The following is a 56,761-nucleotide window of genomic DNA, read 5'->3' as shown; positions in this document are numbered from 1 at the left end:
GGCAGCGAGGCGGAGTTGCGCAGCGCGTTTTCCAACCTGGTGTTCAACGCGGTGAAATACACCCCGGCCGAAGGCAACATCCGCATTCGCTGGTGGGGCGATGACCAGGGGGCGCACCTGAGCGTGCAGGATTCCGGGATCGGCATCGATGCCAAACACCTGCCGCGCCTGACCGAACGCTTCTATCGCGTCGACTCCAGCCGCAACTCCAATACCGGTGGCACCGGCCTGGGGCTGGCGATCGTCAAACACGTTTTGTTACGTCATCGGGCACGGATGGAAATCAGCAGCGTACCGGGCCACGGCAGTACCTTTACCTGCCACTTTGCGCCGGCGCAGGTCACCAAATCACGGGTTATCAGCACCGCCGACTGATACCGGCCAGCACGCGCCACTAGGCAACCGCCCAGTCAGCCGCTACATTGGCTGACTTGCGTCTGCCTTTCAGGCGCGATTCTTACTTCCCTTTCGAATACACGGAACCCGCAAAACTCCATCATGGACCCTTCCCCTGGCTTGACCCTCGCTACAATTTTCGCCGACTTCGGCATGATTCTTTTTGCTCTGATCCTGGTTTTGCTCAACGGCTTTTTCGTTGCGGCGGAATTTGCCATGGTCAAGCTGCGCTCGACCCGGGTCGAGGCCATCGCTGATAAAAACGGCTGGCGCGGGCACATCCTGCGCACCGTGCACAGTCAGCTCGATGCGTACCTGTCGGCCTGCCAATTGGGTATCACCCTGGCCTCCCTGGGCCTGGGTTGGGTCGGTGAGCCCGCGTTTGCCCACATTCTTGAGCCGGTATTGAGCGCGGTCGGCGTTCAATCAGCCGAAGTGGTCAAAGGCATCTCGTTCTTCACCGCGTTCTTCATCATTTCGTACCTGCACATCGTGGTCGGTGAGCTCGCCCCGAAATCCTGGGCGATCCGCAAACCCGAATTGCTGTCGCTGTGGACCGCCGTGCCGCTGTACCTGTTCTATTGGGCCATGTACCCGGCCATCTACCTGCTCAACGCCAGCGCCAACACCATCCTGCGTATTGCAGGGCAAGGTGAACCCGGCCCGCATCACGAGCATCACTACAGCCGTGAAGAGCTGAAGCTGATCCTGCACTCCAGCCGTGGCCAGGACCCGAGCGACCAAGGCATGCGCGTGCTGGCCTCGGCGGTGGAAATGGGCGAACTGGAAGTGGTCGACTGGGCCAACTCCCGCGAAGACCTGGTGACCCTGGAGTTCAACGCACCGCTCAAGCAGATCCTGGCGATGTTCCGTCGCCACAAGTTCAGCCGCTATCCGGTGTACGACAGCGAACGCCAGGAGTTCGTCGGCCTGCTGCACATCAAGGATCTGCTGTTGGAACTGGCGGCGCTGGACCACATTCCCGAATCGTTCAACCTCGCCGAGCTGACCCGCCCGCTGGAGCGCGTGTCGCGGCACATGCCGCTGTCACAGTTGCTGGAGCAGTTCCGCAAGGGCGGTTCGCACTTCGCCGTGGTCGAAGAGGCCGACGGCAACATCATCGGCTACCTGACCATGGAAGACGTGCTGGAAGTGCTGGTGGGCGACATCCAGGACGAACACCGCAAGGCCGAGCGCGGGATCCTCGCGTACCAGCCGGGCAAGTTGCTGGTACGGGGCGATACGCCGCTGTTCAAGGTTGAACGGCTGCTGGGCATCGACCTCGACCACGTCGAAGCCGAAACCCTTGCCGGGCTGGTCTATGAGAGTCTCAAGCGCGTTCCCGAAGAGGAAGAAGTGCTGGAAGTCGAAGGTCTGCGGATCATCATCAAGAAGATGAAGGGGCCGAAGATTGTCCTGGCCAAGGTGTTGATGCTCGATTAAACGTATTGACCTGAAAGATCGCAGCCTTCGGCAGCTCCTACAGGGCTATGTGAACACCGCGATCTTTTATTGCTTGCCCAACGCAAAGTTGGGCAAAGCACCCACCGGCTGGTTGAACTGATACGGAATCGACACCAGCCCAAGCCCGGTATTGCGCTGCACCACGAAGTGCAAATGCGGCCCGGTGCTGTTGCCGGTGTTGCCGGACAACGCCAAAGCACTCCCTACCGTTACCCGCTGACCTTCCCGAACGCGGACCGAGCCCTTCTTCAGGTGCAGGTAAACACCCATGGTCCCGTCATCATGCAGTACCCGCACGAAATTGCCGGAAGCGTCGGTGCCGCGCCCACTCTGTCTGTTCTCGGTCTTCACCACCACCCCGCCTCGCGCGGCAATGATCGGCGTGCCCTCGGGCATCGCAATATCCATGGCGTAACGGTTCTTGGGACCAAAGTGGCTATAGGGCCCGTTGGCACCCTGACTGATCTGGAACGGGCCGCCACGCCAGGGCAACGGGTACCGATAGCCCACCGTGGGTCCTGAGGGGTCGCCCAGGGAATACTTGAACTTCGGGACGTACGCCAGCGGCCTTCCACCTTTGGCCGCCGTGAGCTGCGCCAGGCGAACGCTGCTGCGCAGCGGTATCACGCGCCGAATCGTCCTGCCCGGCACACCGCTGGCGTTCTTCACCCCGGCAAAACTCAATTCGACTTCTACCGGCGCATACAGGTCATTGCGTACATACACGCTGTGCACGCCGTTCTTCTTCGTGATGATGAGGCGCACCTGACGCTCAAGGTGCTCGACCATGCCATCGCGGAAAACGAGCACATGGGCGCCTTTGCTCGGGCGGTCGCTGTAGGAAACCACGCCATTGGCGTCTTTGGACTTGTAGATGGTCATGGCCACGGCTGAGGTGGCGACCATGAACAGGCCACAGAAAAACAGCAGGCGCATGAGCATGGGGAAGGATTCTGTCGAGTGGGAACTGAGATGGAGCCTAGCAGCTGCTATGGACCCGGGTAGTCGGCAGATGTTTCAGAAAAGGTGTTCAGCAGATTTGCGGTTACAGTGTCGGCCCCTTCGCGAGCAGGCTCGCTCCCACATGAGAACGCATTACAAATGTGGGAGCGAGCCTGCTCGCGAAAGCGGACTGTCAGGCGACCCTATATCAAGCGCCAGGAATGAAGTGCTTCTGCGCCGTCCCCCGCGCAATCAGGCGCGAGATGTAATCGAGCTTCTGCGCATCCTGATCGACAAAGCGGAAGGTCAATTGCAGCCAGTCGCTGTCGGGCTTCGGTTCGTGGGCCACGACGGCATGCAGATAGCCGTTGAGGCGGGCGATTTCGGCATTGTCGCCCTGCTCCAGGTCCAGCACGGCGCTGTCGAGGATCTGCGGCAGGGTCTCGGTGCGCTTGACCACCAACAGGGCCTCCTTGAGGCTCAGGGCCTTGATCACGCACTGCTGGATGCCGTTCGGCAAACGCAGCTGACCCTGGCCACGGCCGCTGGCAGGTGCCGAAGAGGCCGCAGGCGCCTTGACCGGCGGGCTGTTGAGCAAGCCTTTGGACGGTGCAGGTGAGGCTGTTGGCGTGGTGACAGGCGCCTTGCCAGCGGTCAGGGCTGAGAGGGAGTCGTTGGCGAATGCAGGGCTGGTTTTCGTCGCAGCTACGCTGATCAAGGCATCGAGTTTGCCGACCTTGTGCAGCGCCTGCTTGACCTTGGTAATCAGTTGTTCGTTGGTGAACGGCTTGCTGACATAACCGGATACCCCGGCCTGGATCGCCTGGACGACGTTCTCCTTGTCGCCACGGCTGGTCACCATCACGAAGGGCATGGCTTTGAGGCTGTCTTGCTCACGACACCAGGTCAGCAGTTCCAGGCCGGACATTTCCGGCATCTCCCAATCACACAGGACCAGGTCGAATGCTTCCTTGGCCAGCATGGCCTGGGCCTTTCTGCCGTTGATCGCGTCTTCGATCCGCATGCCCGGGAAATAATTGCGCAGGCACTTTTTCACCAAGTCACGAATGAACGACGCGTCGTCCACGACCAACACACTGACCTTACTCATCCACCACCCCTTTAAAAAATCCCGGCCAGCATACCGCCTTGCTGATGGCACATTGCCAAAAAACCTTCAGTCACGCCGGACTTTTCGTTCACGGGTGCTGCTTTTCGAATGCGTAGGCCACAAACAAAAACGCCCGGCCAACAGGCCGGGCGCTTTACTTGGGCAACCTTACTTATCGTCAGTTTTGCCCGGAACATTAGCGGTTTCGCCGGTTGTTCCTTCGACTTCTTCCTTCATGCGCTTGAGACCCAGGTGCCGCACGTCGGTGCCACGTACCAGGTAAATCACCAGCTCCGAGATATTGCGTGCGTGGTCGCCGATACGCTCCAGCGAACGCAGTACCCAGATAATGCTCAGAACCCGCGAGATAGAACGCGGATCTTCCATCATGTAGGTCGCCAGCTCACGCAGGGCGGTCTTGTATTCGCGGTCGATGATCTTGTCGTACTGCGCCACCGACAAGGCCAGTTCGGCATCAAAACGGGCAAAGGCGTCCAGTGCATCACGGACCATGTTGCGCACCTGGTCACCGATGTGGCGCACTTCGACGTAACCGCGCGGCGCTTCACCTTCTTCGCACAGCTGAATGGCGCGACGGGCGATCTTGGTCGCTTCGTCACCGATGCGCTCCAGGTCGATCACCGATTTGGAAATGCTGATGATCAGTCGCAGGTCGGACGCTGCCGGCTGACGACGGGCCAGAATGCGCAGGCATTCTTCGTCGATGTTGCGTTCCATCTGGTTGATCTGGTCGTCGATCTCGCGCACCTGCTGGGCCAGGCCGGAGTCGGCCTCGATCAGCGCGGTGACCGCATCGTTGACCTGCTTCTCGACCAGCCCGCCCATGGCCAGGAGGTGGCTGCGCACCTCCTCCAGTTCGGCGTTGAACTGCTGGGAGATGTGGTGTGTAAGGCCTTCCTTAGAAATCATGTTGTCTGCTCCGCAAAAGCTGTGAGCTGCAAGCTACAAGCTGCAAGCTGATGTGTTGTACCCGAACTGCCCTGACTTGCCGCTTGAAGCTTGCGGCTCGTAGCTGCTGCTAGCCGTAGCGACCGGTGATGTAGTCTTCGGTCTGCTTCTTCGCCGGATTGGTGAACAGGGTGTCGGTGTCGCCAAACTCCACCAGCTTGCCCATGTACATGAACGCGGTGTAGTCGGAAACCCGCGCCGCCTGCTGCATGTTGTGGGTCACGATGACGATGGTGAACTTGGATTTCAGTTCGTAGATCAGCTCTTCGACTTTCAGCGTGGAGATCGGGTCGAGTGCCGAGCAGGGTTCGTCGAGCAGCAACACTTCCGGCTCAACGGCGATGGTGCGGGCGATGACCAGACGCTGCTGCTGGCCACCGGACAGGCCCAGTGCCGACTCGTGCAGACGGTCCTTGACCTCATCCCACAGTGCCGCGCCTTTCAACGCCCACTCAACGGCCTCGTCGAGCACGCGCTTCTTGTTGATGCCCTGGATGCGCAGGCCGTAAACCACGTTTTCGTAGATGGTTTTCGGAAACGGGTTGGGCTTCTGGAACACCATGCCGACGCGACGACGCAGCTCGGCCACGTCTTCGCCCTTGCGGTAGATGTTGTTGCCGTACAGGTTGATCTCGCCTTCGACGCGGCAGCCATCCACCAGGTCGTTCATGCGGTTGAAGGTGCGCAGCAGCGTCGACTTGCCACAGCCGGACGGGCCGATGAAGGCGGTCACGCGCTGTTTCGGGATGTTCATGCTGACGTCGTACAGCGCTTGTTTCTCACCGTAGAACAGGCTCAGGCCCGGTACTTCGATGGCTACGGTTTCCTGCTCGAGGCTCAGGCTCTGTTTATCGCGACCCAGTGCCGACATGTTGATGCCGTGGGTATGTGCTTCGTGCTGCATGGGAGGCTCCCTGTGCTAACAAATTCGGTTCGTTTTTTGTGGGAGCGAGCCTGCTCGCGATTCAGGCACTGCGGTTTGACTCTGAAACCGCGGTGATGCCTTCGCGAGCAGGCTCGCTCCCACATAGAAATCAGTGCTGCAAATCAGCTGTCCAAAGCTTTGTACTTCTCGCGCAGGTGGTTACGGATGTACACCGCCGACAGGTTCAACGTGGCGATCACCAGCACCAGCAGCAGCGCCGTGGCGTACACCAGCGGTCGTGCGGCTTCGACGTTCGGGCTCTGGAAGCCGACGTCATAGATGTGGAAGCCCAGGTGCATGATCTTCTGGTCCAGGTGCAGGTACGGGTAGTTACCGTCAACCGGCAACGACGGCGCCAGTTTCACCACACCCACCAGCATCAGCGGCGCCACTTCACCCGCGGCGCGAGCCACGGCGAGGATCATGCCGGTCATCATCGCCGGGCTGGCCATCGGCAATACGATCTTCCACAAGGTTTCAGCCTTGGTCGCGCCGAGGGCCAACGAGCCTTCACGCACGGTGCGAGGAATCCGCGCCAGGCCTTCTTCAGTGGCCACGATCACCACCGGCACCGCCAGCAGTGCCAGGGTCAGCGAAGCCCAGAGCAGACCCGGCGTGCCGAAGGTCGGCGCCGGCAAGGCTTCCGGGAAGAACAGACGGTCGAGCGAGCCGCCCAGCACATAGACGAAGAAGCCCAGGCCGAACACCCCGTAAACGATGGCCGGAACACCGGCCAGGTTGTTCACCGCGATGCGGATCACCCGGGTCAGGGTGTTCTGCTTGGCGTATTCACGCAGGTATACCGCGGCCAGCACGCCGAACGGGGTCACGATCATCGCCATGATCAGGGTCATCATCACGGTGCCGAAAATGGCCGGGAAGATACCGCCCTCGGTGTTCGCTTCACGCGGGTCGTCGCTCAGGAACTCCCAGACCTTGCTGAAGTAGAAGCCGATCTTGGTGGTCGTGCTCATGGCGTTCGGCTGGTAGGCGTGAACCACTTTGCCGATGCCGATTTCGATTTCCTTACCGTTCGCGTCGCGGGCGGTCAGGCTGTCGCGGTTGAACTGCGCATGCAGATCGTTCAGGCGCGCTTCAACATCCTGATAGCGGGCATTGAGTTCGGCGCGCTCCGATTCCATGTCCGCTTGTGCGGTGGCGTCGAGCTTGCCATCCAGCTCCAGCTTGCGACCGTGCAAGCGGACGCGCTCGAGACCGGCGTTGATCGCGCCGATGTCGGTTTTTTCGAGGCTCTTGAGCTGTGCCGCCAGCTTGTTGACGCGGTCGACACGGGCTTGCAACTCAGGCCATGCGGCCTCGCCTTCAGCGACAACCTTGCCGTCCTGTTTGACGTTGACCAGGTAACCGTAGAAGTTGCCCCACTCACGCCGCTCGATCGCCATCAGCTCCGGTGGCGTCGTCTGGTTGGTCAGCCACTCGCCGACGACCCAGGTGAAGTCGTTGCCGTTCAGGTCACGGTTGCCGACCTTGATCAGCTCGCGGGTCATGAACTCCGGGCCGTCGTCAGGCACCGGCAGGCCGGCGCTCTTCAGACGGGCACGTGGCACTTCTTCCTTCTGTACGATTTCGCCGATCACCAGGTGATTGGCCTGGCCCGGTACGTCGTAACTGGCATGTACCAGGTCAGCCGGCCAGAAGTGACCCAGGCCGCGCACGGCAATCACTGCCAGCAGGCCAATGGTCATGATGACCGCGATGGACACCGCGCCACCGCTGATCCAGACGCCGGGGGCGCCGCTCTTGAACCATCCTTTCAGGGAGTTCTGTTTCACAGACTTCTACCTTTCTTAAAGCGACGAGTATTTCTTGCGCAGACGCTGACGAATCAGTTCTGCGAGGGTGTTCATGACGAAGGTGAACAACAGCAGCACCAGCGCCGAGAGGAACAGCACGCGGTAGTGGCTGCCGCCGACTTCCGACTCGGGCATTTCCACCGCAACGTTGGCCGCCAGGGTGCGCAGGCCTTCGAACAGGTTCATTTCCATGACCGGGGTGTTACCGGTGGCCATCAACACGATCATGGTTTCACCGACCGCACGGCCCATGCCGATCATCAGCGCCGAGAAGATGCCCGGGCTCGCGGTGAGGATCACCACGCGGGTCATGGTCTGCCACGGCGTGGCACCGAGGGCCAGGGAGCCCAGGGTCAGACCACGCGGCACGCTGAACACGGCGTCTTCGGCGATGGAGTAGATGTTCGGGATGACCGCGAAGCCCATGGCCAGGCCGACCACCAGGGCGTTGCGCTGGTCGTAGGTGATGCCCAGGTCGTGGGAGATCCACATGCGCATGTCGCCGCCGAAGAACCAGTTCTCCATGAACGGGCTCATGTACAGCGACAGCCAGCCCACAAACAGGATCACCGGAATCAGCAATGCACTTTCCCAGCCATCCGGGACTTTCAGGCGGATCGACTCAGGCAGGCGGCTGAAGGTGAAACCGGCGACCAGGATGCCGATCGGCAGCAGCATCAGCAGGCTGAAGATGCCCGGCAAGTGCCCTTCAACATAAGGTGCGAGGAACAGGCCGGCGAAGAAACCGAGGATCACCGTCGGCATCGCTTCCATCAGCTCGATCACCGGCTTGACCTTGCGGCGCATGCCCGGGGCCATGAAGTACGCGGTGTAGATTGCAGCGGCAACGGCCAGTGGAGCAGCCAGCAGCATGGCGTAGAACGCGGCTTTCAGAGTACCGAAGGTCAGCGGCGACAGGCTCAGCTTGGGTTCGAAGTCGGTGTTGGCGGCGGTCGATTGCCAGACGTATTTAGGCTCGTCGTAGTTCTCGTACCAGACCTTGCTCCACAACGCGCTCCACGAGACTTCCGGGTGCGGGTTGTCGAGCAGCAGCGGGTGCAACTTGCCGCCAGCTTCCACGATCACGCGGTTGGCACGCGGCGACAGACCGAAAATGCCCTGGCCTTCGGCAACCGACTCAACCAGCAAGGTGCGGTGGGCAGTGCTGTGGAACACGCCGAGCTTGCCGGAAGCGTCAAGGGCAATGAAGCCCTTGCGGCGTTCTTCGGCAGTGATTTCAACGATAGGCGTGGTGCCCATCTGGAAGGTGCGGATCTGCTTCAGGCGTTGCTCGCCATCCGGGTCGCGGGCCATGAACCACTGGGCCAGGCCACCTTTGGAATCGCCGATGATCAGCGAGATGCCGCCCACCAGCTGGGTGCTGGCAGTGACTTGCGCTTCACCGTCTTCAAGCAGTTTGTAGCGACCGTTGAGGCTCTTGTCGCGCAGGCTGAACACGTCGGCCTGGGCACGCCCGTTGATCACGTACAACCACTGCTGGCGCGGGTCGACGAAGATGTTCTTCACCGGCTCGGTCATCTGCGGCAGGTCGATGCGCTTCTGCTCGTTGGTGACTTCGCCGGTCATCATGTTCTCTTCGCTGGTCAGCGACAGAACATTGAGTTGCGAACCGGTGGAGCCAACCAGCATCAGGGTCGAATCGTTGGCGTTGAGGCTGACGTGCTCCAGCGCACCGCCAGCTTCGTTCACCGCGATTGGCGCTTCGCCATACGGGTACTCGACGGCCGGGGTGATGGTTTTCTTGCCTTCCGGATAGCTGACTTTATAGGTATGACGGAACACCAGGGCCTGGCCGTTGGACAGACCTACAGCCACCAGTGGATGACCTGGCTGGTCTTCACCGATGGAGGTCACGGTGGTGCCGGCCGGAACAGGCAAATCGACGCGCTTGAGTTCGGCGCCACTGTCGATGTCGAAGAACAATGCCTGGCCCTTGTCGGACACCCGCATCGCCACCTGATTCTGCTCTTCCAGGGAGATCATCAGCGGCTTGCCGGAATCCTGCATCCAGGCTGGAACGATCGCATCTTTCGCAGTCAGGCTGGCACCCTGGAACAACGGCGCAACCACGTAGGCGAGGAAAAAGAAGATCAGTGTGATGGCTGCCAGCACCGCCAGGCCGCCGATGAGGACGTACCAGCGGGTGAAGCGATCCTTGAGCGCGCGGATGCGACGCTTGCGTTGTAGCTCAGGCGTATTGAAGTCAATTCGCTTGGGGGGATTAGTAGTCATTGTGGAATTGGCCAGATCATTCATTCGCACACCCTAGCGATCCTGTATGACAGAAAGATGACAGTGCAGTGACGCAACAAATCCGCCGCCCGGAGGAACCGGCAGCGGATAGAGAATTTGGGGGTTGTGTAGGAGCTGTCGAGGGAACCGAGGCTGCGATCTTTTGATCTTGCAGTTGAGAAAAGCCAGATCAAAAGATCGCAGCCTCGCTCCGCTCGACAGCTCCTACACAGGAATCCGGGATTACCCCGGATTCAGGGTTTTACTTTTTTGCGACTTCAGCGCCGCCTTCCGCGAGACCCAGGTCAGCCAGAGCTTTGGCAGCTACTTTGGCTGGCAGTGGGATGTAGCCGTCTTTCACTACAACTTCCTGGCCCTGTTTCGACAGAACCAGTTTCACGAACTCGGCTTCCAGCGGGGCCAGAGGCTTGTTCGGGGCTTTGTTGACGTATACGTACAGGAAGCGGGACAGCGGGTACTTGCCGTTCAGGGCGTTTTCTTCGGTGTCTTCGATGAAGTCCTGGCTGCCTTTCTTGGCCAGAGCCACAGTCTTCACGCTAGCGGTCTTGTAGCCGATGCCCGAGTAACCGATGCCGTTCAGCGAGGAGCTGATCGACTGCACGACCGAAGCCGAACCTGGCTGCTCGTTCACGTTAGGCTTGTAGTCGCCTTTGCACAGGGCTTCTTCCTTGAAGTAGCCGTAGGTGCCGGATACCGAGTTACGACCGAACAGTTGAACCGGCTTGTTGGCCAGGTCGCCGGTCACGCCCAGGTCGCCCCAGGTTTTCACGTCGGTTTTAGCGCCGCACAGACGAGTGGACGAGAAGATCGCGTCGACCTGTTCCATGGTCAGGTGCTGGATCGGGTTGTCCTTGTGTACGAATACCGCCAGGGCGTCCACGGCAACCGGGATAGCGGTTGGCTTGTAGCCGTACTTCTGCTCGAAGGCAGCCAGTTCGGTGTCCTTCATCTTGCGGCTCATCGGGCCCAGGTTGGAGGTACCTTCAGTCAGCGCAGGTGGCGCAGTGGCGGAGCCAGCGGCCTGAATCTGGATGTTTACGTTCGGGTATTCTTTCTTGTAGTTCTCGGCCCAGAGGGTCATGAGGTTGGCCAGGGTGTCGGAACCAACGCTGGACAGGTTGCCCGACACACCAGTGGTCTTGGTGTAGCTCGGGATAGCAGGGTCAACAGCGGCAACCGCGTTGGCAGTCGCAACGCCAGCAGCGACAAAAGTCATTGCCGCCATCAAACGCTTCAGTTTCATGCCTTACTCCTAGCAGATAGGGTGTGTTAAGTCGGGGCCAAGTATCAGCAGGCCGTGTGAACACTCTATGGCTGAAATATGACAATTGGATGAAAGGCCAGTATTCCATCAGGAAGCCTGGCCTTTGGTGTGTAACTTCAGATGTATGTGATGCACAGATTGCCAAGATCGCAGCCTACGGCAGCTCCTACAAAAGCACGCATTCTCTGTAGGAGCTGCCGCAGGCTGCGATCTTCCGGCGCCAGCCGATACCTGTGGTTAGCGACCCTTCTTCCAGAGATACCCCCCCACCAGAATCCCGACCCCGCACAGCACCGCCACGTAGTAGGCCGGCCCCATCGGGCTTTCCTTGAGCAGCAGACTGACGATCATCGGCGTCAGACCACCGAAAATGGCGTAGGCCACGTTATAGGAGAACGACAGGCCACTGAAGCGCACCACTGGCGGGAACGCCTTCACCATCACGTACGGCACCGCACCGATGGTGCCGACCAACAGACCGGTCAGCGCGTACATCGGAAACAGCCAGTCGGGATGGTCAGCCAGGCTGTGGTAGAAGGTCCAGGAGCTGGCCAGCAACGCAGCGCAGCCCAGGACGAAGACTCGCCCCGCACCGAAGCGATCCGCCAGCGCGCCGGCAATGATGCAGCCAAAGCTCAGAAACACGATCGCCAGGCTGTTCGCCTGCAGGGACGTGGTTGGCGAGAAGTGATAGACCGTCTGCAACACGGTCGGGGTCATCAGGATCAACACCACGATGGCGGCCGACAGCAGCCAGGTCAGCAGCATCGAAATGGCGATGGCGCCACGATGGTCACGCAGCACCGCGCGCAGCGGCACCTCTTCGGCCAGGGCCTTGCGCTGTTGCAGCTCGGCGAACACCGGGGTTTCGTGCAGCCAGCGACGCAGATACACCGAGAACAGTCCGAACACGCCGCCCAGCAGGAACGGGATCCGCCAGGCGTAATCAGCTACTTCCACCGGGGTATAGAGGCTGTTGATCGCCGTAGCGACCAGCGAGCCAAGCAGGATGCCCGCCGTCAGACCGCTGGTCAGGGTGCCACAGGCGTAGCCGATATGACGCTGCGGCACGTGTTCGGAAACGAAGACCCACGCCCCCGGCACCTCACCGCCAATGGCCGCGCCCTGGATCACCCGCATCAGCAGCAACAGGATCGGTGCCCACATGCCGATCTGCGCATAGGTCGGCAACAACCCCATGATCAAGGTCGGCACGGCCATCATGAAGATGCTCAGGGTGAACATTTTCTTGCGGCCCAGCAGGTCGCCGAAATGCGCCATCACGATACCGCCCAACGGCCGTGCCAGGTAGCCGGCGGCGAAGATGCCGAAGGTCTGCATCAGGCGTAGCCACTCAGGCATGTCCGCCGGGAAGAACAGCTTGCCCACCACCGTGGCGAAGAACACGAAGATGATGAAGTCGTAGAACTCCAGCGCGCCACCCAGGGCAGACAGCGATAAAGTCTTGTAGTCGCTGCGAGTCAGCGGACGTGCGGGTTGTTCTGGCTGCGCGATGCTCGAGGGCGCTGTGGTCATGGCAAGGGCTTCTCTTATAGTCGGATCTGCAACCTCAACAACGCTGGTTGAGGTCTGGGCAGGTCCGGCACGATAGCAAATTGTTCGAAAAAGCACATAGAGGTGCGTTTTTGACGGTCAAAATGAGAACCGGACGGTCGTCGCGGAGTCTACCGACCGATATACTCGCAGCCTTGCTCCGGTTTTTGAGGGTTGCTGTGCGAAAACGCCTGTCAGGTTCATAGGCGATTTCGCAGAGTTTCCCTTTAGGCGCCTTATGGAAAACGTGACGAACGTAGTATGTTCGGTGCTGAATCGTTTTTCCCGAAGACGGCTACCACCAGCAATACCAACGAAGAGTCACGGGTCAGAGGCACCCCCGGCATGATAGAGCTCGAACAAGAAGATCCGATCCCGCAAGGCGACCTGGCCCTGCAAATCACCGCACTCCCTCGCGAAACCAACGGCTTTGGCGACATTTTCGGCGGCTGGCTGGTGGCGCAGATGGATTTGGCAGGCACTGCGATGGCCAGCAAGGTCGCCGGCGGGCGCGTTGCCACCGTTGCCATCGACCGCATGGCATTTCTGGTTCCGGTGGCGGTAGGCGCTCAGCTTTCCTTTTATACCCAGGCCCTGGAAATCGGCCGCAGCTCGATCAAGATGATGGTCGAGGTCTGGAGCGACGATCCACTGTCCAGCGAGTGGCGTAAAGTAACCGAAGCGGTGTTTGTGTTCGTTGCCATCGACGGCAGTGGCCGCACCCGTTCGGTTCCGCCCAGGGCTCGATAAAGAGTTTCTAAACCTGGAAGCCGTTTTGCGGTCGATAGTCGTCCACGTTACTGATCGAGAGCTGTCCCATGAGCACGCCCAATGTTGAAGCCGTAAAACTGGATGAACTGAACTGCTGGCGCATCCGCCACGGTCAGGCCGAATTACTGGTGGCCCAGCAAGGTGCGCACATCCTCAGCTATCAGCTGGCCGGCCAGCCGCCGCTGATCTGGCTCAACGACGAGGCCGTATTCAAGACCGGCAAGAGCATCCGTGCCGGCGTGCCGGTGTGCTGGCCGTGGTTCGGCGTCTTCGACCGCAACCCGCAAAGTGTCAAGGCGATGCGTGTCAGCAATGACGCGCCGTCGGCTCACGGCTTCGTGCGAGCGATGGATTGGGAACTGGGTGGCATCGAAGCCGAAGGCGAAAGCCTGAAGGTCGAATTCCTCCTGCCCTACCCCGAAGGCGGCTTTCCCGGCTGGCCGCACCAGGTGGATTTGACCCTGACCATTCGCCTCGACGAACAATTGCACATCCAGCTGACCAGCCACAACCGGGGCACAGATACCGTCAGCATCAGCCAGGCGCTGCACAGTTACTTTGCCGTCAGCGATGTGCGCGAGGTGCACGTCGAAGGTGTGGACGGCCTCAGCTACATCGAAACCCTGGACAACTGGAAAACCGTCACCCAGACCGGGGATCTGCATTTTACCGGCGAGACCGACCGCATCTACCTCGACGCCCCGCCACAGTTGAGCATCGTCGATCCAGCCTGGGAACGGCGCATCGTGTTGACCAGCAGCGGATCGCGCACGGCGGTGATCTGGAACCCGTGGATCGACCGCGCCGCTGCGTTCAGCGACATGGCCGACGACGGTTGGCAGCGCATGCTGTGCATCGAGACGGCGAACGTGATGGGCGATGTGGTGACGCTCGCAGCAGGTGCGAGCCACACCTTGGGTGTCAGCATCGGTAGCAAACCGCTTTAAGATCAAAAGATCGCAGCCTTCGGCAGCTCCTACAGGGATCGGTGTAGGAGCTGCCGAAGGCTGCGATCTTTTTGCTTCACTCGATTACAGATCCGACTCCTGCACCACCCTCACCTTCGCCGCATCCAACGCATACGCCGCATCCGCCAGGTCATTGCTGACCTTCTCGATCTTCAGCGTGCCGGTCACCCACAGCGGCGTATAGATATCATCCAGCTTCAAGCCCTTGGGATAACGCACCAGCACCAGTTGATTGGGTGGCGGTGGCGGCACGTGGATGCAGGCACCCGGGTACGGCACCAGGAAGAACAACGTACTGCGGCCCTTGGCATCGGACTCCAACGGTACCGGATAACCTCCGATACGGATGTCCTTGTCATTCATCGACGCTACGGTCTTGGTCGAATACATCACCGCGGGCAAACCCTTGCTCTGCTTCATGCCACCTTTTTCAGTGAAGGTGCCATTGGCTTCCGGGGAGTCGTGGTCGATTTCGGGCATGGCCTCGAGGGCCTTCTGGTCCGACTTGGGCATCAATTCGAGCCAGTCGGTCTCCGGCAGTTCGCCGGCATGGGCAAGGCCCGTACCCAGTAAAACAAGAGTCAGCAAAAGACGGCGCATGAAAGTGCTCGGCAATGGGAAGAACAGGAAACGCCGAGCATTCTAGCCCTCCCGACCGGCCTGGCAGAGAGGGCTTTGTCGCCTGGATCAGTTCTTTTTGATCAATCCGTAGATCACCAGCAACACAACGGCGCCCACCAGCGCCCCGATGAAGCCTGCACCTTGGCCAGCCTGATAGATACCCAGGGCCTGACCGCCATAGGTGGCCGCCAGCGAACCGCCGATACCGAGCAGGATCGTCATGATCCAGCCCATGCTGTCATCGCCCGGTTTCAGGAACCGAGCCAGCAGGCCGACGATCAAGCCGATAAAGATGGTTCCGATAATTCCCATGGCATTCTCCTCTCAATGAAGTAGCTATCCGAAAGCCTAGCCAGACTTTCGCAACCTGCCATGAGAGAACGGCGCAACCCGAAGGTTCCGCCATTGCCAGAGAAAACTATTCGGCGATCAGTGCTTGAACCTTGAGAATCTGGGTCGCCAGTGTCTCGCGGTCTGCACAACGCAGGTTGGCGTGACCGACCTTGCGACCGACCTTGAACGCCTTGCCATAGTGATGCAGATGGCAGTCGGCGATGCTCAGGACCTTCTCGGTCTCTGGCACTTTGCCGATGAAGTTGAGCATCGCGCTTTCGCCGACCTTGGCCGTCGATCCCAACGGCAGACCGGCAACGGCCCGCAGGTGGTTTTCGAACTGGCTGCACTCGGCGCCTTCGGTGGTCCAGTGCCCGGAATTGTGCACTCGCGGGGCGATTTCGTTGGCCTTGAGGCCACCGTCGACTTCGAAGAACTCGAACGCCATCACGCCGACGTAATCCAGCTGTTTGAGCACACGGCTGGAGTAGTCTTCGGCCAGGGCTTGCAACGGGTGATCGTTGCTGGCCACGGACAGCTTGAGGATGCCGCTTTCGTGGGTGTTGTGTACCAGCGGGTAGAAGCGGGTTTCACCGTCGCGGGCACGCACTGCGATCAGCGAGACTTCACCGGTGAACGGCACGAAGCCTTCCAGCAGGCAGGCCACGCTGCCCAGCTCGGCGAAGGTGCCGACCACATCTTCAGGGGTGCGCAGGACTTTCTGGCCCTTGCCGTCGTAACCCAGGGTACGGGTCTTGAGCACCGCCGGCAGGCCGATGGAGGCCACAGCGGCGTCCAGGTCGGCCTGGGACTGGATGTCAGCGAACGCCGGGGTAGGAATCCCCAGGTCCTTGAACATGCTCTTCTCGAACCAGCGGTCGCGGGCGATGCGCAAGGCTTCGGCGCTCGGGTAGACCGGGACGAATTGCGAGAGGAACGCGACGGTTTCCGCCGGAACGCTTTCGAACTCGAAGGTCACCAGATCGACTTCATCGGCCAGCTGGCGCAGGTGATCCTGATCGCCGTAGTCGGCTCGCAGGTGTTCGCCCAACGCGGCTGCGCAAGCATCCGGCGCCGGGTCCAGAAAAGCGAAGTTCATGCCCAGCGGAGTACCCGCCAACGCCAACATGCGACCCAACTGGCCGCCACCGATTACACCGATCTTCATCGTCAACAACCTCAGGCGATGCGTGGGTCTGGATTTTCCAGGACGCTGTCTGTCTGCTCAGCACGGAAGGTTTTCAGCACCGCATGGAACTGCGGGTGCTTGGCGCCAAGGATACTCGCCGACAGCAGCGCTGCGTTGATCGCACCGGCCTTGCCGATGGCCAGGGTGGCAACCGGAATGCCTGCCGGCATCTGCACAATGGAAAGCAGCGAATCAACGCCCGACAGCATTGCGGACTGAACGGGTACGCCCAGCACCGGCAAGTGGGTCTTGGCTGCACACATGCCTGGCAAGTGGGCCGCGCCACCGGCACCGGCGATGATCACCTCGATGCCCCGTGCTTCGGCCTCTTCGGCGTACTGGAACAGCAGGTCCGGGGTGCGGTGGGCAGAAACCACTTTCACCTCGTAAGGGATGCCGAGCTTTTCCAGCATATCGGCGGTGTGGCTAAGGGTGGACCAATCGGACTTGGAGCCCATGATCACGCCAACCAGTGCACTCATCGTCGTGCCTCTTCTCTCTGGGCGCCCGCAGGCGCATCAAAAAACAACAAGCCACGCAGGATGCGTGGCTTGATTGTACGAATTATGGCCAGTCGTAACCGGCCGAAGGCCGCGCAGTATACCTCAATGAAGCAGATAAACAGCCCCCGTGGCGACCATCTGTCATGCCATCGAAAAACCCATACTTCTTGACCATAAAGTCAACCATTACATCCCTGCATATCGCGGAGTGCTTTATTCTTTACTTCAACAAAGTTCGTAAACTTTCACAACCTTTAGTTGCCGACCTATTAAGCTTATAAAACATCAAAAAACAAACCACGACTAGTTAAAAATATCTAAAAAGCTTAGATTCAAGTGGCAGGAAGAATTAAATTAAACAGGGAGTTTAATAGAAATGAAAAAATCCATCACCATAATGGTTATTATTCATAGCGACCTACAGAATTATCAAAAGAACAAATTATACGCCGATTATTTTGCCTGGCTGAAAACCGAACTTGAGCTCATCTCTGGGCGTGAAGTCGTGATTTCAATGTATCACCAGGACGAGGCTCCGCATCTGGCAAATTACAGTTACAAGAACGAGGATAGTTCGGTAGCACTGCAAGGCTGGATAAATGTGTTACACGACTTGTACTCGAAAATTTCCAATAGGGATCGTGATGAAGCGAATCTCACCAAATTTCTCTTGCTTACCCGAGACAGCATCAACGTAAAGTTAGGCGGACTTCTCGGCGGGTTAGGCGGAATAGCCATGGTCAAAGGTCACTGTGCAATTGCGTCGATCTTCTCTTACCGAGTTCCCGCACATGAAATTGGTCATATGTTTGGCGCAACCCACGAAGACGGTGAGGTGATCTATGACGGATGGTGGCATGACACTATCATGCTCGCCGATGATTTCTCCACAGTACGTGGAAACGTTTACCGCTTCAGCGACAAAAACAGGGAAAATATTCGCGAATATCTCAATCGCTTTCCATAAGTTCAGGTTGCCTTGGGAAAGTTGCCACAAACATTCTCACGAAGCCGAGCCCGCCGCCCCACCTTCCAACTTGCGCCACAACAACCGCACATTAGCCTTGCGCACCAGTGCGCAGCGGTACAAGCGAATCTCCAGCGGCACATGCCACTGCGGACCGCCGCAGACCACCAGTTCACCGCGCGCCAGTTCGGCGCGCACACTGAGTTGCGGCACCCAGGCAATGCCCAGGCCTTCCAGGGCCATGCTTTTCAGGCTGTCGGCCATGGCGGTTTCGTAGATCGTGGTGAAGCGCAGCGCCCGTTGGCGCAGCAGCATGTTCACCGAGCGGCCGAGAAATGCCCCGGCGCTATACGCCAGCAGCGGTACGCTGGCTTCGCCTTCCAGATCGAACAGCGGTTTGCCGTCGGCGTCCGCCGCGCAGACCGGCAGCATTTCGGTGTGGCCAAGGTGCAGGGAGGGGAAGATTTCCGGGTCCATCTGCATCGCAGCGTCCGGATCGTAGAAGGCCAGCATCAGATCGCAACCGCCTTCGCGCAAGGCATGCACCGCGTCGCCGACGTTGGTCGCCACCAGTCGCGTGGCGATGTTCAAGCCTTCGTTGCGCAACTGCGCAATCCACCGCGGAAAGAAACCGAGCGCCAGCGAGTGTGCGGCCGCTACCTGCATCACTTCGCCCTGCCCGCCTTCCAGATGATGCAGATGGCGCAATACTTCGCCGAGTTGCTCGACCACGGTGCGTGCCGTGACCAGAAACAATTGTCCCGCCGCCGTCAGTTCGATCGGCGTGCGCGAGCGGTTGACCAGGGTCAGCCCCAGCGCCGCCTCCAGGCTGCGGATTCGCCGGCTGAACGCCGGTTGCGTCACGAAGCGCCGTTCGGCTGCCTGGGAGAAGCTGCGGGTGGCAGCCAGGGCACTAAAGTCCTCCAGCCATTTGCTTTCCAGATTCATCACGTCCTCCCGGACACGCACCAATTTAGGTCACACGCTCGCCGTCCAGCCGGCGTCACACGGGCATTATGCCGAATATGCATAGGCTAGTGTTTAACAGCATTGGCCCAAAATTCTGCACAAGCCTAGCATTCACAGCGTTCCGGCACAGCCCGGGTCCATATTGAGATGATTTCTATCATGTCCTCCGCTGCATCATTCCGCACAGAAAATGACCTGCTTGGCGCCCTCGAAGTACCGGCTCAAGCGTATTACGGTATCCAGACCCTGCGAGCGGTGAACAACTTCCGCCTTTCGGGTGTTCCGATTTCGCACTACCCGAAACTGGTTGTCGGTCTGGCCATGGTCAAACAGGCCGCTGCTGACGCCAACCGTGAGCTGGGTCACCTGAGCGAAGCCAAGCACGCTGCCATCAGCGAAGCCTGTGCACGTTTGATCCGCGGCGACTTCCACGAAGAGTTCGTGGTGGACATGATTCAAGGCGGCGCCGGCACTTCGACCAACATGAATGCCAACGAAGTGATCGCCAACATCGCGCTGGAGGCCATGGGTCACCAAAAAGGCGAATACCAGTACCTGCACCCGAACGACGACGTGAACATGGCGCAGTCGACCAACGACGCCTACCCGACGGCGATCCGTCTGGGTCTGTTGCTCGGTCACGACGCCCTGCTCGCCAGCCTCGACAGCCTGATTCAAGCGTTCGCGGCCAAGGGTGAAGAATTCAACCACGTCCTGAAGATGGGTCGTACCCAACTGCAAGACGCCGTGCCGATGACCCTGGGTCAGGAATTCCGTGCGTTCGCCACCACCATGGGCGAAGACCTGGCCCGTCTGAAGACGCTGGCCCCGGAACTGCTGACTGAAGTGAACCTGGGCGGCACCGCGATCGGCACCGGTATCAACGCCGATCCGCGCTATCAGGCCTTGGCTGTACAGCGCCTGGCCCTGATCAGCGGTCAGCCGCTGGTTCCGGCAGCCGACCTGATCGAAGCCACCTCCGACATGGGCGCCTTCGTGCTGTTCTCCGGCATGCTCAAGCGTACCGCGGTCAAGCTGTCGAAGATCTGCAACGACCTGCGCCTGCTGTCCAGCGGCCCACGCACCGGCATCAACGAAATCAACCTGCCAGCGCGTCAGCCAGGCAGCTCGATCATGCCAGGCAAGGTCAACCCGGTTATTCCGGAAGCCGTTAACCAGGTGGCCTTCCAGGTCATCGGTAACGATCTGGCGCTGACCATGGCGGCCGAAGGCGGCCAGCTGCAACTGAACGTGATGGAGCCGCTGATCGCTTTCAAGATCCTCGATTCGATCCGCCTGCTGCAACGCGCCATGGACATGCTGCGCGAACACTGCATCGTCGGCATCACCGCCAACGAAGCCCGCTGCCGTGAACTGGTCGAACACTCGATCGGTCTGGTCACCGCACTGAACCCGTACATCGGCTACAAAAACGCCACCCGCATCGCCCGTATCGCCCTCGAAAGCGGCCGCGGCGTGCTGGAACTGGTGCGCGAAGAAGGTCTGCTCGACGAAGCCATGCTCGCCGACATCCTGCGCCCGGAAAACATGATTGCTCCGCGTCTGGTGCCCCTGAAGGCCTAACCCGTCGCGTTACTTGTAGCACCGCTCACCAGGTCGAGGGACTAGACACCTCTCACCTTTTGAGGGCTTGGAGATCATTCTCCAGGCCCTTTTTTTTAACCGGCGGAAAAGATCGCAGCCTGCGGCAGCTCCTACATTTGAAATGCGGCCCCCTGTAGGAGCTGCCGAAGGCTGCGATCTTTTGATCTTGCACCACAACCGTGCAGACGGACGGCACTGTCATCGGTATAGTGCCGCCCCTCTTCGCGTGAGCGGTCGTCGGTAGCGAGACCACAACCCATGCGAAACCCGAACTAATAACAAACCCGCGATATGAAACCGGGACGAACTTCGAACCGCCCGTTGTGCCGTGCGCCCACCGGTGTAACTCGATGTGTCTGCCCGGCACGCATTTGCCAACACAAAAAACAGCGAGGAATAATCCATGCTCGAAGTCATTAACGACTTCCTCTCAGGGAAAGTACTGATCGTGCTCATTGTCGGGCTCGGTAGCTACTTCACGATCCGCTCGCGTTTCGTTCAACTGCGTCACTTCTTCCACATGTTCGCGGTGTTCCGCGACAGCCTCAAAAGCAGCGCCGGGCAACTCAGTTCATTCCAGGCTCTGATGCTCAGCCTCGCCGGCCGCGTCGGTGCGGGCAACATTGCCGGGGTCGGCATCGCCGTGACCCTTGGCGGCCCCGGTGCGGTGTTCTGGATGTGGGTGACCGCACTGGTCGGCATGTCCAGCAGCTTCTTCGAATGCTCCCTCGGTCAGCTGTACAAACGCACCGACTCCGACGGTACCTTCCGAGGCGGCCCGTCCTACTACATCCAGCACGGCCTGCAGAAACGCTGGCTGGGCATGCTCATGGCATTCCTGTTGCTGGTGACGTTCGGCTTCGCCTTCAACGGCCTGCAAGCACACGCCGTGACGCATTCGCTGAACAACGCGTTCGGCCTCGACACCACTTACACCGGCATCGGTCTGGCCGTGCTGCTGGGCCTGGTGTTCATCGGCGGGATCAAGCGCATCGCCAAGGTCGCCGACCTGCTGGTACCGGTGAAAACCCTGGTGTACATCGGCGTGACCATCTACGTGATCGTGCTGCAATTCGACCAGGTGCCGGGCATGCTGATGACCATCGTCAAGAGCGCCTTCGGTCTGGACCAGGCCTTCGGCGGCCTGATCGGCAGCGCCATCGTCATGGGCGTAAAACGTGGCGTGTTCGCCAACGAAGCAGGCCTGGGCAGTGCGCCTAACGTGGCGGCTGTGGCAGCGGTCGAACACCCGGTGGCGCAAGGCGTGGTTCAAGCGTTCAGCGTGTTCCTCGACACCTTCGTGATCTGCACCTGCACCGCATTGCTGATCCTGCTTTCGGGCTTCTACACCCCGGGCTTCGAAGGCGACGGCATTGCCCTGACCCAGAACTCCCTGGCCGCCGTGGTCGGTGACTGGGGCCGAATGTTCATCTCCGTGGCCCTGGCGTTGTTCGTGTTCACCTCGATCCTCTACAACTACTACCTGGGCGAGAGCAACCTGCGTTTTCTGATCGGCGAAAACCGCAAGGCGCTGATGGGCTATCGCGCGCTGGTACTGGTGCTGATCTTCTGGGGCGCCATCGAAAACCTCGGTACCGTATTTGCCTTCGCCGACATCACCATGACCATGCTCGCGTTCGTCAACCTGATCGCGCTGTTCCTGCTGTTCAAGGTCGGCATGCGCATCCTGCGTGACTACGATGACCAGCGCGCCGCTGGCATCAAGACTCCAGTGTTCGACTCCGCGAAGTTCCCGGACCTGGATCTGGATCGCCAGGCATGGCCGGCCAACCCGCCAGCCGCCGCTCAGAATCAGGCTGAGCCGCAAGGTGTGACCGCAGCGCAACGCTGATCGGTTAAAGTGCACAATCCCTTGTGGGAGCGAGCCTGCTCGCGAATGCGGACTGACATTCGAAATTGATGTCGACTGACACACCGCTTTCGCGAGCAGGCTCGCTCCCACAGGAACTCACCGTTCTCGGAGCACCTCCATGAATTCGTCGACCTACCCTGCCGCCCAGCACGTCATGGTGCTCTACACCGGTGGCACCATCGGCATGCAGGCCAGTGCCCACGGCCTTGCACCGGCGTCCGGTTTTGAAGCGCGGATGCGCGAATACCTGCACAGCCAGCCCGAACTTGTCGTGCCGCAGTGGCGTTTTCGCGAGATGTCGCCGCTGATCGACAGCGCCAACATGACCCCGGCGTACTGGCAGCAGTTGCGTGAAGCGGTGGTCGATGCGGTGGATGTTCAGGGCTGCGACAGTGTGCTGATCCTGCATGGCACCGACACGCTGGCCTACAGTGCCGCCGCCATGAGCTTCCAGTTGCTCGGCCTGCATGCCCGCGTGTGTTTTACCGGATCCATGCTGCCGGCTGGTGTCACCGATAGCGACGCCTGGGAGAACCTCGGCGGCGCGCTGGTTGCACTGGGCCAGGGCCTCGCGCCGGGCGTGCATCTGTACTTCCACGGCGAACTGCTGGACCCGACCCGTTGCGCCAAGGTCCGCAGTTTTGGCCGTCATCCGTTCAAGCGCCTGGAGCGACAGGGCGGTGGTGTGAAAGCCACTTCGCTGCCAACAGCGTTGAACTACAACCAGGCAAAACAACTGGCGAAGGTTGCCGTGTTGCCGCTGTTCCCCGGCATCGGTGCCGAGATCCTCGATGGCCTGCTCGACAGCGGCATTCAAGGTCTGGTGCTGGAGTGCTACGGCAGCGGCACCGGGCCGAGCGACAACCCGGAGTTCCTCGCCAGCCTCGGCCGTGCTCGGGATAACGGCGTGGTCGTGGTCGCGGTGACGCAATGCCACGAAGGCGGGGTTGAACTGGACGTCTATGAGGCCGGCAGTCGCTTGCGCGGTGTCGGTGTGCTGTCCGGTGGCGGCATGACCCGTGAAGCGGCATTCGGTAAGTTGCATGCACTGCTGGGCGCAGGGCTTGAAACGGACGAAGTCCGTCGGCTTGTCGAACTCGACCTTTGCGGCGAGCTCATCTGACGCCCTCGTCCTCCCTGTGGGAGCGAGCCTGCTCGCGATAGCGGTCTTCCATTCACATTGATGTGACTGACCCACCGTCATCGCGAGCAGGCTCGCTCCCACAGGTACTTCACCCGGCATGTAACTTGCTGCCTTCCAGCCATCCCCAAGGCTGGAAGTCCTCATGCTCCACTCCCACCTCACCACCCTCAATGCCGTCTCCCTGGTACTCGATGCCTTCAAGGCACAAGGTTTGTCCAGCGAAGCGCTGCTGGCCGGCAGCGGCATCAGTGCGGCGGATCTGAACCGGGCCGACACGCGCATCACCACCAATCAAGAGATGCAGGTCTGTGCCAACGCCGTTGCCCTCAAGCGCGACATCGGCCTGGAACTGGGTCGGCGGATGCACGTTTCCTGCTACGGCATGCTCGGTTACGCCCTGCTCACCAGTGCCACCTTCGGTGACGCATTGCGCCTGGCGATACGCTATCCGGCGCTGCTGGGAACACTTTTCGAGCTGAGCCTGGAGGACGACGGCGAGCGCATCTGGTTCGCCGCCGCCGATTACCGCGAGAGCCCGGCCATGGCGGTATTCAACGCCGAGTTCTGCCTCGTATCGCTGAAAGTCACCTGCGACGACCTGCTTGGCCATCCCCTGCCCTTGCTCGGAGCGCGCTTCGAACATGCCGCGCCCGACTACGAAACGAGCTACGCCGAGCACTTCAACTGCCCGCTGGATTTCGGCGCGCGCAACAATGCCTTCGCCTTCGACAAACGCTGGCTCGACCAGCCGTTGCCGCTGGCCGATGTCATCACCCATCAAGCCATGGCCGAGCGCTGCCGCAAACAGAACATCGAGTTCACCGGGCGTCAGGCATGGCTCGGACGGATCCGCCAATTGCTCAGTGCGCAATTGAATGCGGCGCCGGGGCTGGAGGGCCTGGCCGAGCAGATGAATTGCTCGGCGCGAACCTTGCGTCGGCATCTCAAGGACATGGGTTGCAGCTATCAGGAGCTGCTCGACGAACTGCGCTTCGAGCAGGCCAAGCAAATGCTGTGCGAGGATCAATTGCCGATCTACCAGATTGCCGAGGCGCTGGGCTTCAGCGAGACCGCGAGCTTTCGCCATGCGTTCGTGCGCTGGAGCGGTGTGGCGCCGAGCCAGTTCCGACCTTGATCGCAGCCTTTGTAGGAGCTGCCGAAGGCTGCGATCTTTTGATATTCAAAGGGGCGAATTTCGGTCAAATGTTTTGGCCATATCAATCCCCTTTTGGCCTTTCCTGCCGTTCTCCGAAATCGTCCGTGCCGCAAGACTGTGTTCAACCGAATCAGCCTGCGGAGAACAACAAAATGTTGACGATCTACTCGAACGATCACCACCTGCACCACGGCCGTTGTGAATTGATAGACGGGCAACTCAAGCCCTGCTTCGAAATGCCTTCGCGCGCCGACCACGTGCTGGCACGGGTGCAAAATCAAAATCTCGGCCCTGTCGAAGCGCCGAAGGATTTCGGCCTCGGACCGATCGAACGCATTCACAGCCGCGACTACCTCGACTTCTTCAAAGGCGCCTGGGCACGCTGGACCGAGTTCAACACCGACGGTGACTTGCTGCCCTACACCTGGCCGGCCCGCACCCTGCGCCGGATCAAACCCACTAGCCTGCATGGCGAACTCGGTTACTACAGCTTCGATGGCGGCGCCCCGATCACCGCCGGTACGTGGCAGGCGGCGTATAGCGCAGCGCAAGTCGCCCTCACCGCCCAGGCGGAAATCCAGCGCGGCGCCCGTTCGGCCTTCGCCCTGTGCCGTCCACCGGGACACCACGCCGCCAGCGATTTGATGGGGGGGTATTGCTACCTCAATAACGCGGCCATTGCCGCCCAGGCCTTCCTCGATCAAGGCCACAAAAAGGTCGCGATCCTCGACGTCGATTACCACCATGGCAACGGCACCCAGTCGATCTTCTACGAGCGCAGCGACGTGCTGTTCACCTCGATCCATGGCCACCCGGAAGCCGAGTTTCCGTTCTTCCTCGGCTATGAAGACGAATTGGGCGAAGGCCCCGGCGAGGGCTTCAACTTCAACTATCCTCTGGCCGCGGGTTCGGGCTGGGACACTTGGAGCGCGGCGCTGGAACAGGCCTGCAAAGAGATCGAAAGCTACGGCGCCGACATCGTCGTGGTCTCCCTGGGGGTCGACACGTTCAAGGACGACCCTATCTCGCAATTCAAACTCGACAGCCCGGATTACCTGGCCATGGGCAAGCGCATTGCGGCGCTCGGCAAACCGACGCTGTTCGTGATGGAAGGCGGCTACGCGGTAGAAGAAATCGGCATCAACGCCGTGAACGTTCTCGAAGGTTTCGAAAGCGCCCAATGAGGAATTAGAACAATGACAAGACTCAAGCGTTTGATCGTTCCAGCCCTGGGCGCCCTGGTGCTCAGTGGCGTTGCCCATGCTGAAGAACGAACGTTGCGTGTCTACAACTGGTTCGACTACATCACCCCCAAGGCTCTGGAAGACTTCAAGGCCCAGAACAGCCAGACCAAACTGGTCTACGACATTTTCGACACCAACGAAGCACTGGAAGCCAAGTTGCTGACCGGCAACTCCGGCTACGACGTGGTGGTGCCGTCCAACGTGTTCCTCGCCAAGCAGATCGAAGCCGGCGTGTTCCAGCCACTGGACCGCAGCAAGTTGCCGAACTGGAACCACCTCGATCCCAAGCTGATGAAGCTGATCGAAGCCAACGACCCGGGCAACAAGTTCGCCGTGCCGTACATGTACGGGACCATCCTGATCGGCTTCAATCCGGACAAGGTCAAGGCCGTGCTCGGCGACAACGCGCCAGTGGACAGCTGGGACCTGATCTTCAAGGAAGAGAACATCAGCAAGCTCAAGCAGTGCGGCGTCGCCCTGCTCGACTCGCCCTCGGAGATCTTGCCGCTGGCCCTGCAACACCTCGGCCTCGATCCCAACAGCAAGAAGCCTGCGGACTACGACAAGGCTGAAGCGCTGCTGATGAAGATCCGCCCGTACATCACCTACTTCCACTCATCGAAGTACATGGCCGACATTGCCAACGGTGACATCTGCGTCGCGGTCGGTTATTCCGGCAGCTTCTCGCAAGCCGCCAACCGCGCCAAGGAAGCCAAGAACGGTGTGATCGTCGACATGCGCTTGCCGAAGGAAGGCGCGCCGATCTGGTTCGACATGCTCGCAATACCCAAGGGCGCGAAGAACCCGGAAGACGCCTACACCTTCATCAACTACCTGCTGCAACCCCAAGTGATTGCGCCGGTCAGTGACTTCGTCGGCTACCCGAACCCGAACAAGGACGCCACGGAACTGGTCGACCCGGCGATCCGCAACAACCCGAACCTGTACCCGACCGACACGGCAATGAGCACGCTCTACACCCTGCAACCGTTGCCGCGCGATGCCGAACGTGCGCGGACCCGGGCCTGGACCAAGATCAAGTCCGGTACCTGACTACCGCGTCGTCCCGTCATCATCAAGACCTGCGTTTACGCAGGTCTTTTTTTGGCTTGCGCTTCAGCCGACACACCACACCGCCCGCAACCGTTGCAGCGCCGCCTCGATTGCCTTTTCGGGTACCGCGGCAAAGCCCAACACCAGCCCCGCTCGCTGATCCATCGGCGTCGTGGAGTCGGGCAACCAATAACTGCTCAATCCGTTGATCTCGACATCGACGCTTTGCGCCAACTCGATCAATTCACGTTCACGCGCCACGCTATCAACGGGGACGGTCATGTGCAGCCCGGCGGCGACGGTGGGTAATGGTCCGACGCCGAGAATCTCCGCCGGCCAGCCATTGAGCAATGTATTACGGCGACTCAACGCCGCACGGCGCATGCGGCGGATATGCCGCTGGAAATGCCCGGCCGCCATGAACTCGGCCATCACCGCCTGTGTACTGACCTCGGAATGGCGTACGTCCACGGCACGGCGTTGGGCAAAGGCCTGCACCAGCCCTGTCGGCAACACCAGGTAACCCAGGCGCAACGCCGGAAACGCCACTTTTCCGAACGTGCCGACGTAGAGCACCCGGCCTTGCCGATCCAGTGCCGCCAAAGGTGCCAGCGGCGCACCGCTGTAGCGGTACTCGCCGTCGTAGTCATCTTCGACGATCCAGCCCTGGGTACGCTCGGCCCAGGCCAGCAGCTCCAGACGACGAGCCAGGCTCATCACCACCCCGGTGGGGTACTGATGGGACGGGGTGACGTAGGTCAAACGACAATCGCGCAGCTGCGCCAGTTCAGCGCAGTCGATGCCCTCGCCATCCACCGCCACCCCATGCAACTTCGCACCTGCCACGGCGAACGCATGACCGGCCGCCCGATACCCGGGATTTTCAAGCGCCACCCCGTCACCGGGCTCCACCAGCAGCTGTGCACAAAGGCTGATCCCCTGCTGCGCGCCACTGGTGATCACAATTTGTTCAGCCGTGCACTGCATGCCACGGGAACTGCGCAAATACGCAGCAATCATCCCGCGCAAGCGCGCATCGCCAGCCGGGTCGCCGTAGCACAGTTGCTGCAAATCCGGTTTGCGCCAGAAAGCCGCATTCAGCTTGGCCCAGACCTCGAATGGAAACAGGTCGAACGCCGGAACACCGACCCGAAATGCCCGTGGCGGACCGCTCGGCGGACTGGGTAAATGGTTGTTTTTTACCCGTGCCAATGGATCGTTGTGGATAACTTTGCTGGATGGATCCACAGGTAAATCGAGCGAATTTGTGGATAAGGCTGTTGATAACCCTGTTGAAAAGCCTGTGGATACTTTTGTGGATAGTTTTTTTGCCGGCAATGCCGCCTGAGGCAGTTGTGCGACATAAGTGCCGTCCCCGACTCGCCCCTCAATGAAGCCTTCGGCGTACAACTGATCATAGGCACGTACCACGCTGTTACGGGAAATAGCCAGCGCTGCGGCCAGGTCACGACTGGCCGGCAGACGCGTTCCACTGGCCAATCGTCCGTCGAGGACGCGCAGGCGCAAGGCCTGATAGAGCTGGCGACTCAACCCCTGGCGACGGTCGAGTTCGATACCGGCCGGGTTGAAAGACAGGGAAAGCGGCGCATCCGTCATGACAATGGACCCATGAAATTGGTCATTAATGGCTCTTACAACAGACCAATAGCCTGCCTAGGATGAAGACATTCGCCAAGGAAAATATCTCCATGTATACGCCGCGCGCTTTTGCCATCGACGAGTTGTCCCAACTGCATGAACTGATCCTCGCCACCCGTCTCGCCATATTGGTGACCCACGGCGAAAGCGGCCTGCAAGCCAGTCATGTGCCGGTGCTGCTGCATTGCGAACAAGGCTTGAACGGCACGTTGTACGGGCATCTGGCCAAAGCCAATCCACAGTGGAAAGACCTGCGCGACGGTGCCGAAGCCCTGCTGATTTTTGCCGGTGCCGACGCCTATGTCAGCCCCGGCTTCTACCCGAGCAAGGCCGAACACGGCAAAGTCGTGCCAACCTGGAACTACGTCGCCGTACACGCCTATGGCCGAGCCGAAACCTTTAGCGATGGCGGGCGGCTGCTCGACATCGTCAGCACCCTCACCGACCGCCATGAAGCTGGCCGCGCCCAACCGTGGTCCGTGGCCGATGCCCCCGCCGATTACATCGACGGCATGCTCAAGGCCATCGTCGGTTTCGCCATTCCCATCGACCGTCTGGAAGGCAAGCGCAAGCTCAGCCAGAACCGCAGCCCCGCCGACATCGCCGGCGTACGCGAAGGCCTGGCCGCCAGCCCCGACGTCAATGACCAGAGCCTCGCCCAATTGATGCGCTAAGGAAATCACCATGAGTCAAATCGACATTCGCCAAGTCACCGCCGGTGATCACGCGGCGTGGCTGCCGCTTTGGCAGGCCTACCTGCGCTTCTACAAAACCGAACTGCCGGAGGCCGTCACTCACAGCACCTGGCAGCGCATGCTCGACCCGAACGAACCGACCCACGCCGCCCTCGCCTGGGCTGACAACAAAGCCGTGGGCATGGTGCATTTCATCTACCATCGTTCGAACTGGGCAATCGAAAACGCCTGCTACCTGCAAGACTTACTGGTGGTCCCGGAAACCCGAGGCGCCGGCGTCGGCCGGCAACTGATCGAGTTCGTCTACACCACAGCCAAAGCCGACGGCTGCAACAAGGTGCACTGGCTGACCCACGAAACCAACGCCACCGCGATCCAGCTCTACGAGCGCATCGCAGAACGCCCCGGTTTCATCCAGTTTCGCAAAGCCATTTAAGGTTCAAGGAGAACAACATGTCGACTTCACTCGCCAACTGGAAAGGCGTCCCGGCCCCCACGACGCAACTGATCGAAGGACGCTTCATCCGCCTGGAAAAACTCGACCCGGCGCGCCACGGCGACGACCTGTTCAAAGCCCTGCAAGGCCCGGGCGCCGACCCGAAACTTTGGGACTATCTGCCTTACGGTCCCTTCCCGGAGCGCAGCGCCTTCAACGACTGGCTGAACAACCACGCGGCCAATAGCGACCCGTACTTCTTCAGCGTGATCGATCGCGCTAGCGGCGAAGTCCAGGGCATCCTCAGCCTGATGTCCATCGTCCCGGCCCAGGGCCGCATCGAAATCGGCCACGTCACTTTCGGTGCGCCAATGCAGCGCTCACCGAAAAGCACCGAGGCGGTTTACCTGCTGGCCAAGGAATCCTTCGCCCTCGGCTACCGTCGCCTGGAATGGAAATGCAACAACGCAAACGCCCGCTCCAAATATGCGGCCGAGCGTTTGGGTTTCAGTTTTGAGGGTGTGTTTCGCCAGCACATGGTGGTCAAGGGGCAGAACCGCGATACGGCGTGGTACTCGATCCTGGATTCCGAATGGCCGGCGATTGGGGCCGGGTTTGAGAAGTGGTTGAGTGATGAGAACCAGACGGGGTCGGGGCAGTTGAAAAGCCTCGTTGAGTGCCGCGGCTAAAAGAACCAAAAGCAAAAGATCGCAGCCTTGGGCAGCTCCTACAGGGTCGGTGTATATCCTGTAGGAGCTGCCGAAGGCTGCGATCTTTTGATCTTCAAAAGCCTCCAGCCCAACGAATCCAAGGCGCGCTGACGCCCACAAGGTCTTGCTTTGCCATGGATAAAAAAAGGGGAGCACATGCCCCCCCGAGGTTTAAAGCGTTGTATCGAGACTGTTATCTCAGCCTTCGATCTCGATCAGGATTTCGCCCGGGTTCACCCGGTCGCCCTTGGCCACGTGAATGGCGGTGACTTTACCGGCGATGGCTGCCTGGACTTCGGTTTCCATCTTCATCGCTTCGGTGATCAGCACGGCCTGGCCCGCCTTGACGGTGTCGCCCTCCTTGACCAGCACATCGACGATGTTGCCCGGCATGGTGGTGCTGACATGGCCCGGTGCAGTGGCTTGTTTGCGCTTGCTGCTGCCGCCGCCGACGAATTCGTTGAGCGGCTCGAACACCACTTCTTCCGGCATGCCGTCGATGGACAGGTAGAAGTGACGCTTGCCTTCAGCCTTGACGCCAACACCGGTGATGTCAACGCGGTAGGTTTCGCCGTGAACGTCGATGACGAACTCGGTCGGCACGCCTTCACCGCCCGCCGAAGCCACTGTGCCGGCTTCCGGAATCGGCAACAGCACTTCAGGGGTCAGGGTTCCGGCCGCGCGCTCTTCGAGGAACTTGCGACCGATGTCCGGGAACATCGCGAAGGTCAGCACGTCCTCTTCAGACTTGGCCAGTGCACCAATATCGGCGCGCAGCTTGGCCATTTCCGGCTTGAGCAGATCGGCTGGACGCACGTCGATCACTTCTTCGCTGCCGATGGCCTGGCGACGCAGTTGTTCGTTGACAGTGCCCGGCGCCTTGCCGTAGCCGCCTTGCAGGTACAGCTTCACTTCGTTGGTGATGGTCTTGTAGCGCTCGCCGGCCAGCACGTTGAAGAACGCCTGGGTGCCGACGATCTGCGAGGTCGGGGTCACCAGCGGCGGGAAGCCGAGGTCTTCGCGAACGCGCGGGATTTCGGCCAACACTTCGCTCATGCGGTTCAGCGCGCCCTGCTCTTTCAACTGGTTGGCCAGGTTGGAAATCATTCCGCCCGGTACCTGGTTGACTTGCACACGGGTGTCGACGGCGGTGAATTCGCTTTCGAACTGGTGGTACTTCTTGCGCACGGCGTAGAAGTACAGGCCGATCTCTTGCAGCAGCTCCAGGTTCAGGCCGGTGTCAAACTCGCTGCCTTTAAGGGCGGCGACCATCGACTCGGTGCCCGGGTGGCTGGTGCCCCAGGCGAAGCTGGAGATCGCGGTGTCGATGTGGTCGGCGCCGTTTTCGATAGCCTTCATCTGGCACATCGCGGCCAGGCCAGCGGTGTCGTGCGAGTGGATGAACACGGGCAGCGATTGCTCGGCTTTCAGTGCCTTGACCAGTTCGCCTGTGGCGTATGGGGTCAGCAAACCGGCCATGTCCTTGATCGCCACCGAGTCGCAACCCATGGCTTCCATTTGCTTGGCCTGGTTCACGAAGGCCTCGATGGTGTGCACCGGGCTGGTGGTGTAGGCGATGGTGCCCTGGGCGTGTTTGCCGGCGGCTTTCACCGCCTCGATGGCCACGCGCAGGTTACGCACGTCGTTCATGGCGTCGAAGATGCGGAACACGTCGATGCCGTTGACCGCGGCCTTGGCGACGAAGGCCTTGACCACGTCGTCGCTGTAGTGGCGGTAGCCCAGCAGGTTCTGGCCGCGCAACAGCATTTGCAGGCGGGTGTTAGGCAGCGCGGCGCGCAGTTGGCGCAGACGCTCCCACGGGTCTTCCTTGAGGAAACGTACGCAGGCGTCGAAGGTCGCGCCGCCCCAGCATTCCAGCGACCAGTAGCCGACTTTGTCGAGCTTGTCGCAGATCGGCAGCATGTCTTCGGTGCGCATGCGGGTGGCGAGCAGTGATTGGTGGGCATCGCGCAGGATCGTGTCGGTAACGTGGATTTGTTTGCTCATTGTTCTATTCCTCACAGGCCTGCGTGGGCGGCGATGGCGGCGGCGATGGCCAGGGCCAGCTCTTCGGGTTTGCGCTTGATCGAGTAGTTGGTCAGTTCAGGGTGGCTTTCAACGAAGCTGGTGTTGAACTGGCCGCTACGGAATTCCGGGTTACGCAGGATTTCCTGGTAGTACGCGGCAGTGGTCTTGACCCCTTGCAGACGCATGTCATCGAGGGCGCGCAGACCACGGTCCATCGCCTCTTCCCAGGTCAGCGCCCACACCACCAGTTTCAGACACATGGAGTCGTAGAACGGCGGAATGGTGTAGCCGGTGTAGATCGCCGTGTCGGTACGCACGCCGGGGCCGCCGGGTGCGTAGTAACGGGTGATCTTGCCGAAGCTCGGCAGGAAGTTGTTCTTCGGGTCTTCGGCGTTGATCCGGAATTGCAGGGCGAAACCACGGTGCTGGATGTCTTCCTGTTTCACCGAAAGCGGCAGGCCGGAGGCAATGCGAATCTGCTCGCGGACAATGTCGATGCCGGTGATTTCTTCGGTAATGGTGTGTTCCACCTGCACCCGGGTGTTCATCTCCATGAAGTACACCTCGCCCTCGGCGAGCAGGAACTCCACGGTGCCGGCGTTCTCGTAGCCCACGGCCTTGGCTGCACGCACCGACAGGTCGCCGATGTAGGCGCGCTGTTCCGGGGTCAGTTGCGGGCTCGGGGCGATCTCGATCAGCTTCTGGTTGCGGCGCTGGATCGAGCAATCACGCTCGAACAGGTGCACCACGTTGCCGAAGCTGTCGCCAAGGATCTGCGCTTCGATGTGCTTGGGATTGACGATGCATTTTTCCAGGAACACTTCCGCCGAGCCAAAAGCCTTGGTGGCTTCGGAAATCACGCGAGGGAAAGCCTGTTCGAGCTCTTCACGGCTGTTGCAGCGACGAATACCGCGACCGCCACCACCGGATGTGGCCTTGAGCATCACCGGGTAGCCGATGCGATCGCCTTCGGTCAGGGCCTCTTCGATGCCCGACACGTTGCCTTCGGTGCCCGGAGTGACCGGCACGCCGGCCTTGATCATGCTGCGGCGCGCTTCGGTCTTGTCGCCCATGCGGCGAATGACTTCAGCCGATGGACCGATGAATTTGATCCCGCGCTCAGCGCAGATCTCTGCCAGTTCGGCGTTTTCCGATAGGAATCCGTAACCAGGGTGCAGTGCATCGCAGCCGGTTTCCACAGCCAGGTTCACCAGCTTGCGCGGGTTCAGGTAACCGGCCAGCGGTTCGGCACCGATGCTGTGGGCCTCATCCGCACGCTTCACATGCAAGGCATGACGGTCGGCGTCGGAATAGATCGCGACCGAGCGAATGCCCATTTCGGCACAGGCACGTACGATTCGTACGGCAATCTCACCACGGTTGGCGATCAGGATCTTTGTTATCACTTGGAGTTTCCCTTGAGCCGGTGGTACCTACAACCTGCTAGACCCAGGTCGACGAGTGACCAAATGTTTCAATTTGGTCGCAGGCCCACACTAGCGCCCACAAGGGATTAACAAAAATGAATAAAAATTGGGTCGTGCATAAGTAAAGACTTATAGTTGATTCACCAGCCAGCGACGAGAGTGACCGGATAATGCGTAAGTCATTGATGCGTATGACTTTGCGGCAATTGCAGATCTTCAATGAGGTCTGTGATTTGCGATCTTACAGCCGCGCGGCCGACGAAATGTCGCTCACACAACCTGCCGTCAGCCTGCAGATTCGGCAGCTCGAAGAGCTGATTGGCCAGCCTTTGTTCGATTATGTCGGCAAAAAGCTCTACATGACCGAAGCCGCTGAAGCGTTACAGCGAGCCAGCCGGGACATTTTCGGGCGCCTGGAAAACCTCGACATGCAGCTGTCGGACATGCAGGGCTCGTTGCAGGGGCAACTGAAACTGGCGGTGGAATCCAGCGCCAAGTATTTCGTGCCGCATCTGTTTGCCGCATTCAAACGCCAGCACCCGGAGGTGAACCTGCAACTGACGGTGGTCAATCGCGGCCAGGTGATTCGGCGCCTGTCGGACAACCGCGACGACCTGGTGATCATGTCCATGGTGCCTCAGGACATGGGCCTGGAGTTCCTGCCGTTCCTGAACAACCCGATCGTCGCCGTGGCGCCACCGGATCACCCGCTGTGTCATATGGGGCCGCTGCGCCTGCAGGATCTTGAGCCCTACACCCTGTTGCTGCGTGAGCCAGGCTCCGGGACGCGGTTGGCATGCGAAGAATACTTCAAAGAGAAGCGCGTGCACTTCAACCAGACCCAGGAGGTCTCGTCTGCCGAAGCTCAGCGTGAATGCGTACTGGCAGGCCTGGGCGTTGCGCTGTTGACGCGCCACGCCCTGAACCTTGAGCTGGCAACCGGTGGGTTGATCGAGCTACCCATCGAAGAGCTGCCACTGTTTCGCAGCTGGTGCCTGGTGCAGGCCAAGGCGAAACGCCTGTCACCGGTGGCTCACGCCTTCCTGGCGTTTATCCGCAGCGAACGGATCCAGATCAGCGCGCTGGTTGAGCGTTTCGACGGGAAGTCGAGGGAGATGCCTGCCAGAAGTTGAGTTCCAACTCCGGAAAGTCGCCAATTTCGGCCAGAAGCTGACGGCGTTCGCAGCGATCTTCGATGGCGCGACGGAATTCCATACGGCGCTGGTCTTCTTGTTGACGACGGGTTTTGACAGCGCTGTTGCGTTCTTCGTAGGGCATGGCCATTTCGAGTCTCCCAAGGCGAGTACGGGAGTTTCAAGATAGGCGCGAGGGATGACGGTTTGGCTGCGCAAGCGTTACAGACTGATGAAAATTGCGGCGTATTCGAGGACGCCATCGCGAGCAGGCTCGCTCCCACCTTTGACCGCGATCTCCTGTGGGAGCGAGCCTGCTCGCGAATAAGGTCGGAACGACCTTACGACGACGTCAGTCGTCCAGCGCTTTCACCGACTTGGGTGACAACCGCAAGCTGCGCAAACTGCGTTTAACGCTCTTGAGGTGATTGACCAGGCTCGGGCCGCGGGCCATGGCCACGCCCATCGCCAGCACATCGATCACCACCAGGTGGGCGATACGCGAGGTCAGCGGCGTGTAGATTTCGGTGTCCTCATGCACATCGATCGCCAGGTTGACCGTCGACAACTCGGCCAATGGCGTCTGGCTTGGACACAACGTGATCAACGAAGCGCCGCTTTCGCGCACCAGGTTGGCGGTGATCAGCAGGTCCTTGGAACGACCCGACTGGGAAATGCAGATGGCCACGTCAGTCGGCTTCAATGTCACGGCCGACATCGCCTGCATGTGTGGGTCGGAGTACGCCGCTGCGGTAAGCAGCAAGCGGAAGAATTTGTGCTGCGCATCCGCCGCGACCGCACCCGAGGCGCCAAAACCATAGAACTCGACGCGCTGGGCCTGGGACATCAACGTCACCGCCCTCTGCAATTCCAGCGGATCGAGTTTCTCGCGAACCTCCATCAGGGTATGCAGGGTGGTGTCGAAGATTTTCAGGCTGTAGTCGGCGACCGAATCGTCTTCGTGGATCGCAAACTGGCCAAAACTCGCACCGGCCGCCAGGCTCTGGGCCAGCTTCAGCTTCAGGTCCTGAAAGCCGGAACAGCCGATGGCACGGCAAAAACGCACGATGGTCGGCTCACTGATGCCCACGCTGTGGGCCAGGTCGGCCATGGAGCTGTGCATCACGGCCGCAGGATCAAGCAGCACGTGGTCGGCGACCTTGAGCTCCGACTTGCGTAACAGGTGACGAGACTGGGCGATGTGTTGCAGCAGATTCAAAGGGCTGGACTCTTTGTTATTGGCAGGTGCCGGGGATGTAGCACGCTTGTAGTTATACTACATGAATTGGCTTTTTGCCTGCTCAATGCGTTACCGAATCCCTCGATTTCAGGTGCCCACGCTTCATGTAGCACTCTGGCGCCTGTCCAGGTGCACCGAGTGCACGTTTTAAAGGACAAAGCGCCTTACGTATCCCCCTCAGCTTGCGGCTTGCGCGTGCAGCAAACCTGCCAACGCCTCGGCCTCGACCGGGCGGCTGATCAAATAACCCTGTACTTCATCGCAGCACTCGGCTTCCAGGAACTCAAGCTGCTCTTCCCGCTCCACCCCTTCTGCCACGACCTTGAGTTTCAGACCGTGAGCCATGGCAATGATGGCCCGGGTAATCGCCGCGTCTTCGCTGCCCTCCCCCAGGCCACGGATAAACGCCTGATCAATCTTCACGTAGTCCACCGGAATGCGCTTGAGATAACTCAAAGACGAATACCCGGTGCCGAAATCATCGATCGCCAGTTTCACCCCGAGATCACGCAGCTGCTGGAAGGTTGCGATGATGTGCTCGACGCTGTCCAGCAACTGGCTTTCGGTGAGTTCCAGCTCCAGGTAGCGTGGCTCCAGCCCGGTTTCCTCCAGCACTTGCCGCACCAGGCTGACCAGCTTGCCCTGGCGCAATTGATGCACCGACAGATTGACCGACACCCGAATCGCATCGAGCCCCTGCCGCTGCCACTCACAGGCTTGCCAGCAGGCCTGACGCAGCACGAACTCACCGATCGGGCCGATCAATCCGGTTTCTTCAGCCAGACCGATGAAATCCCCCGGCGGCACGCGGCCCATGGTCGGATGATCCCAACGCACCAGCGCCTCGGCAGCATTCAGCTTGCCCGTGGCGAGGCACAGCTTGGGTTGGTAGAACACCTTCAACTGCTTCTCTTCGATGGCTTTGCGCAACTGGTTTTCCAGCTGCAAACGCTCCAGCGTGCTGGCTTGCAGGCTGTCGGTGTAGAACTGGAAGTTGTTGCCGCCCAAATGTTTTGCGTGCTGCATGGCCATGTTCGATTGACTGACCAACGCGGAAATTTCCCGGGCGCTGTCCGGCAACAGGCTGATGCCCATCGACGCACTGACCACCAGCTCATGGCCGTCAATGGTCACCGGCAGACGCAACTTGCTCGCCAGACGAGTCGCCACCCGCGCCAGGCTCGAAAGGTTGCCGTAGGCGTTGAACAGCACGGCAAACTCATCGCCGGACAGGCGCGCGATGGTGTCTGCTTCAGGCAATGCATTCACCAGTCGCCGGGCCATTTTCTGCAACAACTGGTCGGCGACTTCATGCCCCAGGCTGTCGTTGAGTTGCTTGAAGCGGTCGAGATTGATGTGCAGCAAGGCCAGGCTGCGATAACCGCCCTGTCGTACCCGTTGATGAGCCTCGCTGAGGCGCTCGCGGAACATCGCGCGGTTGGCCAGACCGGTGAGTTCGTCGTAATGGGTCAGATAGCGCATACGCTCTTCGGATTCCCGGCGGGCAGAAAGATCCGCGAAGAAGCCCACGATATGGCTGACATTTCCCCGGTTATCGCGCACGGCATTCAATTGCAGCCATTGCGGATACATCTCGCCGTTCTTGCGGGTTTCCACCAATTCACCCTGCCAGCTGCCTTGCTGCTCCAGCGCCTGATGGATCGTGGCGTAATGCCGACGCGCATCGCGACTGCATGGCAACTCAACGACATTGCGTCCGATCATGTCTTCGATGGCATAGCCGGTCACCCGACTGAAGGCTTGATTGATTGCGATCAGGGCATAGTTCGGGTCGAAAATCACAATCCCTTCGCTGGCCGCCTCGAATACGGTCGCCGCCAGTTGCCGCTGCTCTTCCAGGTTTTTGCTGACGCTGATGTCGCGCCGAGTGCCGACCATGCGCAAAACCCGTCCGTTCTCGGCACGCTCGACCGCCCGCCCACGGTCCTCGATCCAGACCCAGTGGCCATCGCCGTGGCGCACGCGATACTCGATTTGATAGTCCTCGGTGCGGCCCTTCAGATGCTCGACCAGCGCCCTTTTCAGCGCTGGAAGGTCCTCGGGGTGAAGGCGCGGCTTGAGGTGACGCAGGATTGCCGTGACCTGGTCCGGCTCCAGGCCGAACAACTCCTGAATCTGCGTGTGATGGACTTCGTCGGTTTGCAGATTCCAGTCCCACAACCCCAACTCGCTGGCCTTCAATGCCAGCGCCAGGCGTGCTTCGCTCTTGCTCAGCGCCTGGTTGGCGGCGTCCAGCTCCAGGCTGCGCTGAGCGACGCGGTTTTCCAGGTCGACCTGGATTTCTCGCAATTCGTTCTCGGCGCGTCGACGCTGTTCGATCTCCTTGGCCAGCTTTTGATTGAGCTGATCACTGCTGCTTTGCGCCTGCTGTAGATGTTCGATCAATGCCTGGTTCTGAAAGCGTCGCATCAAGCCCCGATCGATCAATCGATTGACCTGCCAGGCAACCACACTCAATGCACCGAGCAGAATCAGCCCGAACCAGCCCCAGCCCTGCTGCTGTTCCTCACCCCCCCAAAACATATAGGCAATGGCCGGTAGCAGGCAGGGCAAGGTGAAAGACAGAAAGGCCGGCAAGCTGACCGCATAAGCCACGCTGGCCGAGAGCGCTGCGGCACCGATGAGGCCGAAGACCCAGGCCTGCTGAATGAAGTTATCGGCGGGAACCAGGGCAATGCCGGCACCGGCCAGAGTCAGGCCGGTGAGGCCGGAACCCAGCAAAAACATACGTCGCCAAATGGGCTGGGCTTGACGATTGGGGATGGCCGAATCGAAGGCTGCGACCTGAATCACCCGCAATGCCACCAAAGACAACAACCACACCAGCCAGACACTGACCAGGAAATAGCGCTGCGGACTCCAGAGCAAACCGGCACAGACCAGGCCATTGATCAGCATGAACAACGTGGGCAGCAGCGAGCCCTGATACAACAGGCGCGTGCGTTCGACCGCCATTTCCATGGCGTATTGCTTTCTGATAACCCGGGGCTCCACAGTGGGGCCCGACAGGTCGAAGCTGAGGGTCATAGGCGATGTTCTTGTTCTTATAATGATGAGCATGGGCCCGAAACTGCTCGGAGCATACACAAGCAATTGCCCGGACCAAACTGCTGCTGATCAATAAATCGCCAAATTTTTCAGCCGCCGCCCCACCCTGAAAACCCTAAAGGCACGCCCCGCCAACGCCTGCAGCCGATGACTGACCGGTCGTCCCTCGCGTAACTTTCATCGGTTAATGCGAAGCGGAGTTTGCCCGGTGTGTCGCGGCCCCCTAGAATGCCCCGATGCGCGATGATCTCTCCCTTCTGCTGAACTCCCTCAACGATGCCCAACGCCAGGCCGTAGCGGCCCCCGTGGGTCGTCAGTTGGTCCTGGCCGGTGCTGGTTCCGGTAAAACCCGAGTGCTGGTGCACCGTATCGCCTGGCTGATCCAGGTTGAAAATGCCTCGCCCCACTCCATCCTGTCGGTGACCTTCACCAACAAGGCTGCTGCCGAGATGCGCCAGCGCATCGAGCAACTGATGGGTATCAACCCGGCCGGCATGTGGGTCGGCACCTTCCACGGCCTGGCGCACCGCTTGCTGCGGGCGCACTGGCAGGAAGCGGGCTTGAGCCAGACTTTCCAGATCCTCGACAGCGATGACCAGCAACGGCTGGTCAAGCGGGTGATCCGAGAACTCGGCCTGGACGAGCAGCGCTGGCCGGCCCGTCAGGCCCAATGGTTCATCAACGGGCAGAAAGACGAAGGTCTGCGCCCGCAACACATTCAAGCCAGTGGCGATCTGTTCCTTGCGACCATGCGCGGCATCTATGAGGCCTACGAGGCCGCATGCCTGCGCGCCGGTGTCATCGACTTCTCCGAACTGTTGCTGCGCGCCCTCGATCTGTGGCGCGACCACCCAGGCTTGCTCGCTCACTATCAAAAGCGCTTCCGGCACATCCTCGTGGACGAGTTCCAGGACACCAACGCCGTGCAGTACGCCTGGTTGCGCCTGCTGGCCAAGGGTGGCGACAGCCTGATGGTGGTGGGCGATGACGATCAGTCGATCTACGGCTGGCGTGGCGCGAAAATCGAGAACATCTACCAGTATTCCGAAGACTTCCCGGACGCCGAAACCATTCGTCTGGAGCAGAACTACCGCTCCACCGCCGGCATCCTGAAGGCAGCCAACGCCTTGATCGCCAACAACACCGGACGCCTGGGCAAAGAGCTGTGGACCGACGGTGGCGACGGCGAGGCAATCAATCTGTATGCCGCCTTCAACGAACACGACGAAGCACGCTACGTTGTCGAAACCATCGAAAGCGCGCTGAAAACCGGCCTGTCTCGCAGCGATATCGCGATTCTGTACCGCTCCAACGCCCAATCGCGGGTTCTGGAAGAAGCGCTGCTGCGTGAACGCATTCCGTACCGCATCTATGGCGGCCAGCGCTTCTTCGAGCGTGCCGAAATCAAGAACGCCATGGCTTACCTGCGATTGCTCGAAGGGCGGGGCAACGACGCCGCGCTGGAACGGGTGATCAACGTGCCAGCCCGCGGCATCGGCGAGAAAACCGTCGAAGCGATCCGCGACCATGCGCGCCACAGTGATGTGTCGATGTGGGAAGCGATGCGCCAACTGGTGGCCAACAAAGGCCTGACCGGTCGTGCGGCCGGTGCCCTTGGCGCGTTTATCGAGCTGATCGAAAACCTTGCCGCCAAGTGCATGGAAATGCCGCTGCACCTGATGACCCAGACCGTCATCGAGCAATCGGGGCTGATCGCCTATCACGAAGCGGAAAAAGGCGAGAAAGGCCAGGCCCGGGTGGAAAACCTTGAGGAACTGGTCAGCGCCGCACGCAACTTCGAAAACAGCGAAGAAGACGAAGACCTGACGCCTTTGGCAGCGTTCCTCGGTCACGCGTCGCTGGAGGCCGGCGATACGCAGGCCGACGAGCACGAAGACAGCATTCAACTGATGACCCTGCACAGCGCCAAAGGCCTGGAATTCCCTTACGTGTTCCTGGTGGGCATGGAAGAAGGCCTGTTCCCGCACAAGATGAGCCTGGAAGAACCCGGCCGCCTTGAGGAAGAACGTCGTCTGGCCTACGTCGGCATTACCCGGGCGATGCAGAACCTGGTGATGACCTACGCTGAAACCCGACGCCTTTATGGCAGCGAGACCTACAACAAGGTGTCGCGCTTCGTACGCGAAGTGCCGAAAGGCCTTATTCAGGAAGTACGGCTGTCCAACAGCGTCAGCCGGCCGTTTGGTGGCAACCAGTCGATGAGTGGCAGCAACCTGTTCAGCGGCAGCGAAATTCCGGAAACCGGCTTCAGTCTGGGTCAGACCGTACGCCATTCGATCTTCGGTGACGGCGTGATCCTCAACTTCGAGGGCGCCGGTGCTCAGGCCCGGGTGCAGGTGAACTTCAGCGAAGGCAGCAAGTGGCTGATGTTGGGTTACGCCAAGCTGGAAGCGATCTAGCTTTTCTGTGGGAGCGAGCTTGCTCGCGATAGCGGTAGATCAGTCGACATTATTTCTGGTTGTCAGTCCGTCATCGCGAGCAAGCTCGCTCCCACAGGTTGTAGGTAGGTTCCAGGCCTATATCTGAATTTAAAGGTGCGATGGACATGGGCACAGGCTTTTTTTCTTCCTGGACATTCTGGGCCCTGTTATCGGCGGCGTTCGCGGCGATGACCGCCATTTTCGCGAAAGTCGGCATCGAAAACGTCAATTCCGACTTCGCCACCCTGCTGCGTACGATCGTGGTATTGGTCAGCCTGGCCTTGATTTTGTACGCCACGGGCCAATATCAGTCTTTAGGATCGATCTCGGCAAAGAGCTACCTGTTCCTGCTGTTGTCGGGCCTGGCTACCGGTGCGTCGTGGATCTGCTATTTCCGCGCACTCAAGGTCGGCCCGGCGTCACTGGTTGCCCCGGTGGACAAACTCAGCGTGGTGCTGGTGGCCGTTCTTGGGGTAGTCCTGCTGGGTGAAAAACTCGACCTGCGCCAATGGGGCGGAATCGGTCTGATCACGGCCGGAGTCGTCACGCTGGCATTTCGTCGCTAGGCGAGCGTCCTACAAAGCTCATCCACTCATCTGACAGATCAAAGTCAAAAGGCCCTATTGCACTGACTGAAGCTGAATGAAACCTGTCAGGCAAAAGCCCGAAACACTCTGCCGCTAGCCAGTAACACTTCAGCTGTGCAACATGGCGCGCGTGCCTTCCACAAATGGGAATTCCCTTTATGAAACGTTTTCTTAGCATCGCCATGGCGTTGTGCATCGGCCTGACGATGAGTCTCGACGTCAATGCCGCCAAGCGCTTCGGTGGTGGCAAAAGCGCAGGCGCTGCGCCGACGCACCAGACCAGCCAGATGGCTCCTTCTTCTCCAGGCATGGGCGGCGCTGCGGCGACCGCTGGTGCTGCCGGTGCCGCTGGTGCCGCTGCCAAGGCCGGTGGCGCTTCGCGCTGGCTCGGCCCTCTGGCCGGTATCGCGGCCGGCGGCCTGCTGGCATCCATGTTCATGGGCGACGGCTTCCAGGGCATGCAGATCTTCGACATCCTGATCATGGCTGTCATTGCATTCCTGGTCTTCCGCTTTATCGCCGCCCGTCGTCGCAAGCAGCAGGAGCAATACGCGCCGGCCGGCCACGCGCCGATGCAACGTGAAGCGTTCGAACAAAAGCCTGCCGGCGGTTCGATCTTCGGTGGTTCGGCAGCGCCTGTTGCCGCTCGTCCAGTGATCAACGCTCCAGCCTGGTTCAACGAAAGAAACTTCGTCGAAGCGGCACGCAATCACTTCCAGTCCCTGCAACAGCACTGGGACGCCAATGAAATGGACAAGATCGCCGAGTTCGTGACCCCGCAAATGCTGGAGTTCCTCAAGCGTGAGCGTGCCGACCTGGGCGACGGTTTCCAGTCCACCTACATTGATAACCTCAATGTACAGCTGGACGGCGTGGATGACCGCGCCGACAAGACCATTGCCACCCTGACCTTCACCGGCGTGTCGAAAACCTCGCGTTTCGACCAGGGCGAAGTCTTCAGCGAAAGCTGGAACATGGAACGTGCACAGGGCGAAAACCAGCCTTGGCTGGTGGCCGGTATCCGCCAGAACGGCTGATCCCGCGCCGCGCTTCACTTGCTGTAAAGAAAACCCCGGCCTCGGCCGGGGTTTTCTATTTCGCGGTTGCATCTATAGCAAGCTACTGTATAAACCGCCCCATATAAACCGCGCCATACAAGCAAGAGGATCCCGGACGTGGAAGAAATCATCGAACAACTGCGTGAAGCCAACGAACCGGTACCGGTCCCCTTGGAGTTGCCTGACGAAGACCTGCTGGTCGAAATCGAAGAACAACTGTTCATCGACATTCCGTTCGTCTTCAGAGAGTTTCTGCTGACCGTCAGCGACGTGGTCTACGGTAGCCTGGAGCCGGTCACCGTGACTGACCCGCAATCCCACACCTACCTGCCCGACGTTGCCGCCAACGCCTGGGACGCCGGCGTCGATCGCAGCCTGATCCCGATCTGCCAGGACGGTGACGACTACTACTGCGTCGAAGAAGACGGCACCGTGGTGCTTTGGCAGGCCGAAGAAGAGCTGATCGCCGAAGAAACCTGGGAGTCGGTGTGGCACTGGGCACGGGACGTCTGGCTGGAAAGCTGATCCAGTCAACGCCGCGGGGTGGTCAATGCCCGGACGACTCCTTGTGATTGTCGAGGGTTTCCAGCAACGCCACCTGCATCCGTGTATGCACACGAATGAACCAGCGCCACAACAGCGCCGCCACGGCGGCCGCGACCACGGCGATCAGTACCAGCAACTTGTTGGTCGGCAGAATACTGGCCGACAAGGCTGCCAACAGCAAAAAGATCACCAGCAGCGACAGGATCGGGATCACTTCGGCGATCACCCTGCGCACTCGCTGCGTGTGGCGCCCGGCCATCTCTGGCTTGACGCCCATTTCCGCCAGCAACATCGACAGGGCCTTGAGCTTGCGGTACGCCGCAATCAAAAAAGGCAGCGATAACAATAGCGCCCCACCCCAGATCAATGCCTTCTGCCAGCTCGGGTCGCTGATCCAGCCTTGCACGTAAGCCGACATGCGTTCGGCGAAGTACGCGCCCGAAAAGAAAATCGCGATCACCAATGCCAGGTTGACCCCGACCTGCAGCAAAATCCTTCTGATCATCGACGCCAGCAACGCCCCCTCGCCCTGTGGCTGGATGCTGCGCAGCCATTCGCCGTACATCCCTAACACCCGTCCCAGGCGTTCCGGCATGACGCCCGCGAGCTTGATCGACAATGGATCAGCCGCGCGAATCAGATAAGGCGTCAGCAAGGTCGTGATCACCGACACCGCCACAGCCACCGGGTATAAAAAGTTACTGGTGACCTGCAACGTCATGCCCAGTGCAGCAATGATGAAAGAGAATTCGCCAATCTGTGAAAGACCCATCCCGACCCGCAGCGAGGTGCGTCCGTCATTACCGGCGATAAACGCACCAAGGCCGCAGGACAGCATCTTGCCAAGCACCACGGCTACAGTGATTACGGCGATTGGCCAAGCGTATTGAAGCAGGATCGCCGGATCGAGCATCAGCCCGATGGCCACAAAAAAAATCGCGCTGAAAAGATCTCGAACCGGTTCAATCAAGCGCTCGATTTTCAGCAGTTGCCGGGATTCAGCCATGATCGCGCCGATCAGGAACGCGCCGAGGACCATGCTGTATTCAAGCCTGACCACCAGCAGGCAGAAGCCGAAACACAGGCCCAGCACGGTGATCAGCAGCATTTCGTTGCTCTCGAACCTGGCCACGTAGGCCAGCAAACGCGGCACCATCAGAATGCCGATGACCAATGCGACGATCATGAACAGCGACAGTTTGCCCACAGTAGAAAACACTTCGCCGGAGCTGACCGTACCACTGACGGCGATGCTGGACAGAAGCGCGATGATGCCGATGCCCAGAATGTCTTCGACGATCAGCACACCGAATATCAACTGCGCAAACCGCTCGTTCTTCAACTTCAGATCATTGAGTGCCTTGACGATGATGGTGGTTGAGGAAATCGCCAGGATCGCACCGAGGAACAGTGAATCCATGGTGTTCCAGTCAAACCAGCGGCCGATCTCGTAGCCGATCCAGATCATCAGCACGATTTCCAGGAATGCCGCGATGAAGGCCGTGGCACCGACCTTGAACAACTTGCGCAGGCTGAACTCCAGGCCCAGGCAGAACATCAGGAATATCACTCCGAGTTCGGCCAGGGTCTTGATGGTTTCTTCGTCATGGATCAGGCCGAATGGCGGGGTGTGCGGGCCAATGATGAAACCGGCCACGATATAGCCCAGCACCACCGGTTGTTTCAGGCGATGAAAAACCACCGTCACCACACCTGCGATCAACATGATCACTGCCAGATCCTGAATGAAACTGATGGCATGCATGGCGAGCGGCTCCCTGATTGAAGTTGCCCGACTCACAGACGCAGGAATGGTCTGATCGAGCCGAGCAAAAGTCTGCTTTGCGCGTAGGAAATGCCCCTGTGTCCGGGCTTTTTGCAGGGTAACACCGCGACTTCTGGCAGAAAGGCGGTGCAATATATGGAAACAGATCGATCTGGCGTGACGGCGACTCCGCACCCGGCGTCCCGATAAGTGTTGGTTTGAAAAAACCGCCGAGGCACCCGCAGAGGTGCATCCCTCAAACCTGGCCTTGACCCGTGAGAATGCTATGGAACCCGGAAACGCCCAGCTGTCGATGACGGTATTGATGACCCCTGACATGGCCAACTTCTCTGGCAATGTTCACGGTGGCACCCTGCTCAAGTACCTCGACGAAGTGGCCTACGCTTGCGCCAGCCGTTATGCCGGCCGTTATGTGGTGACCCTGTCGGTGGACCAGGTCATTTTCCGTGAGCCGATCCATGTCGGCGAACTGGTGACCTTTCTCGCCTCGGTCAACTACACCGGCAACACCTCCATGGAGGTGGGCATCAAAGTGGTGACCGAGAACATTCGCGAGCGATCGGTGCGTCACACCAACAGCTGCTTCTTTACCATGGTCGCGGTGGATGACCAGCGTAAACCTGCCCAGGTACCGCCGCTGCAACCGGACAACAGCGAGAGCAAGCGCCGCTTCATCCAGGCCCAGCAGCGCCGGCAGATTCGCCAGGAACTGGAAAAGCGTTATCAGGAGATCAAGGGCGACGCCTGAGTTGTTCAGTCAGGTTGATGGTGTTCTCTAGATAGCCTTCGCGAGCAAGCCCGCTCCCACATTTGATCTTTGGTGTTGCATAGATCCAATGTGGGAGCAGGCTTGCTCGCGAATGGGCTCAACGCTCAATCAGAGGCTGATCGAGGTCGCCTCGAACCGCACCCGCGGATGGGCAATCCGGTCCTGAGCCCGAACCAGTTCCAACTCGTAGCTGGCACAGGCCTGGGTTTCCAGCAGCACTTCATGCACCGCCGACGCCGCGAACTCGAACGCGGCCACCAGGCTGTCACCCAACAGCACACGTGCCAGGAACAGCCCGGACGTCAGATCGCCCACACCCACCGGCTGACGCGGGAACGCCAGTAACGGGCGCTGCAAATGCCAGCTGCCTTCGGCTGTCACCAGCAGCATCTCGAAGACCTCTGCCGACTTGCCTGGGTAGTCCAGATGCTTGACCAGCACCGCTTTCGGGCCGCGCGCCAGCAATGCACGCGCCATGGCCAGGCAATCGAACAGCGACTGCGGCTTGCGCCCGGAGAAACTGTCCAGCTCCAGCTGGTTCGGGCACATGAAGTCCGCTACGGCGGCGGCCTCCTCCAGCAGAAAATCACTGACTTCCGCCGGAACACTGCAGCCCTTCTCCGGGTGCCCCATGACCGGGTCACACAGGTACAGTGCCTTGGGATTCATCGACTTGATCCGCGCTACCCCCGTCAGGATCGCCCGGCCCTGGGCCGCACTGCCGAGGTAACCGGAGAGCACCGCATCGCAGTTGCCCAGCTCGCCAATCGCCGCGATACCCTCGACCAGCTCAGGTATCTGGTGCGGTGCCAGCACTTCACCGGCCCATTGGCCGTACTGGGTGTGATTGGAGAACTGCACGGTGTTGAGCGGCCAGACATTCACCCCGACCCGTTGCATCGGGAAAACCGCGGCACTGTTGCCGGCGTGACCGAATACCACGTGGGACTGGATAGCGAGCAAATGCGGTGTACGTTTCATGCGGTGGATTTCCGTAAAACGATTGAAATTCTAGCCGCGCAGTATGCGACTAAACGCAGCCTGTACGACAGACCAGCGACGCAGTTAAGCTGACACTATCTTGTTGGAGCACCCTGTTGATGCTGACCCTTGGAAATATATTCGTGCTGATGCTGTTCGCCACTGCCGGCGCATGGCTATGGCACAACCACGGCTTGCGCGAGCGCGCGCTGGAGCGGGTCAAGCAGCATTGCACCAAGCTCGGGATCGAATTGCTGGACGGCAACGTGGCGTTGAAAAGAATCGCGTTCATCAGGGATGCCAGCGGTCGGCGACGCCTGGCCCGTGTGTATAACTTCGAATTCACCGTGACCGGCGAAACCCGCCACAACGGCACCATCACCCAGTTCGGCGCGCACAGCGCACAGATTGAACTGGCGCCCTACCCGGTCCCGTTCGACGAAACCGAACCGGTAGTCGATGTGGTAAAGCCTCGCGCAGAAGTGATCGAGCTGAGCCAGTGGCGTCAGGAACATACCAAGTGGCGGCCGTGAGCCGTTAAGCCGATTCGCTTCGGCACGCTGCCAGTTCGCGCTGCAACCGCCCAGCATCCTGGGGTTCACTGAAAATCAGCTCGATGCGCGAATCCTGCCGCCATTCACTGGGCTGCCAGTCCAGCACCGAGTTATCCACCGCGTTCGCCGAGACCCATCCGTGGGTACTGTGGATAACCAGCTTCGCCCGCCTCCAGCCAAGGCCTTCAAGCCACCGGCCAACCAGCGCGGCATCAAATACCTGGCTTGGGTGCCAACGCCAACCGATGCTCCAGCCTCCGTCCTGTTCCTGACTCAAGCAAATGGGCAACGCAGGATCGCTCCAGACCGCCGGCAGCTGCGCCAAGCCCTTGGGCACGACGAAGTTATCCACACCTGCCAGCGCCTTGGCATTCAGCCCCGGCAGCTCGCTCAAGGGTAAAGCCGCCTGTTGCGTCCAGTACAGAAGGGTCGGCGGCAGTTGCCCCGCGATTCGCTGACGGCTGTCTTCTTCCAGACCTTCAGATTTGTTCAGCAACAACAATCCTGCACGGCTCAGGGCTTGTTGTTGTGCATCCGGCAACGGTTTGCCAGCGGCGAGCGCCTGGGCGTCCAGCACCAGCACACAAGGCTGAACAGCCAACACGCCTTGCCACGGTGCTTCGCTCAATTGCCTGAGCAACTGCGCCGGATGCCCCAGCCCCGAGGGCTCGATGAACAGCCGATCAGGCTGCGCCTTGCGCAACAAGCGCCCAAGACCAATCTGAAAGGGTGCACCGTTGACGCAGCACAGGCAGCCCCCGGCCACTTCCCCCAGTGCGATACCATCGGCGTCCCGGGTCAGTAGCGCAGCATCGAGACCGATCTGGCCGAACTCGTTGATCAACACCGCCCACCGCTCGCCTGCCGGGCGCTGGGCCAACAGGTGCTTGATCAGGCTGGTCTTGCCCGCGCCCAACGGACCGGCAATGACATGAGTGGGGATATTCTGCAGCATGGTCGATGATTTCTGAGGAGGTGATGGATGCGGTTGATTGGCTTGTCGTTGCTCCTGGCACTCGTTTCAGGCGAAGCGCTGGCCCAGGCCTGTGTGGTTCACAGCCAGGCCGAGCGGCTTGATGTCCAGGTTTGCCAGCAGAACCGCAACATCCCGCCAAAACTCTTCGCCGATGGTTTCTGCCAGCCGAACCTGGCGGGGCAGAAAGTCGATGTGCAGTATGTCGATCAATGCCCCGGCGGCGCATTTGGCATCTGCAGCAACGCCCAAGTCGCCAATATGCCCTACCGCCAGGATATTCACTATTACGGCGTTGCCACCGACGCGGCATATTTGCAGCCTTACTGCGAGGCCCAGAGCCAGGGCGCCTGGCTCAAGCCTTGAAGCGCCATCAGAGGATCAGGCAGCTTCTTCGTACCAAGGGCCGAATGGATCAGGCAGCCTATGCCAGCCCTCTACGCCCAACGCCATTTCCTCATCGGTCAGCAGGCAGGCGTCCAGTTCGGCAGTGAGCTGCGTGAAGTCGATGTTCTGGCCAATGAACACCAGCTCCTGACGACAATCCCCGCTGTCGGCGGTCCAGTTTTTCATGATCCCGGACGTACTTTCCGGGTCCTGCGGCCATTGGTTTTTCGGTACGAAACGCCACCAGCGCCCGGCAAAACCATAGCGCATCAGCCCACCGGCCTGGGACCAGCTGCCGGCGTCCATATGCTTGCTCGCCAGCCAGAAAAAGCCCTTTGAACGCAACAGCTTGCCGTTGTCCCAAGGGCCGTCGATGAAGTTGAAGAAACGCTGTGGGTGGAACGGCCGACGTGCCCGGTAGGCGCTGGAAGCAATGCCGTATTCTTCGGTTTCCGGCACGTGTTCCCCGCGCAACTCCTGCAACCATCCCGGCGCCTGGGCAGCCTTTTCGAAGTCAAAACGACCGGTGTTGAGGATTTTATCCAAGGGGACTTCGCCCATCGCCATCGGAATGATTTCCGCCCGGGCGTTGAGCCGCTCGAGGATGGCGATCAGTTCCTCGCGCTGGTGGCTGCTGATCAAGTCGATCTTGCTGAGCAAAATCACATCGGCAAACTCGACCTGCTCAATCAACAGATCGGTAATTGAACGTTCATCTTCTTCGCCAAGTGTTTCTCCCCGGGAGGCCAGGCTTTCGGCAGCCTGGTAATCGAGCAGGAAGTTCATGCCGTCGACCACCGTGACCATGGTGTCGAGACGCGCGATATCGTTGAGGCTCTGGCCGTTTTCATCACGAAAGGTGAAGGTTTCCGCCACCGGCAGCGGTTCGGAAATGCCGGTGGATTCGATCAGCAGATAGTCGAAGCGGCCCTCCCTGGCGAGTTGGCTCACTTCCTCGAGCAAGTCTTCACGTAACGTACAGCAAATACACCCGTTGCTCATTTCCACCAACCGTTCTTCAGCCCGATTAAGGCTGACATCACGCTGGACTTCGGTGCCATCGACGTTGATTTCGCTCATATCGTTGACGATGACTGCAACCCGCAAACCATCGCGATTACGTAGTATGTAATTAAGAAGTGTACTTTTTCCGGCGCCAAGAAAGCCGGAGAGAACGGTCACGGGGAGTCGGTTGGACATCTGCATATTCCTCACAGGGATGCCCGGTCGCTGTGTCGGGCTTACATAATGTTATACTGTAACAACACTAATAAACCATCCCCTCTTGCCCGGCCGGGTAAATGACAGGATGCTGAACGTCGCTTCCAACGCGAGAAAGCCCATGCGCAACGCCCTGAAAACTGCACTGTTCATGCTTTCCTTGTTGGTGGCTGCCGACGCGATGGCGCAGGTCCCGAGCCTGGCAAGGTGCACCCGCAGCGCCAACCTGCTGGCCTGCGTGGATGCGGATGGCAACGCCTACAGCGTCAACACCGCCGGAAACACAATCTATCTGCGGGGTTTCGAAATGGCTGGAAAGCGCTATTGGGTTCAGACCAACAGCCGCTACGGTCAGTTGGTGTTTTTCACCGGCATCGCTTCCGATGGCGAGGCCTGGGTTGGCTACAACCAGCGCGTCGGCTGGACCACGATCAACCGGTTTTCCAGTTCCGGTGGCAGCAGTGCGAAATTCACCTGCAACCGGATCACGGGCTGTTAGGCCTGCCCGTTTTTCTTCGAATTTGCGTAGTTGACGCACCAACAGCCTAAGGCCGCACCGGCCAAATTCAGGTTAAGCACGTGGCACCCGGGCATGATGAAAACCTGTTCATGAAAAAGGCATCGTCGACCTGATTGTTATACTATAACATGTCAAATCAACTCCCACGATGGACCTGCTCATGAATGCGCTGACTCTGCCGGATATCGCCGCGCAGGCCTCACGCCAAGCCCTGCCACTGGAGTGGGTGGGCATGTGCGGCATTGCTCTTCCCGTTTTGTTTGATGGCCAACGCTTGAATGCAAAGGCTGATGCCGGCGTGAGCCTCGACGATGGCAATGCGCGCGGCATTCACATGTCACGGCTCTATCTGGCGCTTGAATTGCTGGAGCAGGAAAGCCTTTCACCGGCCTTATTGCGGCGGGTTTTGCAGCGTTTTCTTGAGAGTCATGAAGGTCTGTCCAACAGTGCGCACTTAACCATTCACGCCGAAGTGCTGCTGAAAAGACCGGCGCTGATCAGTCCATTGGCAGGCTGGAAAAGCTATCCGGTGAGCATCGAAGCGCGTTTGAAAAACGCGATGTTCCACGTGGAACTAAAAATCGACGTGCCTTATTCCTCAACCTGTCCGTGCTCAGCGGCCCTTTCTCGACAGTTGATACAGCAGCAATTCGTCGATGATTTCGCCAACAAGTCACTGCAACACGCTGACGTTTTAGCCTGGCTCGGCTCCACGAACGGCATCATCGCCACACCTCACAGCCAGCGCAGCAGCGCAAAGTTGCGCGTACGGCTGGCTGATTTCCTGGATGAGTTGCCTCTGATCGCCATCATCAACGACACCGAAGCCGCACTCGGCACAGCCGTTCAAACAGCGGTAAAACGCGCCGACGAACAGGCCTTCGCCCTGGCCAATGGTCAGAACCTGATGTTTTGCGAGGACGCCGCACGCCGTTTGAATCTGGCCCTGAAACGCTCCACAGGCATCAATGCCTTCCACATTCGTGTGATCCACGCCGAAAGCCTGCACGCCCATGACGCCGTAGCCGAAAGCCGTTTCAACTGGGAGGTCGCATGATTGCTTGCCGCGCATTGCGCTGGGGCGCACCCGGACAGCCACTCACGCCGGTGCTGGATTGCGAACTGCCGACAGGCAGTCTGCTGAACGTCATTGCCAGTTTCCGGGGGAACAAGTCATGATCCGCAAAAATCCTTCCGGAGATTTACCGCTGATTGCCGAGTCGGCCTACGTCGACAAGACGGCAATCATTTGCGGCAAAGTGGTGATCGGCGAGAACGTGTTCGTCGGGCCCTATGCCGTGATCCGCGCTGACGAAGTCGATGAGTCGGGCGACATGCAGCCGATCACCATCGGCGCCAACTCGAACATCCAGGACGGCGTGGTGATCCACTCCAAATCCGGCGCGGCGGTGACCATTGGCGAGTTCAGTTCCATCGCCCACCGCTCGATCGTGCATGGCCCCTGCACCGTGGGTAATCGGGTGTTCATCGGCTTCAACAGCGTGCTGTTCAACTGCATGGTCGCCGACGGTTGCGTGGTACGGCACAACTCGGTGGTCGACGGGCGTGACCTGCCTGCAGCCTTCTACGTGCCCTCCACCACGCGGATCGGCCCCAACACCGATCTCTCGCAATTCCCGCCGGTGAGCGTCAGTGCTTCGGAGTTTTCCGAAGACGTGGCGCGCACCAACGTCGATCTGGTGCGCGGCTACAAAGCCCTGCAAAACGAATTCTGAGCAGCCGGCTGATTCGTAATGCCCGACGGGTGAACGCGTCGATACAAATTGCCTGGCTCGACAAAGGTCTTAATGACAGCGGCCAGCAATTAGCACTAGGTTTATGCGATAACGCTCGTTAGCAGCACCTGAGTACGCCGACCATGATCCAGATCACTCTGTCCGATGGTTCATTGCGTGAATACGACCAACCGCTGTCCGTGCACGAGTTGGCCGCCAGCATCGGTCCCGAACTGGCCAGCGCGGCCGTAGCGGGCCGGGTCGATGGTGTACTGGTGGACTGCGAATACATGATCGAGGCGGATGCGCGGGTCAGCATTGTCACTCCCCGCGAGCCGGACGGATTGGAGATCCTGCGCCGCTCCTGTGCCTTGATGCTGGCCATGGCGGTCAAGCAACTCCACCCGCATGCACAAATGCGCGCGGGCAGGGAGTTGGGCGATGGCTTCTTTTACGAGTTTGTCGTCGAGCGGCCGCTGACTCCGGCAGACCTGCCCCTCATCGAAGCGCGCATGCAGTCACTGGCAGCGACCAATCATTCGATCCGGCGTCGGCCACCACACGAGGAGGTGTCGATGTACCGTCTGGGGGACACCGAATACCAGAGCCATGGACCGCACGTCCCCACCACCAAAGTCTTGCAGGCATTCGCCCTCGATCACATCAGCGGCACGTTGCAACAACGAATCTACGGTACATGCTGGTCCAGCCATCAGGAACTGCAGCACTGGAGCCTTCCACCCCATGTGGTCGTCGTCAGCATGGATGACCGCCAGACGACTTATGCACAGGCAGTGACCGAATCCTTGCGCCAAAGGGGGGTGCGCGCAAGGGCCGACCTGCGCAATGAAAAAGTCCACTTCAAGATTCGCCAGCACAGTCGGACCGTGCCGTACCTGGTGGTGGTCGGCGAAAAAGAACAGGCTGGGGGGTTTGTCAGTGTGCGCAGCCGCACGGGGGAGGATTTTGGCCGGATGGCTGTCGAGGCGGCGTGTGAGTGGTTGAGTCAGTCGGGGATTCAGGGCGGCTGAACTGACGCCTTCGCGAGCAAGCCCGCTCCCACACTGGATTTGTGAACGACACAGATCCAGTGTGGGAGCGGGCTTGCTCGCGAAGCTCTTAAGCTCTCGGCTTCACCGTTCCGCAATCCTGCCCCAACCAGACAGCGCGGGATTCAAGGCTGCCCTTCTGCTGAATGCCGGTGGCGTTGAACGTCCCGTTGACCTTGGTGGTGAATTCGCGGTCGCTGAGGAATGTCGCCACGCCTGCGCCCTGGGCTCTCGGGCAGCTGAAGCGGAATTTCCACTGGTTGCCTGAGCGGTCGGTGATTTCCTGCTTGCAGCCCGACTGCGGATCGGTCAGCGGAATGTCATCGGTCTTGACCTGCTCCGGCGTCAGGCACGCCCGGATCCCTTTACCCCCCATGGTGATCCCCTGTTTTTCCAGCTGCGCGCGCTGCTCAGGGGTCATCTGGCTCTGGATCTGACCGAGGATCAACTGCAGGTCCGGCATATTCTGCTCATCGACCTTCATGTTGCTCGTGGTCAGCTCCCACAATCCTGGTTGCAGCATTTGCGCGTGAGCCGCCACAGGAAGTGCCAAACCCAGTGCCATGGCCAAACCCAGCAGACGAACGTTCATCGAGTAACTCCTGATCAGTAGTGGCCGTTAGACGTCAGCCGCAGGCTTCGGTTCATGGGCCAATTAATTAGCGACATTCTGCACAGAACATGGTCTGTTAAGCACTGAATCTTCAGGAGCAAGGCAGCCCCCCATGGATTATTTCGGACCGCATATTTTCGGTTATACCATCGCCCTTCTGCACTCGCTGGGCATGATCGCGGCCATCCACGCCGTGTTGACCGTCCGTACCGCCCAAGGCTCGATCGCCTGGGCCCTGTCGCTGTTTTTCATCCCTTACCTCACGCTGATCCCGTACCTGATGTTCGGCCGCAGCACCTTTGATGGCTACATCAAGGCCCGGCGGCAGGCCAACGAGGAGATGCGCAAGGCGGTTTCCGAACTCAACTGGCGACCCTGGGTAGAAGAAGCCCTCACCGCCCGCGCCTCTTCTGCCTACGCTTCACTCAGAGCGATGCCCAAGCTCGGAAACATGCCCTGCCTGGCCAATAACCAGACGCGGCTGTTGATCAACGGCCAGTCGACGTTCGAGGCCATTTTCGATGCCATTAGCCAAGCGAAAGAGGCCGTGCTGATCCAGTTTTTCATCGTCCACGACGACCGCCTCGGCCAACGCCTGCAATCTTTGCTGTTGAAAAAAGCCGCCGAAGGCGTGGCGATCTATCTGTTGTATGACCGAATCGGCAGCCATTCCCTACCCAACGGCTACGTGCAGGCCTTGCGTGAAGGCGGGGTCGAGGTCAAGGCTTTTGGCCCCCGTAGTGGCTGGTTCAATCGCTTTCAGGTGAACTTCCGCAACCACCGCAAGATCGTGGTGGTGGACGGCATTCTCGGCTTCGTTGGCGGGCACAACGTCGGTGATGAATACATGGGCGAGAAACCGCCCCTGGCCCCTTGGCGCGATACCCACGTGCAAGTGCGCGGGCCAGTGGTGGCGTGCATGCAGGAGTCTTTCGCTGAAGACTGGTTCTGGGTGGCTCATGCCCTGCCACCACTGATCCTGCCCGAGGTTTATCCGGAAGACGGCGTGCTGTGCCAGTTGCTTGCCAGTGGGCCGGCAGACGCCTACGAAACCTGTTCTCTGTTCTTTGTTGAAGCGATCCATGCGGCGACGGAACGGGTCTGGATCACCAGCCCGTATTTCATCCCCGATGAAGCCGTGTTCGCAGCGTTGCGTCTGGCGGTCCTGCGGGGTGTGGATGTGCGGCTGCTGTTGCCGTCTCGACCCGACCATCGAATCGTCTACGCCGCCTCCAGCCTCTACGCCTTCGAAGCGGTACGCGCGGGTGTGCGGGTATTCCGTTACGAACCCGGGTTCCTGCATCAGAAAGTGGTGTTGATCGACAGCGAAATCAGCGCCATCGGCAGCGCCAACCTGGACAACCGTTCGTTCCGGCTGAATTTCGAAGTGATGTTGCTGACCGTCGACAGCGCCTTTGCCGCCGAGGTGGAGCAGATGCTCAACGATGACTTCGCCAACGCCCACGAAATCGCCAAGGGAGAAGGCCGGGAGACCCACCGCCTGCAGCAGCTCGGCATGCGGGTCGCCCGGCTTATTTCGCCGGTTCTTTAAAGGTAGATATCGTCCCGGGTCCATGGCAGTTCATGACTGCCATCGGCGTGGGCCTTCACGGCGAGAATCTGGTGCAGGTTGATCCAGCCGCGGGCGAATGCATAGGCGCAACCGGCCAGGTACAGCCGCCAGATGCGCAGGGCTTGTTCCGGTACCAGTTTGGAAGCCGCTTCGAGATTGTCTTCGAGGCGTTCGCTCCAGTGATCAAGCGTGCGAGCGTAGTGCAGGCGCAAGCTTTCGACGTCGACGATTTCCAGCCCGGCCTCACTGATCTCCGCAGAGATCATCGACAGGTGCGGCAGCTCGCCGTTGGGGAACACGTATTTCCCGATGAAGTCACCGGCACCGCGCCCCACGGGACGGCCATCGGTGTATTTGGCGGTGATCCCGTGGTTCATCACCAGGCCGCCCTCTTTCACCGCACCGAACAGAGTCTTACAGTACTCCGCGAGATTGGCGTGGCCCACGTGTTCGAACATGCC

General features: G+C 59.9%; 52 protein-coding genes and 1 pseudogene (2 of these 53 cut by a window edge). 28 read left to right on the top strand and 25 right to left on the bottom strand.

What is annotated here, in order from left to right; all coding sequences use genetic code 11:
• Together phoR and AC3WJW_RS07365 are read left to right on the top strand one after the other, a co-directional pair.
• Positions 1 to 375, top strand: partial view of a phosphate regulon sensor histidine kinase PhoR gene (phoR, locus tag AC3WJW_RS07370; protein ID WP_493725784.1) — the end only. 912 nt of this gene lie to the left of the window's left edge; the window shows 375 of its 1,287 coding nt (coding positions 913-1,287); the start codon falls outside the window, past its left edge; it ends in the stop codon at positions 373 to 375.
• 123 nt (positions 376 to 498) lie between these two features.
• Positions 499 to 1,839 (top strand): hemolysin family protein, encoded by a 1,341-nt coding sequence (locus tag AC3WJW_RS07365; protein ID WP_493725602.1) that lies wholly within the window; start codon positions 499 to 501, stop codon positions 1,837 to 1,839.
• Positions 1,840 to 1,905: 66 nt separating this feature from the next.
• Here the strand turns inward: AC3WJW_RS07365 and AC3WJW_RS07360 are convergent, their stop codons facing one another.
• From AC3WJW_RS07360 to AC3WJW_RS07325, 8 genes are all read right to left on the bottom strand, one after another.
• A complete protein-coding gene (locus AC3WJW_RS07360; RefSeq protein ID WP_493725601.1) occupies positions 1,906 to 2,802 on the bottom strand; it encodes a peptidoglycan DD-metalloendopeptidase family protein in 897 nt (298 codons plus the stop codon).
• Positions 2,803 to 3,010: 208 nt separating this feature from the next.
• The gene (locus AC3WJW_RS07355) at positions 3,011 to 3,913 is read right to left on the bottom strand and encodes a response regulator (RefSeq protein WP_493725600.1); all 903 of its coding nucleotides are present in this window, start codon (positions 3,911 to 3,913) and stop codon (positions 3,011 to 3,013) included.
• Positions 3,914 to 4,081: 168 nt separating this feature from the next.
• Complete coding sequence (gene phoU / locus AC3WJW_RS07350; protein ID WP_015097389.1) at positions 4,082 to 4,843, bottom strand: phosphate signaling complex protein PhoU; 762 nt, start codon at positions 4,841 to 4,843, stop codon at positions 4,082 to 4,084.
• A 109-nt stretch (positions 4,844 to 4,952) separates the two neighbouring features.
• On the bottom strand, positions 4,953 to 5,786 hold the full coding sequence (pstB, locus tag AC3WJW_RS07345; RefSeq protein ID WP_015097390.1) for a phosphate ABC transporter ATP-binding protein PstB: 834 nt from the start codon (positions 5,784 to 5,786) through the stop codon (positions 4,953 to 4,955).
• Positions 5,787 to 5,929: 143 nt separating this feature from the next.
• A complete protein-coding gene (pstA, locus tag AC3WJW_RS07340) occupies positions 5,930 to 7,600 on the bottom strand; it encodes a phosphate ABC transporter permease PstA (protein ID WP_493725599.1) in 1,671 nt (556 codons plus the stop codon).
• Between the two features lie 15 nt (positions 7,601 to 7,615).
• Positions 7,616 to 9,898: an ABC transporter permease subunit gene (locus AC3WJW_RS07335; RefSeq protein WP_102700121.1), complete on the bottom strand. Its 2,283-nt coding sequence runs from the start codon at positions 9,896 to 9,898 to the stop codon at positions 7,616 to 7,618.
• 238 nt (positions 9,899 to 10,136) lie between these two features.
• The gene (locus AC3WJW_RS07330; RefSeq protein WP_116579776.1) at positions 10,137 to 11,138 is read right to left on the bottom strand and encodes a phosphate ABC transporter substrate-binding protein PstS; all 1,002 of its coding nucleotides are present in this window, start codon (positions 11,136 to 11,138) and stop codon (positions 10,137 to 10,139) included.
• Positions 11,139 to 11,396: 258 nt separating this feature from the next.
• Positions 11,397 to 12,695, bottom strand: a complete 1,299-nt coding sequence (locus AC3WJW_RS07325) for an MFS transporter (RefSeq protein ID WP_493725598.1) — start codon at positions 12,693 to 12,695, stop codon at positions 11,397 to 11,399.
• A 363-nt stretch (positions 12,696 to 13,058) separates the two neighbouring features.
• Here AC3WJW_RS07325 and AC3WJW_RS07320 point away from each other — a divergent pair, with 363 nt between their 5' ends.
• Positions 13,059 to 13,463 (top strand): acyl-CoA thioesterase, encoded by a 405-nt coding sequence (locus AC3WJW_RS07320; RefSeq protein ID WP_007942704.1) that lies wholly within the window; start codon positions 13,059 to 13,061, stop codon positions 13,461 to 13,463.
• A 68-nt stretch (positions 13,464 to 13,531) separates the two neighbouring features.
• A complete protein-coding gene (locus AC3WJW_RS07315; protein WP_493725597.1) occupies positions 13,532 to 14,431 on the top strand; it encodes a D-hexose-6-phosphate mutarotase in 900 nt (299 codons plus the stop codon).
• A gap of 84 nt (positions 14,432 to 14,515) precedes the next feature.
• On the opposite strand, the gene AC3WJW_RS07310 is transcribed toward AC3WJW_RS07315, so the two are convergent.
• The 4 genes from AC3WJW_RS07310 to purE form a co-directional block, all read right to left on the bottom strand.
• A complete protein-coding gene (locus AC3WJW_RS07310; RefSeq protein WP_493725596.1) occupies positions 14,516 to 15,052 on the bottom strand; it encodes a DUF3299 domain-containing protein in 537 nt (178 codons plus the stop codon).
• Positions 15,053 to 15,139: 87 nt separating this feature from the next.
• The gene (locus AC3WJW_RS07305; protein ID WP_008030708.1) at positions 15,140 to 15,385 is read right to left on the bottom strand and encodes a GlsB/YeaQ/YmgE family stress response membrane protein; all 246 of its coding nucleotides are present in this window, start codon (positions 15,383 to 15,385) and stop codon (positions 15,140 to 15,142) included.
• Positions 15,386 to 15,491: 106 nt separating this feature from the next.
• The gene (locus AC3WJW_RS07300; RefSeq protein ID WP_493725595.1) at positions 15,492 to 16,574 is read right to left on the bottom strand and encodes a 5-(carboxyamino)imidazole ribonucleotide synthase; all 1,083 of its coding nucleotides are present in this window, start codon (positions 16,572 to 16,574) and stop codon (positions 15,492 to 15,494) included.
• 11 nt (positions 16,575 to 16,585) lie between these two features.
• A complete protein-coding gene (gene purE, locus AC3WJW_RS07295; RefSeq protein WP_007971731.1) occupies positions 16,586 to 17,077 on the bottom strand; it encodes a 5-(carboxyamino)imidazole ribonucleotide mutase in 492 nt (163 codons plus the stop codon).
• A gap of 397 nt (positions 17,078 to 17,474) precedes the next feature.
• Here purE and AC3WJW_RS07290 point away from each other — a divergent pair, with 397 nt between their 5' ends.
• Complete coding sequence (locus AC3WJW_RS07290; RefSeq protein ID WP_493725594.1) at positions 17,475 to 18,065, top strand: zinc metalloprotease; 591 nt, start codon at positions 17,475 to 17,477, stop codon at positions 18,063 to 18,065.
• Between the two features lie 36 nt (positions 18,066 to 18,101).
• Here the strand turns inward: AC3WJW_RS07290 and AC3WJW_RS07285 are convergent, their stop codons facing one another.
• Complete coding sequence (locus tag AC3WJW_RS07285; RefSeq protein WP_429367602.1) at positions 18,102 to 19,013, bottom strand: LysR substrate-binding domain-containing protein; 912 nt, start codon at positions 19,011 to 19,013, stop codon at positions 18,102 to 18,104.
• A 180-nt stretch (positions 19,014 to 19,193) separates the two neighbouring features.
• Between AC3WJW_RS07285 and aspA the strand changes: the two genes are divergently transcribed.
• The 6 genes from aspA (at position 19,194) to AC3WJW_RS07255 (ending at position 27,109) form a co-directional block, all read left to right on the top strand.
• Positions 19,194 to 20,618: an aspartate ammonia-lyase gene (gene aspA / locus AC3WJW_RS07280; protein WP_003229645.1), complete on the top strand. Its 1,425-nt coding sequence runs from the start codon at positions 19,194 to 19,196 to the stop codon at positions 20,616 to 20,618.
• Positions 20,619 to 21,042: 424 nt separating this feature from the next.
• A complete protein-coding gene (locus AC3WJW_RS07275) occupies positions 21,043 to 22,491 on the top strand; it encodes an alanine/glycine:cation symporter family protein (protein WP_493725593.1) in 1,449 nt (482 codons plus the stop codon).
• A 139-nt stretch (positions 22,492 to 22,630) separates the two neighbouring features.
• Positions 22,631 to 23,635, top strand: a complete 1,005-nt coding sequence (locus AC3WJW_RS07270) for an asparaginase (RefSeq protein WP_493725592.1) — start codon at positions 22,631 to 22,633, stop codon at positions 23,633 to 23,635.
• Positions 23,636 to 23,798: 163 nt separating this feature from the next.
• Positions 23,799 to 24,791, top strand: a complete 993-nt coding sequence (locus tag AC3WJW_RS07265; protein WP_217836727.1) for an AraC family transcriptional regulator — start codon at positions 23,799 to 23,801, stop codon at positions 24,789 to 24,791.
• 173 nt (positions 24,792 to 24,964) lie between these two features.
• Positions 24,965 to 25,996 (top strand): histone deacetylase family protein, encoded by a 1,032-nt coding sequence (locus AC3WJW_RS07260; RefSeq protein WP_095964366.1) that lies wholly within the window; start codon positions 24,965 to 24,967, stop codon positions 25,994 to 25,996.
• Positions 25,997 to 26,008: 12 nt separating this feature from the next.
• A complete protein-coding gene (locus AC3WJW_RS07255; protein ID WP_102701928.1) occupies positions 26,009 to 27,109 on the top strand; it encodes a polyamine ABC transporter substrate-binding protein in 1,101 nt (366 codons plus the stop codon).
• A 63-nt stretch (positions 27,110 to 27,172) separates the two neighbouring features.
• Here the strand turns inward: AC3WJW_RS07255 and pdxR are convergent, their stop codons facing one another.
• On the bottom strand, positions 27,173 to 28,726 hold the full coding sequence (gene pdxR, locus AC3WJW_RS07250) for a MocR-like pyridoxine biosynthesis transcription factor PdxR (protein WP_493725591.1): 1,554 nt from the start codon (positions 28,724 to 28,726) through the stop codon (positions 27,173 to 27,175).
• Between the two features lie 92 nt (positions 28,727 to 28,818).
• Here pdxR and AC3WJW_RS07245 point away from each other — a divergent pair, with 92 nt between their 5' ends.
• From AC3WJW_RS07245 to AC3WJW_RS07235, 3 genes are read left to right on the top strand one after another with little or no spacing between them, the layout of a single operon-like run.
• Positions 28,819 to 29,442 carry an FMN-binding negative transcriptional regulator gene (locus AC3WJW_RS07245; RefSeq protein WP_493725590.1) on the top strand — a complete coding sequence of 208 codons (624 nt, stop codon included), beginning with the start codon at positions 28,819 to 28,821 and terminating at the stop codon, positions 29,440 to 29,442.
• 10 nt (positions 29,443 to 29,452) lie between these two features.
• Positions 29,453 to 29,899, top strand: coding sequence for a GNAT family N-acetyltransferase (locus AC3WJW_RS07240; protein ID WP_493725589.1), 447 nt, complete (start codon positions 29,453 to 29,455; stop codon positions 29,897 to 29,899).
• A gap of 17 nt (positions 29,900 to 29,916) precedes the next feature.
• Positions 29,917 to 30,588 (top strand): GNAT family N-acetyltransferase, encoded by a 672-nt coding sequence (locus AC3WJW_RS07235; protein WP_015097409.1) that lies wholly within the window; start codon positions 29,917 to 29,919, stop codon positions 30,586 to 30,588.
• A 219-nt stretch (positions 30,589 to 30,807) separates the two neighbouring features.
• Here the strand turns inward: AC3WJW_RS07235 and oadA are convergent, their stop codons facing one another.
• On the bottom strand, positions 30,808 to 32,616 hold the full coding sequence (gene oadA / locus AC3WJW_RS07230; protein ID WP_116579795.1) for a sodium-extruding oxaloacetate decarboxylase subunit alpha: 1,809 nt from the start codon (positions 32,614 to 32,616) through the stop codon (positions 30,808 to 30,810).
• 11 nt (positions 32,617 to 32,627) lie between these two features.
• Positions 32,628 to 34,043 (bottom strand): acetyl-CoA carboxylase biotin carboxylase subunit, encoded by a 1,416-nt coding sequence (locus AC3WJW_RS07225; protein WP_007971702.1) that lies wholly within the window; start codon positions 34,041 to 34,043, stop codon positions 32,628 to 32,630.
• Between the two features lie 191 nt (positions 34,044 to 34,234).
• On the opposite strand from AC3WJW_RS07225, the gene AC3WJW_RS07220 reads away from it, so the two are divergent.
• Entirely contained in the window at positions 34,235 to 35,197 is a 963-nt protein-coding gene (locus AC3WJW_RS07220) for a LysR family transcriptional regulator (protein WP_007971700.1), read from the top strand.
• Here the strand turns inward: AC3WJW_RS07220 and AC3WJW_RS07215 are convergent.
• From AC3WJW_RS07215 to AC3WJW_RS07205, 3 genes are all read right to left on the bottom strand, one after another.
• Positions 35,139 to 35,348 carry a PA3496 family putative envelope integrity protein gene (locus AC3WJW_RS07215; RefSeq protein WP_007971698.1) on the bottom strand — a complete coding sequence of 70 codons (210 nt, stop codon included), beginning with the start codon at positions 35,346 to 35,348 and terminating at the stop codon, positions 35,139 to 35,141. The genes AC3WJW_RS07220 and AC3WJW_RS07215 overlap by 59 nt on opposite strands.
• Positions 35,349 to 35,549: 201 nt before the next feature.
• Positions 35,550 to 36,416, bottom strand: a complete 867-nt coding sequence (gene hexR / locus AC3WJW_RS07210) for a transcriptional regulator HexR (RefSeq protein ID WP_007954250.1) — start codon at positions 36,414 to 36,416, stop codon at positions 35,550 to 35,552.
• Positions 36,417 to 36,614: 198 nt separating this feature from the next.
• On the bottom strand, positions 36,615 to 39,485 hold the full coding sequence (locus tag AC3WJW_RS07205) for an EAL domain-containing protein (protein ID WP_493725588.1): 2,871 nt from the start codon (positions 39,483 to 39,485) through the stop codon (positions 36,615 to 36,617).
• A 257-nt stretch (positions 39,486 to 39,742) separates the two neighbouring features.
• Between AC3WJW_RS07205 and uvrD the strand changes: the two genes are divergently transcribed.
• The 4 genes from uvrD to AC3WJW_RS07185 all read left to right on the top strand — a co-directional run bounded on the left by uvrD (position 39,743) and on the right by AC3WJW_RS07185 (position 44,117).
• Positions 39,743 to 41,926, top strand: a complete 2,184-nt coding sequence (uvrD, locus tag AC3WJW_RS07200) for a DNA helicase II (protein ID WP_007971693.1) — start codon at positions 39,743 to 39,745, stop codon at positions 41,924 to 41,926.
• A gap of 146 nt (positions 41,927 to 42,072) precedes the next feature.
• Complete coding sequence (locus AC3WJW_RS07195) at positions 42,073 to 42,513, top strand: EamA family transporter (protein WP_493725587.1); 441 nt, start codon at positions 42,073 to 42,075, stop codon at positions 42,511 to 42,513.
• Between the two features lie 179 nt (positions 42,514 to 42,692).
• Positions 42,693 to 43,571: a Tim44 domain-containing protein gene (locus tag AC3WJW_RS07190; protein ID WP_095943446.1), complete on the top strand. Its 879-nt coding sequence runs from the start codon at positions 42,693 to 42,695 to the stop codon at positions 43,569 to 43,571.
• A gap of 138 nt (positions 43,572 to 43,709) precedes the next feature.
• On the top strand, positions 43,710 to 44,117 hold the full coding sequence (locus AC3WJW_RS07185) for an SMI1/KNR4 family protein (protein ID WP_003187120.1): 408 nt from the start codon (positions 43,710 to 43,712) through the stop codon (positions 44,115 to 44,117).
• Between the two features lie 22 nt (positions 44,118 to 44,139).
• Here the strand turns inward: AC3WJW_RS07185 and AC3WJW_RS07180 are convergent, their stop codons facing one another.
• Positions 44,140 to 45,903 carry a cation:proton antiporter gene (locus AC3WJW_RS07180; protein WP_458549799.1) on the bottom strand — a complete coding sequence of 588 codons (1,764 nt, stop codon included), beginning with the start codon at positions 45,901 to 45,903 and terminating at the stop codon, positions 44,140 to 44,142.
• Between the two features lie 286 nt (positions 45,904 to 46,189).
• Between AC3WJW_RS07180 and AC3WJW_RS07175 the strand changes: the two genes are divergently transcribed.
• Complete coding sequence (locus AC3WJW_RS07175) at positions 46,190 to 46,672, top strand: acyl-CoA thioesterase (protein ID WP_007971685.1); 483 nt, start codon at positions 46,190 to 46,192, stop codon at positions 46,670 to 46,672.
• A gap of 129 nt (positions 46,673 to 46,801) precedes the next feature.
• Here the strand turns inward: AC3WJW_RS07175 and pdxY are convergent, their stop codons facing one another.
• A complete protein-coding gene (pdxY, locus tag AC3WJW_RS07170; protein ID WP_015097416.1) occupies positions 46,802 to 47,674 on the bottom strand; it encodes a pyridoxal kinase PdxY in 873 nt (290 codons plus the stop codon).
• 119 nt (positions 47,675 to 47,793) lie between these two features.
• On the opposite strand from pdxY, the gene AC3WJW_RS07165 reads away from it, so the two are divergent.
• Positions 47,794 to 48,207 (top strand): DUF3301 domain-containing protein, encoded by a 414-nt coding sequence (locus AC3WJW_RS07165; protein WP_007971681.1) that lies wholly within the window; start codon positions 47,794 to 47,796, stop codon positions 48,205 to 48,207.
• A 4-nt stretch (positions 48,208 to 48,211) separates the two neighbouring features.
• Here the strand turns inward: AC3WJW_RS07165 and AC3WJW_RS07160 are convergent, their stop codons facing one another.
• Positions 48,212 to 49,183: a CobW family GTP-binding protein gene (locus tag AC3WJW_RS07160; protein WP_493725586.1), complete on the bottom strand. Its 972-nt coding sequence runs from the start codon at positions 49,181 to 49,183 to the stop codon at positions 48,212 to 48,214.
• Between the two features lie 27 nt (positions 49,184 to 49,210).
• Here AC3WJW_RS07160 and AC3WJW_RS07155 point away from each other — a divergent pair, with 27 nt between their 5' ends.
• A complete protein-coding gene (locus AC3WJW_RS07155; RefSeq protein ID WP_493725585.1) occupies positions 49,211 to 49,567 on the top strand; it encodes an NADH:ubiquinone oxidoreductase in 357 nt (118 codons plus the stop codon).
• Positions 49,568 to 49,582: 15 nt separating this feature from the next.
• On the opposite strand, the gene zigA is transcribed toward AC3WJW_RS07155, so the two are convergent.
• A complete protein-coding gene (gene zigA / locus AC3WJW_RS07150) occupies positions 49,583 to 50,788 on the bottom strand; it encodes a zinc metallochaperone GTPase ZigA (RefSeq protein ID WP_493725584.1) in 1,206 nt (401 codons plus the stop codon).
• A gap of 142 nt (positions 50,789 to 50,930) precedes the next feature.
• On the opposite strand from zigA, the gene AC3WJW_RS07145 reads away from it, so the two are divergent.
• The 5 genes and pseudogenes from AC3WJW_RS07145 (at position 50,931) to AC3WJW_RS07125 (ending at position 54,096) form a co-directional block, all read left to right on the top strand.
• The gene (locus AC3WJW_RS07145; RefSeq protein WP_493725583.1) at positions 50,931 to 51,308 is read left to right on the top strand and encodes a glutamine synthetase; all 378 of its coding nucleotides are present in this window, start codon (positions 50,931 to 50,933) and stop codon (positions 51,306 to 51,308) included.
• Positions 51,309 to 51,489: 181 nt separating this feature from the next.
• Positions 51,490 to 52,386: a GTP cyclohydrolase FolE2 gene (folE2, locus tag AC3WJW_RS07140; protein WP_493725582.1), complete on the top strand. Its 897-nt coding sequence runs from the start codon at positions 51,490 to 51,492 to the stop codon at positions 52,384 to 52,386.
• Positions 52,383 to 52,505, top strand: a pseudogene (locus AC3WJW_RS07135) (manganese ABC transporter ATP-binding protein); the annotation flags it as partial. The gene folE2 and the pseudogene AC3WJW_RS07135, both read left to right, overlap by 4 nt.
• Complete coding sequence (locus tag AC3WJW_RS07130) at positions 52,505 to 53,065, top strand: gamma carbonic anhydrase family protein (RefSeq protein ID WP_493725581.1); 561 nt, start codon at positions 52,505 to 52,507, stop codon at positions 53,063 to 53,065. The pseudogene AC3WJW_RS07135 and the gene AC3WJW_RS07130, both read left to right, overlap by 1 nt.
• Positions 53,066 to 53,208: 143 nt before the next feature.
• Complete coding sequence (locus AC3WJW_RS07125) at positions 53,209 to 54,096, top strand: His/Gly/Thr/Pro-type tRNA ligase C-terminal domain-containing protein (RefSeq protein WP_493725580.1); 888 nt, start codon at positions 53,209 to 53,211, stop codon at positions 54,094 to 54,096.
• An 88-nt stretch (positions 54,097 to 54,184) separates the two neighbouring features.
• Here AC3WJW_RS07125 and AC3WJW_RS07120 read toward each other — a convergent pair whose 3' ends face one another.
• Positions 54,185 to 54,706, bottom strand: coding sequence for a DUF3617 domain-containing protein (locus AC3WJW_RS07120; protein WP_095964386.1), 522 nt, complete (start codon positions 54,704 to 54,706; stop codon positions 54,185 to 54,187).
• A gap of 133 nt (positions 54,707 to 54,839) precedes the next feature.
• On the opposite strand from AC3WJW_RS07120, the gene cls reads away from it, so the two are divergent.
• The gene (cls, locus tag AC3WJW_RS07115; RefSeq protein WP_493725579.1) at positions 54,840 to 56,279 is read left to right on the top strand and encodes a cardiolipin synthase; all 1,440 of its coding nucleotides are present in this window, start codon (positions 54,840 to 54,842) and stop codon (positions 56,277 to 56,279) included.
• Here cls and cfaB read toward each other — a convergent pair.
• Positions 56,276 to 56,761, bottom strand: the 3' end of a protein-coding gene (gene cfaB, locus AC3WJW_RS07110) for a C17 cyclopropane fatty acid synthase CfaB (RefSeq protein WP_493725578.1). Its footprint extends 699 nt past the window's final position; only the last 486 of its 1,185 coding nucleotides appear in the window; its start codon lies beyond the right edge, outside the window — the gene reads right to left on this strand; its stop codon occupies positions 56,276 to 56,278. The genes cls and cfaB overlap by 4 nt on opposite strands.

It is taken from the genome of Pseudomonas sp. GW821-FHT07G06, from assembly GCF_058986625.1.
The sequence above is the reverse complement of the archived record's forward strand: the minus strand, read 5'-3'. Positions and strand labels throughout refer to the sequence as shown.

Bases quoted from the DNA above. Each gene is read 5' to 3' on its own strand.
- AC3WJW_RS07365 (WP_493725602.1), top strand. From the start codon at position 499: ATGGACCCTTCCCCTGGCTTGACCCTCGCTACAATTTTCGCCGACTTC.
- AC3WJW_RS07360 (WP_493725601.1), bottom strand. From the start codon at position 2,802: ATGCTCATGCGCCTGCTGTTTTTCTGTGGCCTGTTCATGGTCGCCACC.
- AC3WJW_RS07355 (WP_493725600.1), bottom strand. From the start codon at position 3,913: ATGAGTAAGGTCAGTGTGTTGGTCGTGGACGACGCGTCGTTCATTCGT.
- phoU (WP_015097389.1), bottom strand. From the start codon at position 4,843: ATGATTTCTAAGGAAGGCCTTACACACCACATCTCCCAGCAGTTCAAC.
- pstB (WP_015097390.1), bottom strand. From the start codon at position 5,786: ATGCAGCACGAAGCACATACCCACGGCATCAACATGTCGGCACTGGGT.
- AC3WJW_RS07335 (WP_102700121.1), bottom strand. From the start codon at position 9,898: ATGAATGATCTGGCCAATTCCACAATGACTACTAATCCCCCCAAGCGA.
- AC3WJW_RS07330 (WP_116579776.1), bottom strand. From the start codon at position 11,138: ATGAAACTGAAGCGTTTGATGGCGGCAATGACTTTTGTCGCTGCTGGC.
- AC3WJW_RS07325 (WP_493725598.1), bottom strand. From the start codon at position 12,695: ATGACCACAGCGCCCTCGAGCATCGCGCAGCCAGAACAACCCGCACGT.
- AC3WJW_RS07320 (WP_007942704.1), top strand. From the start codon at position 13,059: ATGATAGAGCTCGAACAAGAAGATCCGATCCCGCAAGGCGACCTGGCC.
- AC3WJW_RS07315 (WP_493725597.1), top strand. From the start codon at position 13,532: ATGAGCACGCCCAATGTTGAAGCCGTAAAACTGGATGAACTGAACTGC.
- AC3WJW_RS07310 (WP_493725596.1), bottom strand. From the start codon at position 15,052: ATGCGCCGTCTTTTGCTGACTCTTGTTTTACTGGGTACGGGCCTTGCC.
- AC3WJW_RS07305 (WP_008030708.1), bottom strand. From the start codon at position 15,385: ATGGGAATTATCGGAACCATCTTTATCGGCTTGATCGTCGGCCTGCTG.
- AC3WJW_RS07300 (WP_493725595.1), bottom strand. From the start codon at position 16,574: ATGAAGATCGGTGTAATCGGTGGCGGCCAGTTGGGTCGCATGTTGGCG.
- purE (WP_007971731.1), bottom strand. From the start codon at position 17,077: ATGAGTGCACTGGTTGGCGTGATCATGGGCTCCAAGTCCGATTGGTCC.
- AC3WJW_RS07290 (WP_493725594.1), top strand. From the start codon at position 17,475: ATGAAAAAATCCATCACCATAATGGTTATTATTCATAGCGACCTACAG.
- AC3WJW_RS07285 (WP_429367602.1), bottom strand. From the start codon at position 19,013: ATGAATCTGGAAAGCAAATGGCTGGAGGACTTTAGTGCCCTGGCTGCC.
- aspA (WP_003229645.1), top strand. From the start codon at position 19,194: ATGTCCTCCGCTGCATCATTCCGCACAGAAAATGACCTGCTTGGCGCC.
- AC3WJW_RS07275 (WP_493725593.1), top strand. From the start codon at position 21,043: ATGCTCGAAGTCATTAACGACTTCCTCTCAGGGAAAGTACTGATCGTG.
- AC3WJW_RS07270 (WP_493725592.1), top strand. From the start codon at position 22,631: ATGAATTCGTCGACCTACCCTGCCGCCCAGCACGTCATGGTGCTCTAC.
- AC3WJW_RS07265 (WP_217836727.1), top strand. From the start codon at position 23,799: ATGCTCCACTCCCACCTCACCACCCTCAATGCCGTCTCCCTGGTACTC.
- AC3WJW_RS07260 (WP_095964366.1), top strand. From the start codon at position 24,965: ATGTTGACGATCTACTCGAACGATCACCACCTGCACCACGGCCGTTGT.
- AC3WJW_RS07255 (WP_102701928.1), top strand. From the start codon at position 26,009: ATGACAAGACTCAAGCGTTTGATCGTTCCAGCCCTGGGCGCCCTGGTG.
- pdxR (WP_493725591.1), bottom strand. From the start codon at position 28,726: ATGACGGATGCGCCGCTTTCCCTGTCTTTCAACCCGGCCGGTATCGAA.
- AC3WJW_RS07245 (WP_493725590.1), top strand. From the start codon at position 28,819: ATGTATACGCCGCGCGCTTTTGCCATCGACGAGTTGTCCCAACTGCAT.
- AC3WJW_RS07240 (WP_493725589.1), top strand. From the start codon at position 29,453: ATGAGTCAAATCGACATTCGCCAAGTCACCGCCGGTGATCACGCGGCG.
- AC3WJW_RS07235 (WP_015097409.1), top strand. From the start codon at position 29,917: ATGTCGACTTCACTCGCCAACTGGAAAGGCGTCCCGGCCCCCACGACG.
- oadA (WP_116579795.1), bottom strand. From the start codon at position 32,616: ATGAGCAAACAAATCCACGTTACCGACACGATCCTGCGCGATGCCCAC.
- AC3WJW_RS07220 (WP_007971700.1), top strand. From the start codon at position 34,235: ATGCGTAAGTCATTGATGCGTATGACTTTGCGGCAATTGCAGATCTTC.
- AC3WJW_RS07215 (WP_007971698.1), bottom strand. From the start codon at position 35,348: ATGGCCATGCCCTACGAAGAACGCAACAGCGCTGTCAAAACCCGTCGT.
- AC3WJW_RS07205 (WP_493725588.1), bottom strand. From the start codon at position 39,485: ATGACCCTCAGCTTCGACCTGTCGGGCCCCACTGTGGAGCCCCGGGTT.
- uvrD (WP_007971693.1), top strand. From the start codon at position 39,743: ATGCGCGATGATCTCTCCCTTCTGCTGAACTCCCTCAACGATGCCCAA.
- AC3WJW_RS07195 (WP_493725587.1), top strand. From the start codon at position 42,073: ATGGGCACAGGCTTTTTTTCTTCCTGGACATTCTGGGCCCTGTTATCG.
- AC3WJW_RS07190 (WP_095943446.1), top strand. From the start codon at position 42,693: ATGAAACGTTTTCTTAGCATCGCCATGGCGTTGTGCATCGGCCTGACG.
- AC3WJW_RS07180 (WP_458549799.1), bottom strand. From the start codon at position 45,903: ATGCATGCCATCAGTTTCATTCAGGATCTGGCAGTGATCATGTTGATC.
- AC3WJW_RS07175 (WP_007971685.1), top strand. From the start codon at position 46,190: ATGGAACCCGGAAACGCCCAGCTGTCGATGACGGTATTGATGACCCCT.
- pdxY (WP_015097416.1), bottom strand. From the start codon at position 47,674: ATGAAACGTACACCGCATTTGCTCGCTATCCAGTCCCACGTGGTATTC.
- AC3WJW_RS07165 (WP_007971681.1), top strand. From the start codon at position 47,794: ATGCTGACCCTTGGAAATATATTCGTGCTGATGCTGTTCGCCACTGCC.
- AC3WJW_RS07160 (WP_493725586.1), bottom strand. From the start codon at position 49,183: ATGCTGCAGAATATCCCCACTCATGTCATTGCCGGTCCGTTGGGCGCG.
- AC3WJW_RS07155 (WP_493725585.1), top strand. From the start codon at position 49,211: ATGCGGTTGATTGGCTTGTCGTTGCTCCTGGCACTCGTTTCAGGCGAA.
- zigA (WP_493725584.1), bottom strand. From the start codon at position 50,788: ATGTCCAACCGACTCCCCGTGACCGTTCTCTCCGGCTTTCTTGGCGCC.
- AC3WJW_RS07145 (WP_493725583.1), top strand. From the start codon at position 50,931: ATGCGCAACGCCCTGAAAACTGCACTGTTCATGCTTTCCTTGTTGGTG.
- folE2 (WP_493725582.1), top strand. From the start codon at position 51,490: ATGAATGCGCTGACTCTGCCGGATATCGCCGCGCAGGCCTCACGCCAA.
- AC3WJW_RS07130 (WP_493725581.1), top strand. From the start codon at position 52,505: ATGATCCGCAAAAATCCTTCCGGAGATTTACCGCTGATTGCCGAGTCG.
- AC3WJW_RS07125 (WP_493725580.1), top strand. From the start codon at position 53,209: ATGATCCAGATCACTCTGTCCGATGGTTCATTGCGTGAATACGACCAA.
- AC3WJW_RS07120 (WP_095964386.1), bottom strand. From the start codon at position 54,706: ATGAACGTTCGTCTGCTGGGTTTGGCCATGGCACTGGGTTTGGCACTT.
- cls (WP_493725579.1), top strand. From the start codon at position 54,840: ATGGATTATTTCGGACCGCATATTTTCGGTTATACCATCGCCCTTCTG.